This is a genomic window from Paraburkholderia sp. RL17-347-BIC-D (assembly GCF_046027915.1).
GTDB lineage: Bacteria > Pseudomonadota > Gammaproteobacteria > Burkholderiales > Burkholderiaceae > Paraburkholderia.
In genome coordinates, this window is the sequence record NZ_JARESS010000054.1 from 1 (window position 1) to 54,431 (window position 54,431).

The window sequence follows — 54,431 nt, forward strand, 5'->3', positions numbered from 1 at the left end:
ACGTACGGTAAGTATTTGAAAGGTTGAAGAATTCGCGACCATATCGGACGTGTATTGCATTTTCATGACCGATAAAACTGTACGAGAGCGCGCTCGGGCAGGAATAGCCGATAACTTTGGTTTGGCGGTCGACGCTGTCCAACCGGAGATGCATTTTGCGACCGGTTTTCAGGCTGCCCCACCGCCTGATTTCAAGCGCAACGAGTACGACAGATTGCCTGACGACATCCGGGACGTGGCGAATCGCGTGATAACGAGAAACTTGAGAGTGGTGCGCTTGTCGTTCACACGGTGTGCGACTACTGCGATCACATGGTTCGTTGTTACTCGGTCAAACCAAAGGACGTAGCGAGGCCTACCTGGACTTCCGTGACGCATGGCCAATAGGAGGCGCGGGGCCGGTGCTTCTGCGGCTACGGTACGCGTGTGTTGAAGGCGATGAGCCGCCTCGATCAAGACGTTCAGCGCGAGCAAGGTAATCTCGCGATTGATATGTGTGCATTCTCATTCAAGAATGCACATGGCGAAGATCTGGCGCTTCGTGCGTTTGTGCAGGTGATTATTCAATGTCACCGGAAACGCACCCGCCACACGCATCGCCGCACCGAGAATGGAGGCTCCTCAGCTCTTCAACGGCAACCATATCTCAAGCCCGCCCATCCCACTGACAGGATCAAACTTCTCGTCATACCGCTCAAAATTCGGCGCATCAGCAGGAATATGTCCCGATGCCGGCAGCCACTGATTCCAGGTCGTGTTCCAGGTACGCCGGATAGTCGAAATATGTTCGCGATGGCTAAACACCGCATACCGCTGCGGCGAAATCCGCAAGCGGCTCAACTCAGCAGGCAATGCTGAAAAGTCACTGACTTCGACACCGCACAGATAGTCAATGTTGCCAGCATCGTCAGCGTTATAGCAGACGCCATACGCCACATTGCCGATCTGCCCAGGCACTTTGCCGAAGTAGTCACCAAAGCGCTGCCACTGCGACGGAATTGCAGCGCAGGTTTCGCTGGTATAGCGCTCGCTCAAGCCCGCAACAAGAAACGCTTTGCCGTCTTCAAAGCGCGGCGGTTCGAGATGGGTAAGCAGGGTTTCGTCCATTTTAATTGGCTCCACGAGGGCGAGATTGTCGAGATGGCCACGCGCGCGCAGCGCGTCGGGCGTGAGCCCAAATTGCTCGCGAAACGCGCGCGTGAATGCCTCGTGAGAACCGTAGCCGGCGTCGATGGCGACCGCGAGGATGTCCGGTGCACCACTCGCTAGACGGCGTGCCGCCTCGCTCAAGCGCCGCCCGCGCACATAGCGCATCACCGAAAACCCCGTGGCCGCTTCGAAGGCGCGCGCCAGGTGAAAGCGCGACACGCATCCGCAGTTGGCGATGTCGTCGAGCGTCAACTCGTGGGCAAAGTGGCTTTCGATAAACCACAGCGCTTTTCCAACCGGGTTCATATGGGCTCTCATGTCAGCATGGAACCAGCTTAGCGAGCGCCGATCCGGGGCGTTTGATCGGGATTGCGGTTTTGGGGGGGCGGCGTTTAGTAGTTTTCGGTCGCGGCTTTGTTGCCCGTGGCGGGGGAGTGTCCATCCGCTGCCGTCACGTTGTGACCGTGAGCCCCTTCCTGCGCCCCAGCCGCAACCGCGTGCCCCGGCCGCAACAACAGCCCCCCAAGCACCCCCGCCACTGCCGCAAAGATCGCCCCAAACAAAAACGCGACGTGATACCCACTGTTCAGCGCCGCGACCGCATCACCAGACGCCTGCATCGCCTCACTCCGCGCCGCGGCAAGACTCGCCAGCACCGCAAGCCCAAGCGCGCCACCCATCATGAACGACGTATTGACGATACCCGACGCGAGCCCCGAATCACTCGGATCGACATCGCTCATGGCGGCGAGCAGCATCGGATTGAAGGCGATACCGGCGCCGAAGCCGAGCAGAATCATGCCGGGCATGACATCGAGCACAAAGCTGCCGCCCACCGGCGCGCGAGCGAACAAAGCAAGACCGCACGCCGCGACCAGCAGACCGACGGCCAGCGGAAGCCGCAGACCAAAGCGCATCACCACCCGCGCCGACAGCCCGAGCGAAAAGAACCCCATGATCAGATTGGCGGGCAGGAATGCAAGCCCGACCTGCAACGGTCGATAGCCAAGCACACGCTGCAAATACAGCGCAGAGATGAAGAACCAGGCAAACATCGCCGCCGCCCACAACACGCCGACCACATTCGCCGTCGCCACATTGCGCAAGCGGAACAGACCAAGCGGCATCAATGGATGCTGAACGCGCGCTTCGATCACAAGGAACACGACAAGCAGCGCCAACGCGGCAAACAGCAAACCGAGCGTCTGCGCCGAAGTCCAGCCAGCCTCATTGCCATTCACCACCGCATAGACCGCCAGCATCAGCGAAACAGTGACAGACACCGCGCCGGCCACATCGAGCCGCTCGCCGTGCGCATGCCCGCGCGCGGACGGCAACAGTGCGACACACAGCGCGTACACGGCAATACCGATCGGCAGATTGACGAGAAAGATCCAATGCCAGCTCAGCAGATTGGTCAGCAGCCCGCCGAGCAACACGCCGATGCTGCCGCCACCCGCGCACACGAAACCATACACGCCCATCGCTTTGGCACGCTCGCCGGGCTCTGTGAACAGATTCATGATGAGGGACAACGAAACCGCCGAGACGATGGCACCCGCCACGCCCTGAACGGCCCGCGCGCACACCAGCAACCCTTGCGAGTTCGAAATGCCGCAAGCAAGCGACGCCAGAGTAAACAACGTGATGCCGATAAGAAACAGCTTGCGATGCCCATACAGGTCGCCGAGCCGCCCGCCAAGCAGCAGGCAACCGCCGAAGGTGAGCATATACGCATTGACCACCCACACGAGCGATGTCTCGGTAAAACCGAGATCCGCCGCAATGGACGGCAGCGCAACGTTCACGATCGTCGTATCGAGCACGATCATGAGCACGCCGAGGCACAGCACGATCAGTGCGAGCCAGCGTTTGTTGCCGTGGATGGAATGGGTCATGCAGGCGGCTCCTTAGGCACGGTCTATCGGATGCCGGACGCGCCGCCGCTGAAACAGGCGCTGCGCCGAAAGAAACGCAACCGGCCGCAACACCGTCCAACCGGTTGTCAACTCGTTGACGACAATGGGATTTTTCAGTCTAGCACCCGCGGGTTTGGACCCACAACTACGATTTCCAGGGCCGCGCAAACCTCAATCGCCGCCGAGCAATTCGTACTTGCCGCCGCGCTCCAGCGCTCGCTGATAAGCCGGCCTCGCGTGAATACGCTTGAGGAAATCGACCACCGCCGGAATCTGGCCTTCCATGCCGCCGCGCGCCGTGGCGGCTTCGAGCGGGAAGCTCATCTGCACGTCAGCCGCCGTGAAATCGTCACCGACGAACCAGCCGGTCGCGCTCAGTTCCTTGTTGATGTAGCCGAGGTGCAGCTTCAACTGCGGATCGATGAAGCTCGACTGCAACGTGCCGGCAATCTTGCGCGCGATCGGCTTGGCGAAGAACGGCATCGGCGCGCTGGCAATGCGCAGCGCCACGAGCTTGAGCAGCAGCGGCGGCATCGCGGAACCTTCCGCGTAATGCAGCCAGTACGTGTAACGCAGCCGCTCCGGCGTGCCCGGCGCCGGCGCAAACCGTCCCTGCCCGTATTTGCCGATCAGATACTCGATGATCGCGCCCGACTCCGCGATAGTCTGGCCGTCATCGGTAATCACGGGCGACTTGCCGAGCGGATGCACCGCGCGCAACTCGGGCGGCGCGAGCATCGTGTTCGGATCGCGCTGGTAACGCTTGATCTCGTAAGGAACGCCGAGTTCTTCGAGGAGCCACAGCACACGTTGCGAGCGCGAGTTGTTCAGATGATGGACGGTCAGCATGGGTCGAGGGACGGTGGCCAATGGAGTGTCACATCATAAGGTTGTTGTGCAGAGGCGGGCCTCTAGTCGCACCTCACACGCGTGATTTGCCGCCCATCAATTGATTCGACGGCAGCGTTTCGTCGAGCAGCTTGCGCGCGCTTTCGATACCGGCCACAGGCAGCCCCTCTGGGTTCAGCAAGCCCACCTGCACCAGCACGGATGCCTGATCCCAATAGATGTGCTCGTTATAAAGCTTGTCGCCGCGGAAACACACGACCGCGAGCATCGGCACCTCGAAATACTTACCGGTCGGCGCGACGCCGGGCAGCAACCAGTCGATCTCGCAGCTATGCGTGCAGCTGAAAATGAATTCGTCGACGATGCGATCCGCGCCGATGGTGCGCGAAATCGGAATCAGCTTCGTATCGACAGGATTCGAGTTGACGAAGTGATGCGTATAGAAACGCTTGAGGTTGTCATGACCGACTCCGCCGGTCATGGTCGGAACGTGATTGACGTAGGGTTGCGCGACCATGGTCGGCATGACCGCATCCACGTCACGCGTGGCGAACTCGTGGTAGCAATGCGCTTCCCACAGCGCGTTGAGATCGTAGACCGGACCCAGCACCTTGCGCAGCAGCGCGAGCGTGCGCGAATACGCCATCATCGCGGCGGGTTTGTCGTATTGCGGACGCGACGGCGCGGCAAACGCATGATCGCAACCGGGGTACACGTGTTGCTCGATCTGCGGCCGCGTGCGCAACGCTGCGCTGATCCGTTCGCGGGTTTCCGGCGGACAATGCGAGTCGTTTTCGGGGAAGTGGAACACCATCGGGCAGCGAATCGCGGGCACTTCGTCCAGATACGCTTCGAGGCCCACGCCGTAGTAGCTGACTGCGCAATCGACATCGGTTCGCGCGCCGCTCAGGAATGCGAGCTTGCCGCCGAGGCAGTAACCCACTGTGCCCACCTTGCCGGCCTGTTCGGGCATGGCGCGCAATGCGGCGACGGTGGCCGCGATATCGTCGATCGCGAGGTCCGTGTCGAACTGGCCGAGATAGGCGAGCGCCTGCTTCATGTCGGCTTCGCCATATCCGAGCACGATGCCCGGTTTGATCCGCCAGAACAGATCCGGCACCAGCACCACATAACCTTCCTCAGCGAAGCGGTCCGCCATCGCCTTCATGGTGTCGTTGATGCCGAAAATTTCCTGCAGGAGCACGAGTCCCGGCCCCGACCCTTGCGCGGGGCGCGCGACGTACGCATTGAAACGGCCGCCATCCTGGGCGACGACTTCGATGAAAGAGGCGGCCATGCGGTGTGTCTCCTGTGTCGATCGTTGATCGACAAATGTGGGCTAGGCCATCGTACGCAACTCGAAGCGTTTGAGCTTGCCGGTTTCGGTGCGCGGCAGTGAATCGACGAAAACGATGACGCGTGGATATTTGTACGGCGCCACGCTATTTTTCACGAAATCCTGCAGTTGCGCGACCAATTTGTCATCGCGCTCGTAACCGGGATTGACCACGACGAACGCTTTGACGATCTGTCCGCGGGTTTCGTCCGGCACACCTATCACGCCGCATTCGGACACCGCGTCGTGTTGCAGCAGGACGCTCTCCACTTCGGGGCCGGAAATGTTGTAGCCGGCGGAGACGATCATGTCGTCGGCGCGTGCCTGGTAGAACACGTAGCCGTCTTCGTCGAGATAGACGGAATCGCCGGGCAGGTTCCAGCCGTCGCGCACGAATTTCTTCTGCCGCTCGTCGGCGAGATAGCGGCAACCGGTCGGGCCGCGCACCGCGAGTTTGCCGATCGTGCCGGGCGCGACCGGTCGCATGTCGTCATCCACGGCCTGCACGACGTAACCCGGCACCGCGCGGCCGATCGCGTTCGGGCGAATCTCGTCGCCTTGCGCCGAAATGAAAATGTGGATCAACTCAGTGCCGCCAATGCCGTCGATCATGTCGATGCCTGTCGCGTCGCGCCACAGACGCCGTGTCGAATCCGGCAACGCTTCACCCGCCGATACGGTTTTCTTCAGCGAAGAGACGTCGTGGTGCGCAACTAGCGGCGCCATTTGCCGATAGAAAGTCGGCGCGGTGAACATGACGGTCGCGTGAAAACGCTCGACGGTCTGCAGCAACGTCTCGGGCGTGAGCTTCTCGATCAACACCGTGGAGGCGCCAAATCGCAACGGAAAACACAGCAGGCCGCCGAGCCCGAACGTGAACGCGAGCGGCGGCGTGCCGCAAAAAATATCGCTCGATGTGGGCTTGAGCACGTGGCGCGGGAACAGATCACACATGGCCACGACATCGCGATGAAAGTGCATGCAGCCTTTCGGCGCGCCGGTCGTGCCGCTGGTGAAGGCGATCAGGCAAACGTCGTCGGCGGCGGTGTCGCACGCGGTGAAGTGGTCGGGCTTGTTGATCGCGAGCGTATCGAGCGAATCGGCGGCGTCGTCGTGGAAGAGTCGCGTTTGCTTCAGACCCGCGCAATAGAACTCGTCTTCTGGATCGGTGCAGCGTGCCAGTTCGGCGGTCAGGCGAGCGTCGCACAACGCCGCGCCCACCTGCGCTTTTTCGATGATCTGCTTCAGTTCCTTGGCTCGCAGTAGCGGCATGGTCGGCACCACGACGAGTCCGACTTTCAGCGCCGCGAGCGCGGTCACGGCCATGTGCAGCGTGTTCGGACCGCGTAGTAAAACGCGGTTGCCGGGCTGCAGTCCCATTTCGTCGACCAGCACGTGCGCGCTGCGATTCACGAGCGCCAGCAGTTCACCGTAAGTGGTGGCGCGTGGTGTGCCGTCGACATCGGACCAGATCGCGGGATGATCGCGGTGGCCTGCATCGATGGTTCTATCGAGCAACTCCGTCGCGCAGTTCAAGCGCGCCGGGTACGCGACGTCAGGGTTGTCGAGCAGAAAGACGGGCCATTGATCCTGCGGCGGAAGATTGTCGCGCGCGAAGGTATCGACGTGTGCTGACGGTTCCATCATGGTCTCCCGGGCGTTGAGCCGGCTAAATGCGCTTCGGTTGGCTTGGTGGGTTCTTTTCGTGTGCTTCGTTGCTCTGTTACTGAGGGACCACGGCGGTCGCCTCGATTTCGACTTTCGCTTCGTCTTCAATCAGCGCGACGACCTGCACCGCGCTCATCGCGATGTCGTAGTCGCCGATCAGCTCGCGAAACGCGCGGCCGATGTCTTTCAACGAAGCGAGGTACTCGCGTTTGTCGGTGACGTACCACGTCAAGCGCACCAGGTGCTCGGGCTTGCCGCCCGCTTCGTGCAATACGGCGAGCACATTCTTGAGCGCCTGGATGGCTTGCGCGGCGAAGTCGGTCGTCTGGAAACGCGCCTGTTCGTCCCAGCCGATCTGGCCGGCAATGAACACCTGCGTACCGTTTGCCGCGACGCCGTTCGCGTAGCCACGCGGCTTGACCCAGCCGGCGGGAAGAAGAGCTTTTTTCATGAGCGATGCGCCTCAATGGAGTCGGGCTTTGGAGCGAACGCCGCGAGCGCGCTCGCGATGTCGGCGGGAATGTCGATGGATGTGCCGCGTTCGAGCGACGTCGTGACGAGCACCTGTTTCGCGCGGAAACGGGTTTCGCCGTTGCAATGGCCGACGATCTCGATGCTGATCGAGCGCCGCCCGATCGCCGCAACATTAAGTGTCAGCGTGATCGTTTCGCCCATCTGGCTCGGCCGCGAAAACTCGCAGTCGAGTTTGACGATCGGCAAGCCGAGGCGGCGTTGCGAGATCATGTGCGCGTAATCGATATGCAGGCCTTCGTTGAACCAGTCTTCGACCAGCGCGTTGGTCATCACCAGATATTGCGGAAAGAACACGATGCCCGCCGGATCGCAGTGCGAGAAGCGGATGCGTACGGGCCGTTCGAAAGACGCGCTCATTTGAGGTTCGCTCCGGCAGTCGCGGCAGCATGCGCTTTCAACAGATCGCGTCCAACAATCAATTGCTGCACTTCGGTCGCGCCTTCGTAAATGCGCAGCGCGCGAATCTCGCGATACAACATCTCGACGGCCGTACCGCTTTGCACGCCCATGCCGCCGTAGAGTTGCACCGCGGCGTCGATCACCTGTTGCGCGCCTTCGCTTGCGTGCCACTTCGCCATTGCGGCTTCACGCGTGACGCTTTCGCCTTGATCGCGCAGCCACGCGGCGCGATAGACCAGCAACGCGCTACTGTCGATGGTCAAGGCCATCTGCGCGAGTTTGGCCTGCGTCAGTTGAAAATCGCCGAGCGTCTGCCCGAACATCTTGCGCGACGCGGCACGTGTGAGCCCTTCGGCCATTGCATGACGCGCGAACCCGAGCGACGCGGCCGCCACGGAAGTCCGGAAAATATCCAGCGTCCGCATGGCGAGCTTGAACCCTTCACCGGGCGCGCCGAGCATCTGGCTGCGCGGCACGCGAGCGCCGGCAAAGTGCAGGCGCGCGAGCGGATGCGGCGCGATCACGTCGATGCGTTCGGCGATCTCCAGGCCCGGCGTTTCCGCATCGACAATAAATGCGCTAATGCCGCGCGCACCCGGCGCTTCGCCGGTTCTCGCGAACACCACGTAGAAATCGGCGATGCCGCCATTGGAGATCCACGTCTTGTCGCCGTCGAGCACGTAGGTGTCGCCGTCTTCGCGGGCGGACAGCGCCATGGCGGCGACATCGGAGCCCGCCTCAGGCTCGGACAGCGCGAACGCTGCGATGACCGTGCCGTTGGCGACGCGCGGCAGGTAACGTGTCTTCTGTTCGTGCGTGCCGCCGAGCGAGATGGCGCCCGAACCAAGCCCCTGCATCGCCAAAGCGAAGTCCGCGAGTCCCGAGTGTTTGGCCAGCGTTTCGCGCAGCAGGCAAACGGCGCGCGTATCGATCGTATCGCCGTGGCCGCCGTACGCAACGCCGCCCACGCCGTACTTCAGCCAGCCCGCGGCGCCGAGTTCACGCACCAGATGACGGCAGGTCGCATCCACGTCCTTGTGGTCTTCGTGCGAGAGGTTCTCGCGGCACCATGCTTCGATGCCCGCGGCCAGTTCGCGATGACGCGGCTCGAAGAACGGCCACGCCAGCGCGCTATGCAGATCCAGTTCGGTGTTGGCGCTCAACTCAGTCTCCTTCGAACACCGGACGCGACTTCGCGGCAAACGCACTGTAGGCGCGCTCGAAATCGCGTGTGCTCATGCAGATCGCCTGGGCTTGCGCCTCGGACTCGATCGCTTCGTCGATGCTCATGCTCCATTCCTGATGCAGCATCTTCTTCGTGATGCCGTGCGCGAAAGTCGGACCGGCGACGAGGTCGGCGGCGAGCTTGTGCGCTTCTTCAAGGAGCGCTGCGGGTTCGCACAGGCGGTTGTAGAAGCCCCACGCGTGGCCTTCGTCGCCGCTTGCCGAGCGTCCGGTGAAGAGCAATTCGGCGGCGCGGCCCTGGCCGATGATGCGCGGCAGAATCGCGCAAGCGCCCATATCGCAGCCCGCGAGACCGACGCGTGAGAATAGGAAAGCGAGCTTGCTGCGCGCGGTGCCGAGCCGCATGTCGGACGACATCGCGAGAATCGCACCGGCGCCGGCGCAGACGCCGTCGACGGCCGCAATCACCGGTTGTGGGCAATGGCGCATGGCTTTGACCAGATCGCCGGTCATGCGCGTGAAGAGCAGCAGTTCCGGCATCGGCAGATCAATCAGCGGCGCTATGATGTCGTGCACGTCGCCGCCGGAACAGAAGTTGTCGCCGGCGCCGTGAATCACCACTGCCTTGACGTCGGTCGCATAGGTCAATTGCCGGAACAGATCGCGCAACTCGGCATACGACTCGAAAGTCAGCGGATTCTTGCGCTCCGGGCGGTTCAGCGTGATCGTCGCAACCTTGTCGGCGACCGACCAGCCGAAGTGCCGCGCTTCGTAGCCGGCTAGCGTGAGGCGATTGCCGGCCAGCAGGGCATCGGCGTGGGATCGTGTCATGAATGTCTCCTATGTCCGCTCGTTTCGATGCCGATCAGTCTTTCAGACTGTCGAGCAGATGTTGCTTGAGTTTGCCGAGGCGTTGATGGGTGCGCGATTTTTCATCGAGGCTCAAACCGCCGAACAGTTCGACTACCCATTGCTCGTGCGCAACCGCCATCTTGTCGAACGCCTTGCGACCCGCCGGTGTCAGACACACGCTGATCGAGCGGCGGTCGTTCGGATCGTTGTCGCGCGAGACCAGTCCTTCTTTTTCGAGCTGATCCGTAATGCCGGTGATGTTGCCGCCCGTCACCATCAAACGGCGCGACAGTTCGGTCATTTTCAGGCCTTCGGGATGTCGCTCCAATTGGGCCATCAGATCGAAACGCGGCAACGTGGTGTCGAATTCGTTGCGCAGACGCTTGCGCAATTCGGCTTGCACGAGGTTGGTCGTGGTCAGCATGCGCAGCCATAGCCGCAAGCCCATGTGACTATCCGCGCCGGTGCTCATTTCGAGGTCCACGACGTTCTCCGCGGGTTTGGGGACGCCTTTGCGCGGCGGTTTCGTTTCAGCCGCCGCAGCGGGCTTCTTGATGTTCGATGACTTGGTCACATCACTTCTCCACCAGAGATGGAAATGGATTGCCCCGTGATGGCGTCCGAGCCGGGTTGGCAGAGCCAGAGCACCGCATTGGCGACCTGTTCCGGACTCACGAAGCGATGTTGCGGATTCGAGCGAAGCAGGGTCTCGCGCGCTTGTTGTTCGGTGCGCGAGGTCTTGCTGGTGATCTGTTCAAGCGATGCGTGCAGCAGTTCCGTTTCCGTATAGCCTGGACACACGGCGTTCACGGTGATGCCTTTCGTCGCGACTTCCAACGCGAGCGAACGCGTGAGACCGATCACGCCATGTTTCGCGGCGCAATAGGCAGCGACGTACGCGTAGCCGATCTGTCCCGCCGTGCTGGCCACGTTGATGATGCGTCCATGACAGCGTTCGAGCATGCCGGGCAATACCGCGCGTGTGCCGAGAAAGACGCCGGTGAGGTTCACGTCCAGCATGCGCTGCCAGAGCGCCGTGTCGGTGTGTGCGAACGGCGCGGCTTGCGCCTGACCCGCGTTGTTGACGAGGATGTCGACTGCGCCGGCCTCACGGAACGCGTTCGCGACGGAGTCTTCCTGCGTGACGTCGACGCTGATGCACGCCACGTCGCCCAGCGCGCGGCACTTTTCGCGCTGCATGTCGAGACGTTCCGCATTGCGGCCCATCAAGGTCACGCGCGCGCCGGCGCGCAGCAAGCTTTCCGCGACTGCCGCGCCGATGCCGCTGCCGCCACCGGTGACGACCGCGTGCTGTCCCGCGAGGGTGGAATTGAGCGTGTTCACACGGTTCCTTCAGCGCGTTGCGCGCGTTCTTGCGGCGACAGACCGGCGTTCGCGGCGGCTTGAGCGCGCTCGCGTTCAAGGTTGCGTTCCAGTTGGGACTTCGCCGCCGTGTAGGGCTTCGGCCACATCACATCGAAATAGCCGATCTTGGCCGCTTCGTTCAACGTCCACGAAGGATTCGCCAGATGCGGGCGAGCAATCGCGCACAGATCCGCACGGCCTGCCGCGATGATGCTGTTCACGTGATCCGCTTCGGAGATCGCGCCGACCGCGATGGTCGCGATGCCGGCTTCGTTGCGCACGCGGTCGGCGAATGGCGTCTGGAACATGCGGCCGAATACCGGTTTTTCTTCTTTGCTGACCTGGCCCGACGATACATCGATCATGTCGGCGCCGGCGGCCTTGAAGGCTTGAGCGATCTTCACTGCGTCGTCGGGCGTTGTGCCGCCTTCGACCCAATCGTTTGCGGAAATGCGCACGGAAATTGGCTTGTCTTGCGGCCAGACCGCGCGGATCGCCTTGAAAACCTGCAATGGGTAGCGCAGACGATTTTCCAGCGAGCCGCCGTATTCGTCGGTGCGATGATTGGTCAGTGGCGACAGAAAGCTCGACAGGAAATAGCCGTGCGCGCAATGCAATTCGAGCCAGTCGAAACCCGCTTCCACCGACATTTGCGTGGCGCGGACGAACTGCGCTTCGATTTCACGCAACTCGTCTTGCGTGGCTTCGCGCGAATGCTGGCTGACGCCACGCAGATATTGCTGCGGCGATGCCGAGATGAGCGGCCAGTTGCCTTCCGTGAGTGGCTGATCGATGCCTTCCCACGAGACACGTGTCGAGCCTTTCGCGCCGGAATGGCCGAGCTGAATGCCGATCTTCGCATCCGACTGACGATGCACGAGATCGACGATGCGCTTCCACGCGGTGAGATGCTCGGGCGCGTACATGCCCGGACACGCGGGCGTAATGCGCGCTTCGGGCGAGACGCAGGTCATTTCCGTCATGACGAGCCCTGCGCCGCCCATCGCGCGGGCGCCGAGATGCATCAGGTGATAGTCGCCCGCAATGCCGTCGACGGCCGAGTATTGCGCCATGGGCGACACCACCACGCGGTTTTTCAGCGTGACGCCGCGCAGCGTGAAGGGCGTGAACATCGGCGGGACGGAGTGCTTCTCCGGCGCGCGATTCACGCCGGAGCGCTGGGCGAGCCAGTCTTCGAAGACGGACAGGTACTGCGCATCACGTTCACGCAAATTTTCGTGAGAAATACGCTGCGAGCGCGTGAGCAGCGAATAAGCGAACTGTTCCGGCTCGAACGACGTGTAGCGGTCGACATGCTCGAACCATTCCGTCGAATTGCGCGCCGCGTTTTGAATGCGCAATACGTCGATGCTGCGCACGTCGGTGTAATGCTTCAGCGCGGCGGCGAGGTCACCCGGATGCGCGCCCATGCTGTTGGCGAGTTCGATCGAATCTTCGAGCGCGAGCTTGGTGCCCGAGCCGATCGAGAAGTGAGCGGTATGCGCGGCGTCGCCCATGAGGACGACCGGCGTTTGCGTGCCGTCCGCGTTGCTGCGCCAATGCACCCATTCCTCGTTGACGACGCGCGGGAAGCGAATCCATTGCGACGAGCCACGCAAATGCGCCGCGTTCGACAACAAGGGGTTGCCGTCCAGATACTTCGCGAACAGCTTTTCGCAGAAGGCAATGCTGTCTTCCTTGCTCATTTCGTCGAGGCCGGCGGCGCGCCACACGCGCTCCGGCGTTTCGACAATGAACGTGGAGGTCTGATCGTCGAAACGATAGGCGTGCGCCTGGAACCAGCCGAACTCGGTTTCTTCGAAAGCGAAGGTGAAGGCGTCGAAGAGTTTTTTGGTGCCGAGCCAGACGAAGCGGCAATCGCGCATGTCGACGGAGGGGCGATAGGTGGCCGCGTACTTTTGACGGACCGCGCTGTTGGCGCCGTCGCAAGCGATGATCAGGTCGGCCTCGTAGACGCTGTCGTCCGTGACCTGGGTTTCGAAAACCAGCTTGACGCCGAGTTCCTCGCAGCGCGCTTGCAGGATATTCAGCAGACGCTTACGGCCGATGCCGCAGAAGCCGTGACCCGATGAACGGATTTGCCGGCCGCGGAAATTGATCTCGATGTCGTCCCAGTGATTGAAGGCGTCGAGGATCGCGTCGGCGCTGGGGGCGTCGGCGGCGCGCAGATTGCCGAGTGTCTGGTCGGAGAAGACGACGCCCCAGCCGAAGGTGTCGTACGGGCGGTTGCGCTCGACCACCGTGACATCGTAGGCCGGGTTCCGGCTCTTCATCAAGAGGCCGAAGTACAGACCGGCCGGGCCGCCACCAATGCAAACGATGCGCATGCTTGTTCCCCATATGTGAACGCTGCTGATGGAGATAATTTAGGCGTAGATAGTTTAGATGTCAAGTAAATGTGCGGGCGAAAACACCGAGCCACAAAGCGGCGCGGCGCTGGCCTGACGGCCAGCCGGACTAGACGGTCGGGTGGATTACAGCAGCTGTGAAAATAAAGTATGTGGCGAACCTGCATTTTCGACACTGAGGCGGGGGTACACAAACCCTGCCCGAGAACGTGGCCCGCTCGCGAATTGAAGCTTGCATCAGCTTGGCCCCAGGCGGCCTCGATGCATCAGACGAGCGCTTTGCTGGCAGCGGCCGTGCGGCCGCGCAGCCAGTTAATGCTCGCGAAGAGCAGCACGGCGAACACGATCAGCATCGTCGCCACGGCGAGGATCGACGGGTCGATCGAGTCGCGAATACCGCTCCACATCTGCCGCGGCACGGTGGTTTGATCCGGGCCGCCGATAAACAGAATGACGATGACCTCGTCGAACGAGGTCGCGAAAGCGAAGACGCTGCCGGTCGCGACCGCCGGCGTGATGAGCGGCAAGGTCACGCGCCTGAATGTGACCCACGGCGTCGCGCCGAGCCCCGAAGCGGCGCGCAACAGACTCTGATCGAACGAAAGCAGTGACGCGGTCACGGTGATCACGACGAATGGCGTGCCGAGCGCCGCATGCGCCAGGACCACGCCGGGATACGAGTTCACCAGGCCGAGCGGTGCGAAGATCAGATAGAAGCCTGCGGCGACGACGACGATCGGTACGATCATCGGCGAGATGATGATCGGCATGATCAGCGAGCGCAGCGGAAACTGCGTGCGCGAAATGCCCAGCGCGGCGAGCGTGCCGAGACATGTGGCGATCAGCGTCGATGCCGCGCCGATGCCGATGCTGTTCAGGAGCGATCGTTGCCAGCCCGCGCTCGTGAGCGCCTGCTCATACCAGCGCAGCGAAAAGCCCTGCAACGGGTAGGAGAAATACGAGCCCGAATTGAACGAGAGCGGGATGATCGCGAGAATCGGCGCAATCAGGAAAAACAGCACAAGCGCTGTATGCAGCCGCACCCAGCGCGCGGCGATGCGTTCCGTCAGCACCTTGTTGCGTTGATCTTGCATGTCGTTCCCTCGTCGTGTCCGCATGTTTCAACCGAGTTTCAACCGAAGCGCAAGCGGTCGATACCGACGATGCGGTTGAACAGGAAATAGAAGATCGCCGTGAAGATCACGAGATAGGCCGAGAGCGCACCGGCAAGGCCCCAGTTGAGTTGCGTGTTGGTCTGTATCGCGATGAGCTGGCTGATCATCTCGTCGCCTGCGCCGCCTAGCAGCGCGGGCGTGATGTAGTAGCCGAGCGCGAGCACGAACACGAGGAAGCAGCCTGCTCCCACGCCCGGCAGCGTCTGCGGCATGTAGATCCGCACGAACGCGGTGAACGGGTGCGCACCAAGCGATTGCGCGGCCCGCACATACACGGGCGATACGCTCTTCATCACCGAATAGATCGCGAGAATCATGTAGGGCAAGAGCACATGCGTCATGCCGATGAGCACGCCCGCGCGGTTGAAGATGAGCGGCAGCGGATGCGTGGTGAGCCCGAGCCCCATCAGCAGGCTGTTGATGACGCCGCCCGGTTGCAGCAAAACGTACCACGCGGTCGTGCGCACGAGCACCGAGGTCCAGAACGGCACGATCACAAAGAGCATCAGGCGGTTGCTGCTTTTTGCGGGCAGGTTCGCGAGCAGCCATGCGACCGGATAGCCGAACACAAGGCACAGCAGCGTGACCGTGGCGCTAATCGAGATCGTGCGCACGAACGCCTGCCGATAGACGGAAGCGTTGTCCGGCACGAACGCCACTGAGCCTTGCGGTGTCACTTGCGCATCGACGGCCGCGAGCAGATAGTCCGGCGTCGGCGACGTGGCGGCGCGCTTCAGCAAGCGCCAGATCTCCGGCGAATTCCAGCGTGCGTCAAGTTCAATGAGCGCCGGTTTCCACACGGGCGGCGCATCGGCGGGCAACTGGCGCGCGGTGCGCATCAACAGGCTACGGAACTCGGCCTGATCGAAGTTCAGCCGCCGCGCGACCGTGCCGAGCTGCCCGTTTTGCTGCGCCTCCTTGAGCCCCGCAGCGAGCAGGGCGAACATGCGCTCGTCGGGCACGCCGCGCCCGTCCCATGCAACGAGCGCGCGCGTGAGCGCGGGCATGCTGTCGGGCACTTCGTGATTCTGCACGCTGCGCGCGAGCAGGAGCGCGATCGGCGCGATGAACGTCGAAAGCAGAAACACGATCAGCGGCAGCGCGAGCAAAAGCGCCTGCACCGATGCACGGCGGCGCGCCTTTTGAAACGACGCGCGGCCGTCGGCTCTCGTCGGAGAGCCCGGGGCCGTGGCTCGGGCCGAAGCGGGCATGTGGGTAGTCAAGTTGGGCTCTCGTCGGACGGTGGTGTTACTGCGTCAGCCACACCTGGAAGCGCTTATTGATCTGGTCCGCGTTGTCCGCCCAGAAGTTCGCGTTGATCTGCAAGGCGCGCTTGAAGTTCTCGGGTGCGGTCGGCAGATCGGCGAGGCGTTGCTTGTCGACCAGCGCGATCGCGTCCTTGCGCGGCGGTGCGTACGCGATGTACTTCGACAAATCCGCATACGCCTTCGGCTGCGAAGCGGAGACGATGAATTTCGCGGCGGCGTCGGCGTGCTTCGCGCCCGTCGGAACGGCCCACCAGTCGAAGTCGTAAACTTGCGCGTCCCAGACGGTCTTGAACGGCTTGTTGTCCTTCTTCGCGGCGTCGGAAATACGGCCGTTGTAGGCCTGCGTCATCACGACCGCGCCGTCCGCGAGCAGCTGCGGCGCCTGCGCGCCCGACTCCCACCACACGATGTTCGGCTTGATCGTGTCGAGCTTCTTGAACGCGCGATCCACACCGGCGGGCGTAGCGAGCACTTTGTAGACATCTTTCGGATCGACGCCGTCCGCAATCAACGCCCATTCCATCGTGACCTTCGGCGACTTGCGCAGGCCACGCTTGCCGGGGAATTTCTGCAGATCGAAGAAGTCGTTGACGGTGGTCGGAGCGGTCTTCAGCTTGCTCGTGTCGTATGCGTAGACCGTGGACCAGACCATGCTCGCAACCGCGCAATCGCTGATCGTGCCGGGGATGAAGTCACTCGTCTTGCCGAGCGTCTTCTTGTCGAACTTCTGCAGCAGGCCTTCGTCGCAGGCCGTGATCGCATCGTTCGTTTCGAGGTCGATCAGGTCCCACGTGGTGTTCTTCGCTTGCTCCATCGCGGAGAGCTTCGCGAGACCGCCGTCATACGATTCGGTCGAGAAGCCGATGCCAGTCGCCTGGGTGAACGGCTCGAAATAAGCCTTCTTGGCCGCCGCTTCGTATGCACCGCCGAAGGTCACGACGGAGAGCGTCTCCGCTGCCTGGGTGGTCATGGTGGCGAAGGCGAGTACTGCGAGTGCGACGCTTTGTGTTTTGATGAGAGTGCGCATTTTAGTTGGCTCCTGCAGGTGCGGTCGTGATGATGGAAGGTGAGAGCGGGGTGGATGCCTGGATCACGGGCGCGCTGCGCGGCGCGCTCATCGCGAGAATCTTGCAGTCGTCGTGGCGCCATGCGATCTCGATCGCGCTGCCGGGCGAAGGCAGCGCATGGCGTTGCGTATTGGGCACTTTCACGACGAAGGAATCGCGCGACCCGAGCGCAAGGTGCACGCGATGATGATCGCCGCAATACACCAGTTCCTCGACGTGTGCGCGCACCACGTTGCTGTGTTCGTCGACCTGCGCGCCTGCGGCGCTCGGGATATGCGCGCGTTCGGGGCGCAGCGCCAGCATCGCTTCGTCGCCCGCATGCAGGCCGGGTTCGCAACGGCCACGAATGACGCTGCCGTCTGAGAGCGCGAGCGTCGCCCACTCTTCGCCGGCAGTGACGACGCGCCCGGTCAGCCCGTTGTTCTCGCCGACGAAGTTCGCGACGAAGGCGTTCTGCGCATTCTCGTAGAGTTCGCTGGGCGTGGCGGCTTGCTGAATACGGCCATCGGAGAACACGGCGACGCGGTCCGACATCGTCAGCGCTTCGGCCTGATCGTGCGTCACGTAGACGATCGTGAGCGACAGCTCGCGATGCAGGCGCATGATTTCGTATTGCATGGTTTCGCGCAGGCGCTTGTCGAGCGCGCCGAGCGGCTCGTCCATCAGCACGACGCTCGGCTCGAACACGAGCGCGCGCGCGAGCGCCACGCGCTGCTGCTGTCCGCCGGAGAGCTGCGCGGGACGCCGGTTCGCCAGATGCGGCAGCTCGATCATCTCGAGCGCGCGCTTCACGCGCGTTTTCTGCTCGGCGCGGCTCACGCGACGCACGGAGAGTGGAAATGCGACGTTCTCCGCAATCGTCAGATGCGGAAAGAGCGCGTAGTTCTGAAACACCATGCCGATGTCACGCTGATGCGGCGGCTTGTCGTCGAGCCGCCGTCCGTCAAGACGTATCTCGCCGCGCGTGGGCGATTCGAATCCCGCCAGCATCATGAGGGTCGTCGTCTTGCCCGAACCGGACGGACCCAGCAGCGACAGGAATTCTCCCTTGCGCACGTCGAGGTTCAAGTCATCGACGACGTATTGAGCGCCGTCGTACGATTTGCTCACGCCCGAGAACGAAATGAAGGAAGGGTTTGACATCGTGATCGCGTCCTGTCGATGATGCGTCGTAATCAATGCGTGCCGGGCTGCGTCGCGGCGATTTTGCTGGCGACATAGCGCGCGAAGTCATAGTTGGGGCGTTCGAGAGGGCTCAAGTGACCGGGCTTCGCGAGTGGCGCGTGCACGCCGCGAAAGACGGCTTCCACGCCGCGTTTGTCTTCCGCGTTCACTTCGTCGAGCAGCTTCTTTAGCGTCGTCATGTGCGCGTTGGCTTCGGGATCGGCGATGAACTCCGGCGCAAGTCCGCCGCCGAAGCGGATATGCACGCGCTCCACGCCTTGAGGCTGCAGCACGAGATACCAGAAGTAACCCGGCGTAAGCGTGACGAGATGCGTCGGGTAGATCGCGAGCAGCGCCGTGGTCTTGCGCCAATGTCCCGTGAGGCGCGCGTTGTCCGGATGCGCGTTGCCGATGGGCAAGGACGCTTCCTTCGTGATCCAGTGATAGTTGAAGGCCGGATAGCCGGGCGGGCATTCCATCTCCTCGAGCCGAGAATGCGGTCCTACCGTCGCGCGATGCAGCATCGGCAGGTGGTAGCTTTCCATGAAGTTTTCCGCGAGGATCTTCCAGTTCGTGTCCCACACGTGCTCTTCATAGAAAGTTTCGATGTAGTCTGCCATGCCGTACGCACCGACGAGCTCGCTCAGTTCGGCGAGCTGCGCATGAACGGGCGGCGCGTTTTCGTCGAGGGTCACGTAGATCCAGCCTTGCCATTCTTCGCAGCGCACGGCGGGCAGCTTGTAGCTTTCCTTGCAGAAGCCCTCTTGCCGATCCATGAGCGGTGCGCCTTGCAGCGCGCCGTCCAGCGAATAGTTCCAGGCGTGATATGGGCAAACGATGCGACGCACGTTGCCGCGTCCCTCGAGCAGCACCGACATGCGGTGCAGGCACACGTTCGACATCGCCTTGAGCTGCATCTGTTCGTCGCGCAATACGACGATCGGTTGCGCTCCGATCCGCGCCGTCATGTAATCGCCGGGCACTTTGAGCGCACTCGCGCGGCCGACGCATTGCCATTCACGCTCGAAGATAGCGCGCTCTTCCAGCGTGAGGAATTCGGGCGACGTATAGACACCGGGCGGCATCGCGTGCGCATCGCTGAACGGCCGTTCGCAACCCGTCTGCAGTTCGTCGACAAGCGCTTGCACTGCGATCGTCCTTGCCGGGTTGGTCATGGTCTCCCCCTCGATTCGTCACGGTGAAAGCGCGGCGACGTAAGGCTTTGCGGCGTGGCGCGCTCAACATGGACACCAATCTATCAAGCCAAATTGCAAGCCAAAATATTGTTTTCAGATACAAAGCAAAGCTTTTGCCTATGCAGTGCGTGCACGTTTAAAGCAAACAAACGCGCTTTCCTATCATGCATCGATATGCAACCGCCGAATATAGGTTTCGCAGAACGACGCGAAGCGATGGACCACCTGGCGCGGCTTCATTGTGCGCGATTGCGCGATGCCGAGTGTCGTTGCGTTGACGTTGTCTTTGAAGCGCTTAATGACGAACTCTTCCCCATCGACAGTGCGATTCGATTTGAGCGGAAAGTTCAGGAGGCTATAGCCGAGACCGTTGGCCACCATGCCGCGCACGACCTCCGGCTGTGATGAACGGAACGCGGGCACAGGACGGCTACCCACCGCGTCGAAGAGTGCGGCGAAGTACTCGCGGCTGTGCGGCAGGTCGAGCATCACGTACGGCTCGGGCAGGAGGTCTGCGAGCGATATCTTGCGCGCGCGTGCCAGACGATGCGTCCTCGGCAGGATCGCATAAGGCGGCAACGAGAGCAGCGGCGTGAAGGCGATTTCCTCGGTCAAGTCGAGGCTGTAGGTGAGGGCGATGTCGAGCGAGCCGTCGTGCAGGCCGCGCAAGAGGCCATCCTGATGCGCCTCGACCGTGCGAAACGAGATGCCGGCGTTCTCGCCCGTGAATCGGCTGATCAGGCCCGGCATGAGCGGCGGCGCAAGCGAGACGAGGCAGCCGAGCGTGATGGCGCCTGTCATGCCGCCGTCCATTTCCTTCGCGGTGGTCTGCAATTCCTCCGCGAACTTCAGAAGATTGCGCGCTTGCCCCAGCAGATCGCGGCCGGCTTGCGTGAGCGAGAGGCCGCTCGCGTGATGCCGAATGAAGAGTTGCACCCCGAACGACACTTCGAGATCCGCGAGCGCCGTTGAGATGGACGGCTGTGAGATGTGCAGACGCTTGGCGGCGGCGGTGAAGGACAGGGCTTCTGCCGTGACCACGAAATAACGCAACTGGCGCAACGAGTAGCGCAACGGTTGACTCTCCATCGACGAGGCTCCGTGTTCAAGGTCTCCAATGGGCGGCATTGTGAAGCGGTCAAAAAGGCCTGCATAGGTAAATCCGATGCCATGCATTTTTTAAATATATTTTTCAAATTCTGAAGGGGCGCGTAGATTTTCACGCAGACGAACGGACCAGGCGGCAACGCGCCGTCGGAAAACACTACCGGGTCCGCAACGATCGCAAGCGCTGAAAGGCCGCGACGCCGCGATCGAATCGAAACATTCCGCCTTTTCAGAAGGACACAGCCATGACAGTGGAAACAACGTCAATCGACACGCTCGTAGTCGGCGCCGGCCAAGCCGGCGTCGCCATGAGCGAACATTTGAGCAAGCTTGGCGTGCCGCATCTCGTGCTGGAACGCGCTCGTATCGCGGAGCGCTGGCGCACGGGACGCTGGGATTCGCTGGTTGCCAATGGCCCCGCGTGGCACGATCGTTTCCCCAACCTCGAGTTCGCGGACTTCAACCCGGACGCGTTCGCTTCGAAGGAGCAGGTCGCGGACTATTTCGTCGCTTATGCGAAAAAGTTTGAAGCACCGATCCGCACCGGCGTGGAAGTGAAGAAGGTCGTGCGCAATGCGGGGCGGCAGGGCTTCACCATCGAAACGTCGGAAGGCACGATCGAGGCCAATCGCGTGGTGGTCGCAACCGGGCCTTTCCAGCGCCCCGTCATTCCGCCGATCGCGCCGCAAGATCCGAAACTTACGCAGATTCATTCCGCCGACTATCGCAATCCGAATCAATTGCCCGAAGGGGGCGTGTTGGTGGTGGGTGCGGGATCGTCGGGCGTGCAGATCGCGGACGAGTTGCAACGGGCGGGCAAGCGCGTCTATCTGTCGGTCGGTGCGCACGATCGTCCGCCACGCGCCTATCGCGGCCGGGACTTCTGCTGGTGGCTCGGAGTGCTCGGCGAATGGGATGCAGAGGTCATGAAGCCGGGCAGAGAGCACGTCACGATTGCAGTGAGCGGTTCGCGTGGTGGCCATACGGTGGACTTCAGGCGTCTCGCGAATCAGGGCATCACGCTCGTGGGTCTGACGAAATCATTCGATGACGGCGTGGTGACCTTCGAAGCGGATCTCGCGGCGAACATCGCGCGCGGCGACGAGAACTATCTGTCGCTGCTGGACGCGGCCGACGCGTATGCCGAGCGCAACGGTCTCGAGCTTCCCGAAGAGCCCGAAGCCCGCGTCATTCCCGCGGATCCGGAATGCGTGACCCACCCGTTGCACGATCTCGATCTGGCGAAAGCCGGTGTGACGTCGATTGTCTGGGCGACCGGGTATGCAGTCGATTTCAGCTGGTTGAACGTCAACGCTTTCGATGAAACGGGTAAGCCGAAACATCAGCGCGGCGTTTCGAAGGAGCCGGGAATCTATTTCCTCGGTCTGCCCTGGCTATCGCGCCGCGGCTCCGCATTCATCTGGGGCGTGTGGCACGACGCGAAGCACATCGCCGATCACATCGTCACACAGCGTAAATACCTGGCTTATTACGATGATGAGCAACGCGAGGCGCATGGCCGCCGCGAGAACAGCGTTGCAAGCGTTGAAAACACATCCGCCGATTCACGCATCCACAAAGTCAGCGAGATGGGTGTGAATTGATGCGTATGCCTTTCTAATCCGCGATCCATTTCTTCCTAACATTAAGGTGCATTGATGAGCCAACCTACGCATACCCGTATCCGTATGTTCAATACGAAAGATACGTATCCGAACCAGACGCTCGACAACGATCTTTGTCAGGCCGTGCGCGCCGGCAACACGGTCTACGTGCGCGGTCAGGTGGGCACGGATTTCGAAGGCCGCTTGGTCGGCATCGGCGATCCGCGTGCCCAGGCCGAGCAAGCGATGAAGAACGTCAAGCAATTGCTGGAAGAAGCGGGCAGCGACCTGTCGCACATCGTCAAGACGACGACGTTCCTGACCGACATCCGCTACCGCGAGCCGGTCTACCAGGAAGTCGGAAAGTGGTTGAAGGGCGTGTTTCCTATTTCGACCGGCTTGGTGGTGGTCGCGTTGGGTCAGCCGCAGTGGTTGATGGAGATCGACGTTATCGCGGTCATTCCAGATGGATGGACGCCGCCGAAGGCCTAAGGAGCGGGACATGACATTCTCTATCGTCGGACGTTGCCCGGAATCCGGGCAGCTTGGAATCGCGATCAGTTCGTCCAGCATCGCGGTGGGCGCTCGCTGCCCGTGGCTGCGCGCAGGCGTGGGCGCGGTGGCGACGCAGAACGTCACGCTGCCCGCGCTAGGGCCGCAGATTCTCGATCTTCTGGAGAACGGGCAACTCGATCCCGCCGCGGCATTGGACCGCGTGCTCGGAGCGAGCGAGTGGAGCGAGTACCGCCAGGTGACGGTGATCGATGGCCAGGGTCGCACGGCGTTCTTCAGCGGTAAGGAAGCACTGGGCACGTATCACGCTGTCGCCGGCAAGCAGTGCGTAGCCGCAGGCAACATGCTCGCTGGTGTCGAAGTTATCGAGGCCATGCTGCCGGCGTTCGAGCAGACATCCGGCACACTTGCCGATCGCCTGCTCGCAGCCATGTATGCTGCGATAGCTGCCGGCGGCGAAGCGGGGCCCGTGCATTCGGCGGCGCTCAAGATCGTGGGCGACGTGAGCTGGCCGATCGTCGATTTGCGGGTCGATTGGGCGGACGACGACCCCATCGGCCAGCTCGACGGTCTGTGGCAGGCGTATCGCCCGCAGATGCAGGACTACTTGACGCGGGCGTTGAATCCAACCGCCGCGCCCAGCTACGGAGTACCCGGCAATGAATGACAGATCCAGCCGCGCGCTGCTCGAACGGCTGATCGGCTTCGCCACGGTCAGCCGGGATTCCAATCTGGACATGATCGAATTCATTCGGCTGTACCTGGAGGAACTCGGCGTCGAGAGCGAGCTGTTCTACAACGCCGAGCGCACCAAGGCGAATCTGTTCGCGACCATCGGTCCGCGTGAGCGCGGCGGAATCGTGCTGTCCGGCCATACCGACGTGGTGCCCGTCGATGGCCAGGCTTGGACCGTCGATCCATTCCGTCTCACCGAGCGCGACGGGCGGCTGTATGGCCGCGGCACGGCCGATATGAAGGGCTTTATCGCTTCGGTGCTGGCGGCGGTGCCCGGGTTTATCGAGCGCGAGTTGAAGTTGCCGGTGCACCTCGCTTTTTCGTACGACGAGGAAGTCGGATGCCTCGGCGTGCGGCCGATGTTGGCGGAATTGGAGCGGCGTGACCACAAGCCGGCCCTGTGCCTGATCGGCGAGCCGACCGAGCTTAAGCCGGTGCTGGGCCATAAGGGCAAGCTGGCGATGCGCTGTCAGGTGAAAGGCGCGCCTTGCCATTCGGCTTACGCACCGTATGGAGTCAACGCCATTCAATACGCGGCGCGGATGATCGGCCGTCTGGAAGAGATCGGCGAGCAACTGGCGCAGCCCGAGCATCACGACGAGCGATTCGATCCGCCGTTCTCGACTGTGCAGACGGGCGTGATCAAAGGCGGCCGTGCGCTCAACATCGTGCCGGCCGAATGCGAATTCGACTTCGAAGTGCGCGCGCTGCCTGGCTTCGACGCAAACCAGGTAGCCGACCAGTTGCAGACTTACGCTGAGGCAGAGCTATTGCCGAAGATGCGCGCCGTGAAGTCCGACACCGACATCCGGCTTCAGCCGCTCTCCGCATATCCGGGGTTGGTCACATCTCCGGATAGCGAAGCGGCGCGTCTTTTGGCGCTGCTCAGCGGCTCCATGGAGTTCGGCACGGTCGCATTCGGCACCGAGGGCGGGCTCTTCGATCAGGCGGGCATACCAACAGTGGTCTGCGGACCCGGCAGCATGGACCAAGGGCATAAGCCGGACGAATTCGTCACCGTCGAGCAATTGCGCGATTGCGATGCGATGCTGGCTCGGCTGGCGGACTACGCTTCGGCCGCGGCCTGAGACGTAGACATCCCGGACGCTGCCGTGGCGGCACGTCGCTCAAATAGAGAGGCGACTCTCAAGTACTTTCGAATGCCAGGCATGGCGATTCGGTAGACCGAACACGCCTGATCACGTAAGGGCGGGAATAAGCGCTAAAACGCTAACTCCCGTCGACACAGGAGACGAACTTGAATACTTCGGAAAGCAATGCCTCGGCGTTGATCGAAAAACACACCATCGGTTATGTGCCGCCCGAGGATCGCCATGGCAAGGTGCGCGATCTGTTCACGCTTTGGTTCGGCGGCAACATTGCGCCATTGCCCATCGTCACGGGCGCGCTCGGCGTGCAGATCTTCCACTTGAATTTGCTGTGGGGCATCGTGGCGATCGTCGTCGGTCAGGCCGTCGGCGGCGTGCTGATGGCGTTGCATTCGGCGCAGGGCCCGCAAATGGGCATCCCGCAGATGATTCAGAGCCGCGCTCAGTTCGGTTCATGGGGCGCGCTGCTGGTCACCGTGATCGCAGGCGTGATGTACGTGGGGTTCTTCGCGTCCAATATCGTGCTCGCCGGGAAGTCTCTTCATGGCATTGAAAACGGCATCCCGGTTCCTGTCGGCATCGTGATCGGCGCGTTGGGATCAGGGCTGATTGGAATCATCGGTTACCGGATCATCCATATCCTGAACCGCATCGGAACCTGGGTGCTCGGGATCGGCATTTTCATCGGATTCGGCTATATCCTCACGCATATCGCCACGGACGATTTTCTGACGCGCGGCGGATTCAACATCGCCGGCTGGCTCGCCACCGTTTCGCTGTCAGCGCTCTGGCAGATCGCTTTCGCCCCGTACGTCTCCGACTACTCGCGCTATCTGCCGGAGAACGTGCGCGTCGCATCGACGTTCTGGGCGACCTATCTCGGTTGCACGATCGGCTCGACGCTCGCGTTCGTCTTCGGCGCGGTAGCCGTGCTCGCGGTGCCGCCCGGCGCCGACGCGATGGACGCCGTCAAGCTGGCCACCGGACCGCTCGGACTGCCGATGCTAGTCCTCTTCTTGCTGAGCGTGATCAGCCATAACGCGCTGAACCTTTACGGCGCGGTGCTCGCGGCCATCACGTCCTTGCAGACCTTCGCCTATCGCTGGATTCCCACGGCGAAGGCGCGGGCCGTGCTGTCGATCGCGATTCTCCTCGCATGCTGCTATGGCGCGATCGGCGCGTCGACGAATTTCGTCGGCAATCTGGTCGATCTCGTGCTCGCGCTGCTGGTCGTGCTGGTGCCGTGGACCGCAATCAATCTGATCGACTTCTATGTGATTCACAAAGGCAAATACGACATCCAGTCGATCTTCCAGGTGGACGGCGGCATCTACGGCCGCTTCAATCCACAGGCGCTGATTGCCTACGGAATCGGCATCGTCGTGCAGATTCCGTTCATGAACACGCCGATGTACGCGGGTCCCGTGCCGAAGTATCTCGACGGCGCGGATCTCTCGTGGGTTATCGGACTGCTTCTGACGTCGCCGCTGTATTACTGGCTCGCGTCGCGGGACACCCACTATCGGCGCAGACAAGCGGGTGCCAGCGTCGCGCGTCACCCGGCGGGACAGTCATAACCGTTGAGGTGCCTCCGCATCGGCGCGGCGATGCGGGTGATCGATGGAGGCACCGTCATAGCAGCTGCAAGCCGCCGTCGCATTCGATTACCGCGCCCGTCATGAAGGTGTTCTCCATCAGAAACTGCAGCGCGTGCGCGACGTCTTGCGCATCGCCGACGCGTCGCACCGGCAGGGTTTCGGCCTGCTGACGAAAAAGGTCCTCTTTGACGTCGCCGGGAAATCTGTCCCACCAGGCGGTATCGACCACGCCGGGCGACACGGCATTGACGCGCAACGGCGCCAGTTCGCGCGCGAGCGTCCCGATCATGCTTTCGAGCGCGCCGTTGATCGCGCCCAATCCGGCAGTGCCCGGATTGGCGATGCGCGCGGAAATCGCGGTCACGAACGTCAAACTGCCGTCGCCGCGCAAGGCCGCGAGACCAGCTTGTGCCGCTTCTAGCTGCGGCCAGAACTTGGCCTCGAAGCCGCGGCGCAAGGAAGTCAAGTCGAGGTCCTTGAACGGGCCAGCGCCCTCGCCGCCGGAGAGCGTCAGCACCAGATGATCGATGCCACCCAAGCGGCCGAAGAAACCGTCGAGCGCGGCGCGGTCGGTGCAGTCGAGTGCATTGCCGGTGACACTCCCACGTCCTTCGAGGCCAGCGAGCGCCTCATCCAGTTTGGCCTGGCCGCGGCCAACTGCCACGACATGCGCACCGACTTCCTTCAGCCGAGACACCGTCGCTAGTCCAATGCCGGACGAACCTCCCATCACGACGACTTTCTGAGTCTGCCAATCCATGTCGCTGCTCCTGTCGATGATAGGAGGCACGGGCCATGTGCCCTCACATCGCCTTGCAGCGCACCTCCTTGGCGCTAGAATGCGTGTCAGGCTCATATCATTCAAATCGTTTGTGACGATGACCGACATCATTGAGAATGATTTCAGGCGTTTCGACCTGAACTTGCTGCTGGCCTTTCGCGCGCTGTTGGAGGAACGCAGCGTCACGCGTGCCGCGCAGCGACTCTTCCTTGGCCAGCCGGCAATGAGTGGCGCGCTGAAGCGGCTTCGGGAGGCGTTCGGCGACGAACTGTTCGTGCGTACTCCGCACGGCATTACGCCGACGCCCCGCGCGCTCGAACTGGCGCGGCAGGTCGAGCCCTTCCTCCAATCGCTGCACCAGGCGCTCACGCAACCGCCGGCGTTCGATCCGGCACAGGCTCAGCGGGTGTTTCGCATTGGCTTGAGCGATTCGCTCGAGGTCCTGCTGATGCCGGAGATCATGGGCCGCCTGGCCACCAAGGCGCCTGGCGTGAAACTGATCGCCCGCTCTACAGACTCGACGCGCGCGGCGGCGATGCTCGACGAGGGCGCGATCGAACTGGCAGTCGGCGTGTTCCCTGAATGCGTGCAGTGGCAGCGGCGCCGCCCGCTGTTTCAGTGGCGCTTCGTGAGCGTCTACAATCCGCGGCTCGTCAAGACGCGCCGCAAGCGCCTGTCAATGGATGAGTTCCTGCGGCACCGGCATGTGCTCACCTCGTTCAGCGCCGGCCTGCAAGGCTTTATAGACGAGCAACTGGCCATGCAGGGTTTCAAGCGTGACGTGGTGTTCTCCAGCTCGAATTTCGCGACTAGCCCGTTTATCGTGCGGCACACGCCGGCGATCGCCACGGTGCCCGATTTCATCGGCCGCGTCTGGCGCGACACATTGGATCTGGCGATGAGTCCATTGCCATTCGACGTGCCGGGCTATGAAGTCGCGCTGATGTGGGCTGCGTCCAAGGATCAGGATCCGGGACTCGCGTGGCTGGCAGCGGAGTTTATAAACGCGTTCGGCGTGAGCGAAAGAAGATCGCCCCGTCCTTGACGACAGGCCAGAATGCCCATCACCGAGCGCCATGTCAGACATGGCACCGCTCGATTCCTGCTGTCCTCGCTGCACCAGAAAAAAGTCAATCCAACCAGCAAAAAAAGTAGTTTGCGTCGAAATCACACGCAAACCTACGATGCCTACATGTGCTAAGTCGCCAGGGCGGCACCGGCAAGAACTCCGGCAATGATGGCTTGATCTGCTGAATATCCTCTCCACGAACCCAGGCGTGGCGAATGGGGCAGCCACGTCCATGACACCGCGACTAGCCATGCGCTTTACCCATAAGGATTGATGGAGACAGATATGAATACCGCCTTGTCCAACGCTACCGTGGAAGCTCCGATCCCGTTCACGCGTGAACAGAAAAAAGCGATTGCTGCCGCGACTCTGGGCACTATCGTCGAGTTTGCCGACTGGATCATCTATGCAACATTCGCCTCGCTGTTTTCCCGCCATTTCTTCCCGGCCCACAATGAAAAGATATCGCTGCTCTCTGCCTTCGCGGTATTTGCAGTCGGATTCGTCATGCGGCCAATCGGCGGTGCTGTTCTGGGCGCTTATGCTGATCGTCACGGACGAAAGAATGGTCTTGCTCTCTCAGTCGCATTGATGGCCGGGAGTTCCCTCGTGATTGCAGCGTGTCCGGGATACGCGGCAATCGGAATGGTGGCGCCGATTATTCTTGTTGTCGCACGGCTGGTGCAGGGATTCGCAGCCGGTGGGGAATTCGGCTCCGCGTCCACTTTTCTCATAGAGTCCTCCGCGCCCTCGCGACGCGGATTTACCGGCTCGTGGCAACACTTTGCGGTGAACGCCGGCGTCCTTGTCGCGGCGATGATCGGCTACGTGCTGACATCCTGTATCAGCGAACAAAGCATGGCAAGTTGGGGCTGGCGGCTTGCGTTCGCGATTGCCGGCCTGATGGGTTTCGTGGCTCTGTGGGTGCGTCTATCTGTTTCAGAAACCGAAGCTTTCAAGAAAACAGCCGGTAGCCATCAACATCGCCGACATCCGTTTCTGGTCCTGGTGGGCGAACATCGCCGCGCCGCGTTGCGCGTGATTGGTATCGCCATGGCAGGGAACCTGTCTGTTTATCTCTGGCTCGTCCTGTTCCCAACGTTCGCCCACATGCGGACGGGTCTGCCGCTGCGTGACGGCTTCAGCGCCAGCGTCATCTCAATCGTGGTTTCACTCGTTGCGATTCCATTTTTTGGAAAGCTCTCTGACCGAATTGGCCGCAGGCCTGTTCTGCTCGCGTTTGCCGGCGGTTCCGCAGTCTTCGCGTGGCCGAGTCTCCATTTTCTCGCGAATGATTTCTGGACGGACACGGTCATTGTGACGATCGGCATGTTGCTCTCGTCAGGCTTTACCGCTACCTGCGCAGCGGTGATGGCCGAGCAGTTTCCGGCGGAAATCCGCGCGACCGGCGTCGCCTTGCCTTACGCGATCTCAGCGACGCTGTTTGGCGGAACGCTTCCGTACATCGTGACAGCCATGTCGAACGCGGGTTTCTCGGACTACATATGGGTCTACATTGCGGTGGTTTGCGCAGTCGGATTCTGCGTATACGCCGTGATGCCCGAGACGAAAGGAAAGGTGCTGGATTGATGTAGGTAATGCGGGTGCCTCGGAGTGAGTTCCTCCCGGAACATTCTTGGAATTGATGGAGAAAGAAATGCGTAAGGTCGTTATTGGCGGTATCGGTATGACGCACTTTGGTAAATTTATCGAGCGGAATCTGAAGTCACTGTCGGAGGAAGCAGTCGGCCTCGCGCTCAAGGACGCTCGCGTTACGGTCAACGACGTAGACCGGATTTATTTCGGCAACGCGGCAGCAGGCGTTGTTACCGGTCAGGAGATGATTCGCGCGCAATCGTCGCTTCGCAATACCGGGCTCGATGGCAAGCCGATGTATAACGTCGAGAATGCCTGTGCTTCCGGCAGTTCAGCCCTTAATCTGGCGTGGCTCTCGGTCGCTTCCGGACAATCCGAAACGGCGCTGGTGGTCGGTACGGAGAAACTCACTCACGAAGATAAGGCCGTCTCGTTCGGTGCATTCGCGAAGGCCGTCGATCTAGAGGAACCGCTGCCTGAAGGCGTGACAGCCGGTACCGGCTCGCTCTTCATGGATCTTTATGCCGCCAAGGCTCGCAAATGGATGGAAAAGACTGGTGCAGAGGCGAGCGACTTCGCGCGGGTCGTGGTGAAGAGCCGTCGCGCCGGTTCCCTTAACCCGGTCGCGCAATTCCGCAAGGAAACGACAATCGAAGAAGTCCTGGAGAGTCGGATGGTCAGCAATCCGCTCACTCTGTTCATGTGCTCCTCGATTGGCGATGGCGCAGCCGCGCTCTTCATTTGTTCGGAAGATTACGCGAAGAAGCACGATATTCGTCCTGTCTACATTCGCGCAAGTTCGATCGTATCCGCGAAAGCCGATGGCTCGGGTGATCTCGTTGCGGTACGAGCGGCGAGAGCGGCATACGAAGAAGCGGGAATCGGGCCGTCCGATGTCCACGTGGTCGAACTTCACGACGCCTCCGCGCCGGCCGAACTGATCCACTACGAAAATCTCGGCCTCTGTCCGCCGGGCGATGCGGCCAAACTAATCCGTTCGGGTGACACCGACATCGGTGGTCGCATCTCCGTCAACCCGAGCGGCGGCCTTCTTTCCCGTGGTCATCCGGTCGGGGCGACAGGTGTCGCGCAAATTGTCGAATTGACCCAGCAACTGCGGGGAACGGCGGGCGCTCGTCAACGTCCGGGTGCCAAAGTGGCACTCGCCGAGAACAATGGTGGTCAACTGGCGGGTGATTCGGCCGTCGCTCTCGTAACCATCCTCTCGACTTGATCTCGAGACTTGCTGCACCGCACGTCGTCGCGCCGATAGGATGGCGGTGCGGGCAGTCAGAGTGGCGGACAGATCAGGTCTGCCCGCCACCCACCGAGAGAAGCCACTCGCGGAAAGCCGTAAATTCGGGCGACGAGATGCGGCTCTTGGGATAGACAAGATAGTACGTGAACGCGCCTTCATCGAGAACGAAGGAGAACGGCATCACGAGACGGCCGGAATCCAGATCTTCTGTTATCAGAACACGCTGCGCTATTGCGACGCCATGCCCTTGCGTGGCCGCGAAATACGCGAGGATCGAACTCTCATAACTCAGACCACCGAGCGGATTGACGCCTTTCACGCCCGCGGCATCGAGCCACTTTGCCCAATCTTCCCGGCGGGCGAGCGAGTGAAGCAAAGGTACTGTGCGCAGAGCCCCCGGCGTCGCGTCCGTCAGGTCCGGATGAGCATGCAGGAATTCCGGGCTGCAGACAGGGACGAGCTCGTTCGGCACAAGCCGATCAAAGCCGATGTCGGATGACGGCGCGTGGGACAACCGTATCGCAGCGTCCACATCGTCGGTGTTGAAATCGACCGCGTGAAGCGAGGTTGTCAGAATCACTTCGATATCCGGGTGCTGAAGATGAAACGACGAAAGGCGAGGAATGAGCCAATTCCTCGAAAATGTCGTGTATGCGCGGATCTTGAGGTGCCGCCTGCGTCGACTCTCGGTCAGATTGACGGTCGCAGTGCGCATCGCCTCGAAGGCGCGCGCGATGTCCACGAGATAGCGCTCGCCCATCGGCGTTAGCGTTATCGATCGATGTCCCCGGTCAAACAGCGTCACGCCGAGCTGATCTTCGAGCAGCTTGATGTGGCGGCTAACGGCGGCGGGCGTGACATGCAATTCCTCCGCGGCCAGTTGGACGCTGAGGAGCCGACCCGCGGCTTCGAAAGCTCGCAGAGCGTTGAGAGACGGAAGCGTTCGCATGACGAAATGTTACCACGTACCTACGGTGGTCGATTCGCCGAACTCCCCGTTGCGGCGGCCGCGCGGCATCGACACGCTGGTCGCTGTCGCAGCAAAAAAGCGCCTACATGACGCAGGAGATGGAAGTATGGAAGGAGTTGCGAACGGTGCGACAGCCTTCTCCGCCCGAGCTTAGAAGAAAGCCGAGATTGGCACCGCGAATTCCGGCTGTGTCGCGTGGATTTGCGGGCCGGCCACCCGTTGTTGACTTCATTCGCCGGCGCGGCGCGAGGACTGGGCGAAGTAGCTGCTTCAGCTTGATTCGGTCGCCGAATCAGAGGACATTCGAACGTCGACAGGTCGACGCCGATCCGGCCTCAAACGATCGACTTTTCGCGGACAGGCTCCGAAGCACTTCTAACGCGCTGCGCTCCACCCAGTTGTGTCTTAGCAGACCGTCTTCACCAACATGCAAGACAGCAGTCCCCGTCATGTCGATCGGCGACCCGCACGATTCAGAACCCATGAAACCCCTGTTTTTGCCTGTGACACGCCAGCGGGTCACCACTCGGTCGCCTGTCTCGTTCTGGAATGTTTCGATGACATTGAATTTAAAGTCGTCAATGCTCGACAGGAATGCTGCCACCCACTTTTTGAACGCTTCGCGCGATCTGATATCCACACCGCCGGACGTCACGGTGAAGTCTTCCGAAACCAGATGGTCCGCAGCGTTCGGATTACGCAACTGCCATACTTCACGCCAGAATTCCTCGGCGATCTGAACTGAATCTCGCTTTGCCATTTCAACTCTCGTGCGTATTGGTGATAGGTATTTCGTTTGTTGACTCATGCTTTTCAGTGAACTGCACCATCACGGGTTCAAGGCGGCTAGGAACGGTACGAACTTTTGCTGGCGTGCGGGACAGCCTATAGGGCATTTTTATGAGCGGCCAGAATGCCCCCTCATTGTCCCGGCCGACACTCAATATATCCGCCAGAAAATCCGCGTCGTCCATTAGCTCGTCCATGCGGACTACAGGCACGGCTGCAATGCCCAGTGACTCAAGCTTTGCTATCAGGAGGTCACGAGTCATCGCCTCACAGTGAGCGCCTGGTGCCTGGCTATGGACCACTTCGATTTCCACGGAATTCGTTGCCTCGGCCGAGACGTATCCGTCCGAACAGGCAATGGTCATGCTTTTCGAAGCAGGATTGCCGGCAGCGAATAGACAGCTCCACGCCGCCACGTCCTGCATGGATATCTCTACGAACCTCCCGCTTCCTTCCGACTGTCCAACGAGTTCGGCGACTATCGCAAACAAGGCCGCCTGGCCGCCGAGAATGTCGGCTGCCGATGCGCCCGCTTTCACAGGAGCGCCGTCACCATCGGGTGTGAGGTCCATGAGGCCGCTCATCGCCTGGATGACCGTATCAAACGCAGGTCGCGTCGGATAAGCGGACTCAATTCCAAATCCGGAGATCGAACAGTAGATCAGCGCCGGATTGATCTCTTTCAAAGAGGATCGGTCTAGGCCAAGTTTGGCTAGCGCTCCCGGACGAAGGTTTTCGACGAGGACATCACTAGTGGCGAGCAACGCTTCGAGGTAACGCAGGTGAGATGCCTGCTTCAGATCCAGCGAGATGCTCTTCTTGTCGGTGTTGTTGAGGGCAAAGAAATAGCTCAACCCGTCTTGTCCCGGAGACCAGTTTCTCGCAACCTCTCCCTCCAGCGGCTCAACCTTGATCACCTCGGCACCGAGCGCCGCAAGATGTTTTCCGACGAGAGGCGCGGTTGTGTATTGCCCGATCTCGATCACCCGGACGCCCGTCAACGCGCCGGTTGGATTTGGGCCTTGTCGCGCCTCTAATCCTGCGACGTAACCGGCAGATTTCGCAGTCAACCGTCGCGGAGTTTCAGGCGCATTACCGTGAAACTCGCTGTCGTTCATCAGAGGGAATGTCCGGAACGGCGTAACCGCCGCATACGTGTGCTTCCCGATTTCACCCGCCAAAATCTGTGCGGCGGCCACTGGATGCCGCAGCTTGAAATTCGGCTCTTCATGGAGCAACGAAATGGGTACGATGGGCCCCGCTGCCACGCCGATTTTCTCGCACAGAGCGCAGCACTGATCGGTAGTCAACTCGGAAGACCAGGCCTCGATAAACGGATCAAGTGAATCTACGTTGCGGACCCTTTCATTTAAGGTCGCGAAGCGAATGTCGTCGAGTGCCGGTTGATTGATTGCGATCTTCAGTTTTCGCCACTGGTCTTCGGTGCTGGTACAAATCAGGACCCAACCGTCGAGTGTCCGATACGCGTTCCACGGGGCGCACGCCGGGTGCCGGTTCCCGACACGTTCAACGTTGCTGCGGGTGAACGCTTTCGGCAGAAAGGTGGTCAGTGCGCTGCTCGCGCAGGCGAATAGGGAAACGTCGATGTTCTGTGTGAATCCTTGCACACGAAGGACTCGCGATGCCGCCGCTATGGCCGCCGCAGCGTATAACGCTGCGGAGATTTCGGTGAACGGGATACCGATACTCACCGGTTCTCCGCTTTCAAAGCCCGTCGTGTCCATCAGGCCCGTGATCGCCTGGATTTGCCCATCTGTCCAACGGCCTGCAAACCTCGCACTCTGGGGGCCCGTAGCGCATATGTCGCAGACGATGAGCTTGCCAGACACCTTCAAGCTCGATATCTCCGCCCACGCTGCAAAACTGGCCGTATCAGACGAGACGATCACCACGTCGTACCCTGAGAACGACTGAGTTGAGTCAGGGTCTGCAACATGCACTTGCGCGCCCGCGTGTCCAAGCAGACTCGCACTCAATTCAACTGCACTGCGTGAGCCCCACGCGAGAATTCGCATTCCGTCCAACATTCCAGTCTCCCAAACGTCCGGTGTCTATCCATTGACCGATGACAGATTGATCGCGTGGTAGCAACACACGCCGCATCTTGATTCAACGATATGGCAACGAACTGGGCGGTACAACCGACATTTCCTGCTGTTTGGGTTGACATTTGATGAACTGAACGACGAGTGGTGACAACGCGTGGACTAGCTACAGTGAAAGTCAATCGAACTCGGCGAAAAAGTGATTTGCCCGCCAAACAGCGACGCAATAGCATCTATCGCAATCGGTCCACTCTTCAACTGGGTGCCCCCGAGCGCTCGCCGGCATTCATGGCGGCCGTGTTCATCCATCTCTTCGCGTGCGTAAACATCATGAACTCATCTGAAACTGGTCGCGACGCCGAAGTCGCAATCATCACGGGCGGTGCCAAAGGCATTGGCTTCGGCATTGCGTCGGCTTTGGCGCAGAAAGGTCGACGGATCGTCCTGTTTGACATGGACCTAGACAGCCTCGATGAAGCCACGACAACCCTTTCGCGCGCGGGGGCCGATGTTCTAGGCATGCCAGTGGACGTGACGAGCAGTGAATCCGTGAACCAGGCAGTGGATGCGGTCGCCGAGCGACTGGGCCGGCTGGACGTTCTGGTGAACAACGCCGGCATCGTGAAAGACAAACGCATCACCAAGATGAGCGACGATGAGTGGGATTCGGTCATCGACGTCAATTTGAAATCGCAGTTTCTGTGCTGCCGGGCGGCATTGAAACATATGGTTCCGGCCAATTATGGCCGCATCGTCAATATCTCTTCGCGGGCATGGCTGGGTGGCGTGGGGCAATCGAACTACTCGGCGGCCAAGGGTGGCGTGGTAAGCCTCACGCGGAGTCTCGCGCTTGAATGGGCGAGTGCTGGCATTACGGTGAACGCCGTTGCTCCGGGAATCGTGGACACGCCGCTCTTTCGCAAATTCGACGTCGAACTGCAGGAACGTCTGAAGAAATCGGTTCCGGTCCAGCGCATTGGAACGCCCGACGATATTGCCCAGGCGGTTCTGTTCTTCGCGCAAAGGGAGTCGTCCTATATCACGGGACAGACGCTATATGTCTGCGGTGGGCGATCGCTGTCCTCGCCGAGTGTTTGAGGAGCAAGGCCATGACCATCCATTACTCAGTTTCGGATCGAATCGCAACGGTTACCCTGGATCGTCCGGAAGCACTGAACGCACTCGATCTGGAGAGCCTGAAGGAACTCCGCGCCGTTTTGGCGGAGGCTCGGGACGACGAGGAAGTTCGCGTCATCGTTCTGACCGGCGCCGGGCGTAAGTCGTTTTGTGTCGGGGCGGACCTGAAAAACACGCTGCCGCCTTCGACCAACTTCGGTTCGTCGTTCGTCAAATCCATCGATCGTGCCGCTGCTGAAGGTGTCTACGTTCGCCTGATCGAACTCAGTTCGCTTCGAATCTTCAAGCCGATGATTGCCGCGATTAATGGCTATTGCCTGGGCGGAGGTCTTGAGTTGGCCCTTCAGTGCGACCTGCGCATTGCCGCCACCAACGCTGTGCTCGGCCTGCCTGAAGCGGTCGTGGGCAGCATTCCGGCCGTCTGCGGCATTCAGGCGCTTCAGAAAGCGGTGCCGTCCGCCGTCGCAATGAAAATGCTGCTGACAGGTGGCAAGGTCGACGCAGGATACGCGGAACGTGTTGGGCTGGTGTCGGACGTGGTTGAGCCCGAATCCCTGATGAATAAAGCGTTGGAGCTGGCAAGGATCATCGCGGGTAACGGACCGCTGGCCGTCCAGATGATCAAGAAGGTTGCCGAAACCAGCAGCAATGTGCCACTGACCCAGGCGCTTGAATTCACGGAGTTGGCGTGGGGCGCAATGAGAGAATCGGAAGATCGTATCGAAGGGCGCCGGGCTTTCGCGGAAAAGCGCAAGCCGCAGTTCAAGGGTCGATAAAACCAGGGCGGTGGGAAGCAATGTCCGAGGCCAGTGCCGATGCATGCGCGTCGCAACTGGCCTGCGGAAGCATTTGAACGATGCGTCAAATATCGGTCGTCTCAGGGATCATCGCGGCCTGACCTCGATACGTCCCATCTTCGTCGAAGAGTTGCCACACGGTGGCCCGTTCAATCCAGAAGCGCCTGCCCGATTTCGCGACCCGAATGCCACGATATCCGGTAACGAATCCGTCGCGTCCTACCTGATCGAGGAACGCCTGGCGCTCGCTGCGCTCCGGTGCTTCAGCCGACAGCCGCGAATGCAGCGAGGTGAGCTCATCCCAGTCGTATTCGAACAGGAACTGTGCGCGCTTGTTGCCGTAGATGAACACGGGATCAGCCGCGGTGTTGTGCGCGAGAATGCCAAACGGGGCTTCGGCATAAAGCCATTCAACACCCTGAACGACGCTTAATCCCTTGGGAACAAGCGGTTTCCCAATGAGTCGCTCATAAGACCCGGCCATAAGCTGGAAGAAGCGGGTATCGGTATTCATTGCCATACAGTATTGCTCCTGGATTTCAGTTGATACTCTGCGCCGCTGTCGCAACTCTCCGCCGCCGCAATGCGCTGTATAAGCGAGGCAAGTTCAAGAACCACCGCGCGAGTCCCCAGTACATGCTGGTCGCCGGCGAGCTTCTCGTCGCGCAGTTCGGCATCGGCTAGGATCAACCGCACGTGCCACGATTGCAGTTCGAGACTCTGAAGGTCCGTCAGTAAGTCGGCGATCGACTTTCTGGCGTTCAACGGAAGCGGCTCGACGCGCGAAGCTTCCTTCAGCTTGAGAAGTTCACATCCAATCTCTATCCACGCCATGTACTCGTCCACCTCCTTGACGGAGGCGGCGGGCAACGCGAGTCGCACCAGCGTATCGATGCTACGGCATTGCCACGCATGGCGCATTTCGACCGTTTGCCGCGCCACGGGTGAAGCGATCAAGGCCCTGATCGCGTCGGCTATCCGTTTGAGGCGCTGTTTGCGCCACTGTTGTTCAAGCCTGCGCGACGGAACAAGATGGAAGGCTAGCGCGGCCAGTGCGGAGCCGGCCAGCACACCCAACGCATGCGCGCTTATCGCGGCCGTGGTCGTATGAGCAATGGACTCGGGATCCGACACGACGAGGAACACGAGGCAAAAACCCGACGCCCAGAACGCGTTCGAAAGCGCGGACGCGACAACGATCCCAAGAAAAACAATGCCGCCCTCGGCGAGCGAAACGCCTATCGCGTGAGGAAGATGCGGCGAGACCGTCGCATAGAACAGGAACGCTACGCCGGCCCCAACCGCGCCCGACGCGAGAAAATGACGACCCGTATCTCGCGGGTCGGGCCGGATGGCGAAGAGGGCAATTGCAATCGCCGTAAACGCGACGAACAGCGGTCCGCCTTGCCAACCGGTGGCAATCCAGATAGCACCGGCTAACAGTAACGCGAACCCGGCGCGCAACGCCGCAGCGATCGCGTAGCTGTGATCAAGTGCGTAGACCGGGGGCGGATAGCTTTCTGTATCGACACCTCCTTGTTCCCCTGTCAACGCGGCATAAGTTCTCAGTGCGGTTTCCGTTGCGCCGAGGAGTGCCGATACGAGATCGATGCGCCGACGTTCAATCGCATTTCGCGCCTGAATGGATACGAGCATGCCACGCAATGCCTGCGCCTGGCGCCGAAAGCCTGGCAGCTTTTCGATGTCGTGCGCCGGATCGTCAGTTAGTGCGCCAGCGATGGACGTGAGCAATACGGATGCTTTGACGACGACGATTTCGACTTCTTCGTTTATTGGGTTATTTGTGGCGGCAGCCTCTTCGAAGTTCCGCTCGACGCTTCTCGACACGACGAGCAGATCGAGTAGTGCCGGCACGATCTTGTGCAAACGGCCCGCGCGAGCCCACAGCGCCGGCGACTCGGCGACTGCACTGTGAACGGCGCCGTCAAGCGCCAGGATGTCGCTCAACTGGCTGCGCAGCCGTTGCGGGCCGGTGCCGTCGGCGGCCCAGGCGCGCGGCAAGCCGACAAGCCGGTCCGCGCTCCAGGTGCATGCCGTCGCAATCGCGCGGCGAATACGTCGGCTTGCATGTCCGCTTTGTACGTCGCGCGACAAAAGAAGCACGAGCAAAGTGCTGGCGATGCCGATGAAAATACCGGCGCAACGATCTCGCCCCACCTCGAACAGTTGACCCGTTTGGTCCGTGAGAGACATGGCAATGATGACTGCACTGTAGCCAGCCAGTACCGCCGCGTAGGCGCGATAATGACGCAGCGAGAGACCTGCATACACAGACACGGCGAGCCATGCCGCCAGCAAGCCGACGAGCAGCGGCTCGCTGCCGTGCGCCGCGAAAGCAAGCAGAACGCCGGTTGGCGCGCCAATTGCCGTTCCGATCGCCCGGTTGAGCGATTTCAGCAGACCGTCCCCGCGTGCTGGAAGCCCGACGGAAACCGCGGTCCATGCGGCCCAATGCGGCTCGTGCAGGCCAAGAAGCAGCGAACAGAGTAGCGCGAGCGTCGCGGCGAGAGCCGCACGGCCCGCGAACATCACGAGGCTATAAGAGGGTATCCACTTCGAACGCATTGCCTTGCCAACCCTTTTGCTTGCTGTCGACGTTGGTTGAAGAATGTGTGCAGTCGGTGTCCTTGCATGAGGACGACCGCCGGCGTGCGACTACGTCGGCGATCGTCCTGGAGACACAGTCGCTCAGCCCAGCACGAACGGGTTTTCGACACCCGGCGTGGGGTTGATGAAGACACTCTTGGCTTCGAGGTATTCGTAAATCGCACGAATGCCATTCTCGCGGCCGATTCCCGACGCTTTCACACCGCCAAACGGCGCGAGATAGCTGACGAGGCGATACGCATTGACCCACACGCTGCCTGCTTCGAGTTGTTTCGGCACCGTCATGGCGCGGCGAAGATCGCGTGTCCAGACGCCGGCCGCCAGACCATAGTTGCTGTCGTTGGCAATCGCGATCGCTTCCTCTTCCGTGTCGAACTTGATGACCGCCACGACCGGTCCGAATACCTCTTCCTGCGCGATGCGCATGTCGTTGCGAACATCGACGAAAATAGTCGGCTCGACAAAGAAGCCGTTCTCGGTGCCAGGCCGCGTCGAACGTCCGCCACCCAGAACGAGGCGTGCGCCTTCCTGTTTCGCCACGTCGATGTAGTACAGGGTCTTTTCGAGTTGTGGCTGGGTCGAGACAGGGCCCATGTTCGTCTCCGGCGACATCGGATCGCCCAGTCGTACGTCCTGCATGAACTTCACCAACCGCTCGACGAATTCGTCATGGATGCTCGAATGCACGAGCAGGCGTGATCCGGCCATGCAGCTCTGGCCCGTTGCCGAGAAGATGGCGGTTACGGCGCCCTTCACCGCGTCGTCGAGGTTCGCATCCTCGAAGACGATATTGGCCGACTTGCCGCCCAGTTCCAGTGAAACGCGCTTGAAGGAGCGTGCCGCGTTCTCGTACACATGGCGACCACCGCCCTCGCTGCCGGTGAAGGCGACGCGTGCGACCAATGGATGAGCGACGAGCGGCTCACCGACTTCTTTGCCGAAGCCGGTCACGATATTGACGACGCCATCCGGCACGCCGGCCTCTTCACACAGTTTCGCAAACAGAATGGAGGATGCCGACGAGAACTCGGATGGCTTGATGACGACCGTGTTACCTGCTGCAAGCGCCGGCGCTATTTTCCAAACCGCGAGCAGCAGCGGAGAATTCCACGGCGCGATCGTTGCCACTACGCCGAGCGGCTCGAACGTGCTGTAGTGGAAAATGCCGGGTTTGTCGAACGGTGTGACGTCGCCCTGAACCTTGTCGGCGAGGCCGCCGTAGTAGTAGAACCATTGCGGCAGATATTCCATCTGCTTGAGCATTTCGGCTTTCAGCTTGCCGTTATCCTTCACTTCCATGTCGGCCAGCTCCTCCGCGTGCGCGGCGATCGCATCGCCGATCTTGTGCAGGACCATGCCGCGCTGGCTCGCTGTCATCGTCGCCCAGGGGCCGCGCTTGAACGCTGCATGAGCCGCGCGCACCGCAGCGTCGACATCTTCGGCTGTGCCGCGCGGCACCTCGGCCCAGATCTCGCCGTTGTAGGGGTTGAGGCTTTCGAACGTCCGACCATCGCTCGCACCGCGCCACTCGCCGCCGATGCGCATCTTGAACTGTTCCATCACGTTACTCCTTGACTGGTTACGGTGAGTTCATCGTAGTTGCCTGACCGGCGTCACGGAACTCCTCACTACTGCACGCCGCATGTGAAGAAATGCGCATCGGGTTCTGGCGATGCGCATGCTTCCTTTAAGCGACGTTCATTGACCGAAATAGATGCTGTCCCGTGCTTCGGGCGCGGTTACGGTGCGGCGTCCGCTTTGAGAGTGGCCCGCGACGCTGCCACCCACGGCCGATGCGCTGGCGTTCGTGGCGGCCGTGTTAGCGGCCTGCAGTGCGGCTGCTGCGCGCAACTGAGCGGTGGGGTACGTGGTATCGGGCGCGTCGAGTAAACCCGCTTCACGAGCCTGGATCAGTTCCGCCCGCACTTGTGCGCGAGTCTTGCCGTAGTCGGCAGGCGCGGCGAACACAGTGGATGATGCGATGACACTTGCAAGAACAACAGCCGGGATCAATACGCGTTTCATTTCATGCTCCTTGAGAGATCGAAGAGAAGACGTTCAACGACGAGGCGGAAAATCTACGATTCATCTCGTGTTGTTCGTCGATCGGTGAACTCATTATTGCTACCGGTCTTCTATCTGCCAATTCCCGAAATGTGCGGATGGTCCGTGAAGAAATGCACAATCTTTGGTGACGTGCTGTTGGCGCCAACCGTCGCCGGGGAAGCAGTTGGCAATGAACTGAATGAAGCTACGGATGGCCGGCGCGTGCCGCAGATCGTCGTGGATGGAGAGCCATACTTCCTTGCCGCGTTCTGCGATGCGTTCGCCGTCCGTGGTCAGAACATAGGCGCGCGGGGGCGGTCGACTAGCTTGAGTTCAAGGGCCTGTTCGAGTGAAGCAATTCTTCGCGCGACGGTCGCGTGGTCGACCTTCAATTGCGGCGCCGCTTTTGCGAGGGATTCTTCCTGACTAAATGCAATGAAATAGCGTAAATCCTCCCAGTCGAACACGGATGCTCTCCTTTTCTCTCTTGATCGTCCGAATCTCGAGGTGACGCGGCTGGACAAAGATATTAGAAGCGGACTGGACCGATCTCAATCAACTATTTTTGCGCCTACGATTGACTTTAATTGCAAGGCTGCAGATGTGCGCGGACTTGTGCATTGCTGCACCCGTTGCCCGCATGTTTGGGGAATTGGCGGGGCCGCTCTGGCGGGCAAGAATGTCTGCAACGGATCGACGCACCGGAGCGCGAAGGCAGATCTTGCGCAGACACCGGGTCGTTGGGTCCCTCTTATCCGTCAAGGAGCCTGACATGAAACGCATTATGAACGCGCATCGATTTCCGTCATGGAGCGAGGAAATCATGAGCAAGAAAACGTTGGTCATACTCGCTCATCCGAACCTTGCCGAGTCGCAGATCAATGCGGCGTGGCGATCCAGGCTCCAGGAAGCTCCGGGTCCGGTCACAATTCGGAATATTTATGAGCTATACCCGGACTGGAATATCGACGTCGCGGCGGAGCAGGCGCTGCTCGAAAGCCACGAGAGAATCTTTCTGCAGTTTCCGCTGTATTGGTACAGCACTCCGCCGCTGCTGAAAAAATGGCTCGACGACGTCCTCGCTTATGGCTGGGCATACGGTCCGGGTGGCAATCGGCTGGCGCACAAAGAAATAGGGCTGGTCGTATCGACCGGCAGTCCTGAAGCCGCTTATCAGTCAGATGGCCGTGTGGGACACACGCTGGTCGAACTGCTTCGTCCGCTCGAACAAACGGCGCGTTTTGTCGGCGCGCGTTATTTGCCTCTTTTCGCGTTGCAGGGCGCGAATCACGTTATTCCGGCGGATCAATTGAGCCGTAGCGCGAACGACTATATCGAGCACATTCGGGCGCCGCACGACCAGGGCGAAGCCGCCGTGGGCGACCAGCACCGGCGAATGGAGAGTCTCAGTATGTGAAGATGAGTGGATCTTCAACGACTGCGTGGCGAGCGCGTGCCCTTGACCCGAGGCTTCGACAATGCGTTGTCGGGTTCTTCAAGACCCGGAAGGACCAATTCTTCCATTAACGCCAGTGTCCGCAGGCAGAACTCGTTGCCCGCAGCGCGTTCCGCCTCTGAAAAGTGTGCCATCGCGGGCGCGATCGACGACTCTTCCGCCAGCTTCACTATCGCCTTCTCAACGACATCAAGGCCTTTCCTGGTCAAATGGACGATGAATCCGCCGCCGTGACTTGGGTCTTGCTGACGCTCCACCAAGCCAAGGCTCGCGAGACGGTCGATCTTTTTGGTAATTGCGCCCGAGGTAACGAGTAGTGCCCGATACAAATCCGTGGGGCGTTTCGCGTACGGATGACCGCTGCGGCGCAGTGCCAGCAGCACACGCATGTCCGACCCGCTAATGCCACACAGGCCCTGGCACATTTTGTCAAACGCCTGTTCTACGAGCGTGCCGAGCCGCATGAAATAGATCGCGAGCAGGAAGTTGGAGAGATCGAGCTCGCTGTGTTCGCGTTGCCACTGCAGCGTGATGAATTCGATCAGGCTGCTACCAGGAAGATTCGCTTTCCTGGTGGGCTCCGACTGTTCCGATGCCGCATTCTTGCGGGTTCGGGTAGGCGCGGGTCGCTTTGGTGCTGCGATGCTCATCTCGATGACTTCCCTGGAAGGATGTTCACTCCCGGCAAATTGTAGCGGGACTGGCTCAATATGGCCGCGCACAATTGTACGTAAATTTTCCGACGGCGCGTCAAAGATCAGGCGCGCGGCCGAGTAGTTCCGCTTGGAGGATAGTCGTCCTTATACCGCTTGCACCGCATTGCGCAACATGTCGGCTATCTGGCGCTGGGCCAGCGCCGCCGCGTCGAATTGGCCGCGCATGCTATAAAAGGTATGCAGCATGCCGAGGTATCGCACGCACGTCGCCGGGACGCCCGCCTCGGCCAATCTCCGCGCGTAGGCTTCGCCATCGTCGCGCACGGCATCACACTCGGCGGTGATAACGATGGCCGGCGGTAGTCCCGCATGGTTGTCGGCAAGGAGCGGCGAGAGCTTCCAGGTTGTGGGCGTCACACCATGATCCAGTGCGTACGTGCGAAATGCGTACTCGACGTCGGCCTTGCGCTGCATGAAGCCTTCGGCATAGGTGGATAGCGAGGCCATCTGCTGACGAGCATCTGTTGCAGGATAGACGAGTGCCTGGGCGAGAATGCGCGGCTTGGCGTGGTCCCGCGCAAGCAGGCAGACCACTGCCGCGAGATTGCCGCCGGCCGACTCGCCGAACACGGTCAAGCGTTCGGACGGAAGGCCCAGCGTGTGCCCGTACTCGGCGACCCAGCAGGTCGCGGCCCACACGTCGTCCAACGCTGCAGGGAAGGGGTGCTCAGGCGCGAGCCGATAGTCGACACTGACCACCGCCAGTCCGGAGTCGTGGCCCAGATGCCGGCATACCGCGTCGAAGCTGTCCCGATTGCCCATCAGCCATCCGCCGCCGTGAAAGGCCATCGTGACCCCTGTGGCGCCCTTTGGATGGTAGATGCGTACGGGGATTTCGGCGTCGAGGCCCGGAATCATGAAATCGAAAACCTTGTCGATACGGGGGCCGGGCTCCCGTGCGGCAGTGCGTGCGGCGATGCCTGCACGCGCCTCCTCGGGGCTCACCTCCGCCATGCTCGGTTTCGCTGCGGCATTTGCGGCAATAGCGCGAAGCGACGGGTGGATATGGTTTTGAGAGAAAGAAGACATCGTTGATTTCAGGGAGTCGGGGTCGTGGAGGGAGCGAACGTAATGGCGGGAATGGCGGCAACGACGCTGAGGCCGCCATCCACAGTGATGATCTCACCGGCCATATGGGCGCTCAGGTCGGAGGCAAGGAATAGCAGGTGGCCCGCGATTTCCGCCGGCGTGGCGGCCCGGCCAATCGGAATCGCACGACCGACTGTGTTCCACGTCGATTCGTCCAGACGCTGATTCAGTCGCGGCGTGCGGACGAAACCCGGAGACACTGCATTGATGCGCACGTTGTGGGGGGCATACTCAACACCCGCGCAGCGCACGAGGTGATGCAATGCCGCCTTCGAGGCCGCGTAGGCAACCTCGTTCGGCACCGCGCGATCGCCGGCGAGCGAGCCGACAAACGCAAAGGTGCCTCCACCATCGGCCTTCATCATTTCACCGGCAATTTGAATCGCGAGGTACGCGTGGCGTACGACGATATCGAATTGCTGGTCCCACGACTCATCGTCGACGGCGGATAGCGGCTTGATTCCCGCGACACCGATGATATCGACGACGCCATGGACGCGGCCGAAATGCTGCCGCGCGGTGTCGAACACGCGTTGCATGTCGACGCGGGATGTTGCGTCCGCCACGCACGGTATCCCGGCCACGGCGTCCGCAATGTTCCGGGCGAGCGTCTCGTCGCGATCGACGCAGAGCACGCGAGCACCGGCCTGAGCCAGTGCATGAACGGTCTGCGCGCCGATACCCTGGCCGGCGCCAAGCACTACAAAACCGCGACCGTCGAGTCGTAACAAGGACAAGTAGTCCGGAACGTCGTTATGGATGTTGTTGCTCATGCGAGTCTCCTCCTCAGGCTGCCACTACCTGGCGATGTGAAGGCAGCAGCTCTTGCCAGGCTACACCGTCTTCGAGTTGTCGGTCACAGGCGCTCACGCCCCGGAGGTCGAGGCCGAGCGCGGGCGGCTGCTGGTTCTGCGTCACACGCTTGATCGAATCCAGCAGCACGCGGCGCACCCGCACGACAGCCTGGTCGGCTGGCACCAGATGCTCGCGCGAACGGTCGTAGAGCGGCCCTTGAGACAATCCGATCGTGGCGTCCTCCACCTCGACGCCGCGCAATCCGGTCCAGCTTTCCTTCATCAGCTCGCGATTCTGGCCGAAGGTGTCGTTCCAGCTAGCCGTGAACGTGCAATTCTTGCGGTCATAGTACGTACAGTCGTTCAGCCCGAGCAACTCGATGATCTTCTCTTCGCTCACCGGGGCGTCGCCATGAACGACGATGTAGGTGCTGGTGTGCGTGTCGTCTTCGGGGACTTCGAGGACGGTGAACTGAAACGCCGGGGCAGGAATGATGCGGCCGTACGGGACGATAAATGGGACTACGCGTGCATTACGGACTCCCGGCTCATTGGTCTTGCGCAGCGCGACATAGTGGAAACCGAAGGCCGTCTCTTCGATTTTCAGAGCCGGTTCAAGGTCATTGGATGCAAGCGCAGCAGGATTGATTACGTCAGGGTTGCGTGTGAACTCGTTGTCTTTCCAGCCGGGGCGTGCCATGTTGGTATGCAGCACGCCGACGTGAGAGCTGTCCTCCCCACCCTCCACCAGTTGCAGATAGTTGCAGGCGACGTTGACGCGCAGCACGACGCGGTGGTTCGGTTCCGCATCCATGAAGGCATAGCGGGAAAACGCCGGGAGCAACTCGATTGGGCCCACATACGCCCAGACGATGCCGCCTTCCTCGCGCACTGGAAAGGCCGGCGCCTTCATCCGTGTAGCGTATTTCGGATCGGCGTGGTTCGGCGTTTCCATGACGGTGCCGGACGCGCTGAACTTCCAGCCGTGATAGAGGCAGCGGATGCCGCCTTCCTCGACCCTTCCCAGTGCGAGCGATGCGCCCCGGTGCATGCACAGCTCTTCCAGAAAGCCGACCTTGCCCTCGGTGTCCCGGAACGCGACATAGTTCTCGCCGAGCAGTCGGACGCGCAGTGGCGCGCAGTCCGGATGCGGCAATTGGGCCGAGGTGCACACCGGGTGCCAGAAGCGTCGCATCAAGTTTCCTCCCGGGGTATCCGGACCGATACGGCAAAGAATCTCGTTGTCTGCGTGGCTCAACATTTAATGCTCCTTTCCTGACTTTCGTTATTAACTGCGCTCTGCACGTGCACCATGGGACGAAACGATCCGATGGTGCGGAACCAGGGTGCGCCAGTTCTCGTCGATACCGATCTCACCGGACACGCCTATTGCGCTGCCAGCGTTCGCTCGCAGCGCCGCTATCTCCTGCTGGTCACGGGCCGCCCGGGCGTACGCCAGCAAGCAGCGCTGAAGACGGCTGATCGCGATGTCGGCCGTGGATAGCATTTCCTGCGACCGGTCGCGAATTGCGCCGCTTGAAACGCTGCACGCGGCGTCTTCCTGCGTGATGCCGTCAAAACCGGTGAAGTGGCCATTGCGCTGCTGCACGCGGTCCTGGCGATAGCCATTGGCGACGGACATCGCGGCCGACGAGTCACAGGTGTCGGTCGTCATCCCGTACTTGCGCAGCGTCGGCTGATCCAGGCCCACGAACGTGAGTTGCTCACTGCGCAACGGTTCTACGCCAATGCGCTTTTCGGCGTCCCACCACACGTGATACAGGTTGCAGCGCTCGTCGCTAACCGGGACGATCGCAAGCCAGACATCCCCGTTCGCGTTGGCGATGAAGCAAGGTGCGATGAATGCGGTTACTCGAGCGATACGTTTGTCCCCGTTTTGGCGGATTGCGACATAGTGGAAACCAAAGTCCGTTTCGTCTGCTTCGATCTTCGGGGTTGCGTCGAACTGCATGTGCGAAGTCTTCTTCGCATAGTCAAGATCGGAGTCGTTGGTCCTCGCGAGGGCGGAACTGTGGAGGACGGTCAAATGCGATGAGTCGACGAGACCTTCCATCACCTGAACGAAATTGGCGTTGATGACCGCGCAGGCGTTGATGCGGTGCGAGTCCGGCTGGTCCATGAAGGCCGTGTGCGGGAAGGGCGGCTCTTCACCCTTGGGACCCAGATAACCCCAGACGATGCCGCCCGCTTCCCGCACTGGATAGGTTCGTCCCTTGATGCGCTCCTTGAATTTCGGGTCTTCGATGTTCGGGGTCTCGAGGACAGTCCCATCCACCGCAAACTTCCAGCCGTGATAGATGCAGCGCAGGCCATCGCCCTCCGAACGGGCCAACTGCATTGAAGCACCCCGGTGTAGACAGCCCTCTGCATAGAGGCCGGGGCGACCCTGCTGGTCGCGCCACACGACAAACCGCTCACCCAGCAGATCTATCGTCTGCGGCTCTCCATTCGCCTGCGGCATGTCCGACGACTGGATGACGGGCAGCCAGAAGCGGCGCATTGCCTCGCCCATGGCCGTACCTACTCCGATACGGCACATCAATTCGTTATCTTGCTTGGTCAACATGTTGATCCCCTCGCTACAGTGTCAGGCAGTGAGTAACAGGTGGCCTCAAAGATCTAGCACCAGCCGGGAAGTCTTGGCGCGCGAGCAGCACGGCATGAAGCTGTCGTTGCGTGCCCGCTCCTCGTCCGTCAGATACAGATCTCGATGGTCGGGTGCGCCGGCCAGCACCTTCGTCATGCAGGTGCCGCAAACTCCTTGCTCGCAAGACAATGGCAAGTTGAAACCGGCGTCGAGCAAGGCGTGCGCGGCACTTTGATCCGCGTGAACCTCGATGACCTGGCCACTGCTGCCGATCTCGATTTCGAACCGTCCGTCCTCTGAAGAATCGATTGGCGTTGCCGCGAAATATTCGCGGTGCAGGTGTCCCTCGTCCCAACCGAGTTCGCGCGCGGTCTGCAGGATGTGGTCCATAAAGCCGTTGGGTCCACACACGTAAAGATGCTTGTCGGAAGAGGGCGAGCCTATCGCGGAGCGGGCATCGAGTTGCTGGTCGGGGGCGCCGTCATCGACGTGCACGTGCATCTGCGAATCGTCGCCAAATTGCGCTTGTTGCAGGCGATCGACGAAAGCCATGCGCGACAGCGTGCGCCCACAGTAGTGCATCGCGAATGGGCGGTGCTCGCGCGCCAACTGCTGCGCCATGCAGAGGATCGGCGTGATACCGATGCCACCCGCGAACAGGATCGAACGGTTGTTTTGACCGCTGTGCAGGCTGAAGTGATTGCGCGGGGCGCTGATCGTGAGCGTATCTCCCGCATGCACGTTATCGAGAAGCTTTACCGAGCCGCCGCGGGATTGGGGATCGCGCAGCACGCCAATCCGGTAGCGGGGGTATTCGCCCGGCAGTTCATACAAGGAGTACTGACGTACGGGGCCACCAGGCACGTGTAGGTCGATGTGCGCGCCTGCTTCGAAGGCAGGCAGTGCACTATCCGCCAATGGCGAGAGGTCATAGCCGGCAATGTCGTCCGCCGGCCAGGTTTTGGCAGAGACTTTGACTTGCAGCAAAGTGTTCATAGGGGTCGATTTGTGTTCCATGACGGATATAGCCGTAAAGAGAGGAGAGCGTGTCATGCGGCGATGTGAAGCCGACGCCGGATGACTACTGGCGAGGCGCCCAACTGTCGCTGAACCAGCCAGCGCGCCAGACCTTGGTCCATCACGCGCACATGCTCCGGAAACCAATCCACCAGCGCTCTGGCAAAAGAGCGGACGACCTCGGTCCGTCCATCAGCCAACATGGTGCGTACCTCGTCGAGGGATCGGAGCACGGCCGCGTGCTCGTCGATATGGCAGCCCGCTGAACCGTAGGCTGTCTCGCGCATCGAGGCGTCCTCGTCATCAAAGTGGCGGCGCGCATGCTCGGCAAACGCTTCGAGCGCGTTCTCGAGATTTTCGTCGTCCGTTGTCAGCAGCGTGTGTACACACGCGACAAACTCGTGATGGGTCTCGTCCATCGCCTGATGGCCAAGGGCGTAGTCATCATGCCAGGCGAAGCCGGAGAGCACGCGATCCTTCTCCCACGCTGGGTTCGGTGACGGTGCGGCACCGCGACCGTGGTTTGTCTGGTGATCTTTCAATTGCTTCATTTTTCAACGAACTCCTGCTCAATTGATCACGTCAATCTATTACGTCTTCCACGGAAGATACTATTCTGAGCGATGAGTGTCGAGGTAGGGCAAACGCCAATATGTGAAAATTTCGACAAACACAGCGAATTTCGTGGGTAAGGCTCGTTATTTCTGACGATGCCAAGCCTCAGAGGTTCCAGATGCGGGTATCTCCCGACGGCAAATCGTTTGACAGGGAAGACGACAAAAAATTATCTTCCGTGGAAGCATTTAACCAAAGGGAGACAGATGATGAGTTCGAGGCTGGGTCGGACGGGACGTGCCTTCTCGTGGCGTCAGACAATTTGGTGGGGACTCGCGTCTCTTGCGGCATGTGCGCCGGGAGCATCGCAGGCACAGAGCTCTGTCACTCTGTATGGGATTATCGATACCGGTATCGAGTACGTGACAAATGTCGGTGCTCACCAGTCCAGCGTCGTGCGTATGCCGTCGCTCACGGCATCGATACCCTCGAGGTGGGGCTTGCGTGGCAAGGAGGATCTGGGTGGCGGTCTCAGCGCGGTTTTCGTATTGGAGTCGGGCTTCGCCCCGTCACAGGGAACGCTGAATCAGGGTGGTCGCCTGTTTGGCAGGCAGGCATATGTCGGACTTTCAGGGCGGTGGGGGACATTATCTTTAGGCCGGCAATATTCTCAGATCTATTGGGCCTTGCCGGGTGACACGATGGGGCCGAATGTCTATGCCGCCGGTGATCTGGACCCGTACTTGTCTCAAGCGCGGCTCGACAACGCGGTCGCCTACACGTTCACGTCATCGGGGCTGACCGTGGGCGTGACTTATTCGTTCGGGCGCGACGCGGTGGATTCTGCGCCGGCCGGCGGGTGCGCCGGGCAGTCGCCGACGGACTGGCGGGCCTGCAAGTCAATGTCTGCCATGGTGAAATATGAAGCGGCGACATGGGGCGTGGCGACGGCGATTGACCGCAATTACGGCGGTGGCGGCCCTGGCTCGCCCCAGCCCAATACCTCGCAAACTGATACGCGTGCCGTCATCGACGGCTACGTGAAACTGGGTACCTCGACGATCGGTGCGGGATACCTTCATCGAATTAATCACGGGGTGCAGACGCCGACTGTTGTCGACGCGGTCAGCAACTACTGGTGGCTTGGCGGGACCTATTTTCCCGTTCCACAAATCGCGCTTGACGCTCAGTTCGGACATATTTCCGTGAACGGTGGGAGTTCCGCGGGAGCTTCCGTGATCGCAGCGCGTGTGTCGTACTTATTGTCCAAGCGCACTTCCGTGTACGTCACAGCAGGGCGTATGTTCAACCAGCGCAACGCCGCGTTCACGATTGATGGCGGCGTGATTCCACCCGCTTCTACGCCATTGCCCGGGGTGGATCAAACGGGTGCGATGGTGGGTGTTCGCCACCAGTTCTAAATGGATAGTGAATGCTCGATGTCATCGCGCAGTAGTCGGGCGTTCACACTGGAACTCGTGACTGAGTTCTTGCCCCTTTCCGAAGCGTGGCGCTTGGTATAGCGTGCCACGTACTGAGCACGTGTCTGTCGCGGCCCGACTTCCACTCGAATATTCGTCGGCCGCGCGACGACACTTCGCCCCATCCGCGCCCCTCAAATATCGCCAAACGTCCGCCAGACAAGGCTCGCTGCAATTTGGCATGGACTCTGCATTACGCTGCGTCCAGCCGTAGCACGACCCGCCCATCCATCGAACTCGGATGTCCCCACCGGATGCACGCCTGGAACCCACGTGTCGTGCCCGTTCGTGCGCGATACGCAATCAACCAGGTCGCCAACCGGAGGACGTCTTGCTTATCTTGCTCATCTATCTTTACCCGTTGCTGAAAAAGGCACTTGACCGTGCTGAACACAGTCGTCGTGACGAATATCTCGCGTCCGCCGCCGACATGGGCGAACTCGAACGCCGCATGCATTTAACGGAGATTGACCGCTGACGCGACAAACCAACGCGCCCTCTCTCAATCAGTTTGGACGCCTGGACATGCGCTCCGGCGTCTCGATCATAGCCAGCCGCCCGCACCGCGCCGATAGTAGAGACTTCCGCGATCCGGCATCCGTGCGCCCAACTCCTGAGTTCCATGAACGACATGAATAGCACTATCGTTTCGCAAGCCTTCTCATCCGCAACGTCGGTGATCGCACTGCACTGCTCCGGCTCGGGAGCGGCGCAATGGCGCAAGCTCGGCGAAGCGCTGGGCTCGCGCCACGCGTTCGTCGCGCCCGAGCACTACGGCTGCGATAGCACGGGCCCGTGGAGCGGCGAGCGCGCGTTCACGCTCGCCGACGAGGCCGCGAGGACGATCGGCATCATCGACGCCTCGCGCGGCAAGGTGCATCTCGTCGGGCACTCGTATGGCGGTGGCGTGGCGTTGCGCGCGGCCGTCGAACGGCCGGAGCGCATCGCGAGCATCACGCTCTACGAGCCCTCGGCGTTTCATCTGCTGAAGGTGATGGGCGCGCACGGAGCGTACGCGCTCGCGGAAATCATCGCCATCTCGAAGCGCACCGCCGATGGCGTGACCTGTGGCGACTATCGGGGCGCGGCGGCTTCATTCGTCGATTACTGGGGCGGCCGGGGCGCATGGGAAGCGTTGCGGCCCTCGGTGCAGGCGGCACTCACACGCTGGGCGCCAAAGGCGCCGCTCGACTTTCGCGCGCTGCTCGACGAACGCACGCCCGCAAGCGCATACACCGGCCTGCGTGTCCCGGCGCTGATCATGCGCGGCCAGCACGCGCCCGTCCCGACGCGCGCGATCGCCGAGCGGCTGCCGATGCTGCTGCCCGCGGCGCGTCTTGCAATCGTCGAGGGTGCGGGACACATGGGGCCGCTTACACACGCCGACAGCGTCAACGCGATGATCGTGCGGCATATTGCCGAGGCGGATGCGACGGCTTGAAGCGGTCTCCTGAGGAAACCAAGAAGCACGTACAGCAGACAAACCAGGGTTGTTTTGAGCGTTACGCGATATCTGTTGCCACGAGACATCAATCACATTTTCACGACTCAACGACCGCGCCCACGAGTTGCCAACGGACATTCACTGCCGTACATAAAGCCGCACTGGCATCCTATCCGGCACCATCGTAAACGCGGCCACTTCCCGAATAGAACTCGTATCGACTGCAAGTTGCGAAACAAACCCGGCCGATAACATTGAAATAACAAGCCGCATTTCGACCGTCGAAAGATGCCGGCCAGGACATACCCGCGGTCCCCCGCCAAACTGCAAATGCGCGCGCGTCTCGTGCGCTCCGCGCTCCGGTGTTCGTTCATGCATCCAACGCTCTGGATCAAATTTGTCCGGATGCTCGAAATTGCTCGCGTCCAGCATGGAGGGGCGCGTCAAGAAGAACATTCTGGAACCGGCAGGCAAGTGAATCCCGCGATGCTCGACGTCCTGCAGCGGCTCAAACGCATGAACGGGAACTACGGGCCTGAACCGGCTCGCTTCAGTGCACACGGCCTCGCACAGGTCGAGCGTCTTGAGTGTTTCGTAAGTCGGGCACACGCCAGCGGCTCCCAACACGGCGCGTGACCGGTTTGAAACCCGACTCTGCAACGCTTCGTCGGCGCTCAGATACAGAAGCGCCCACGCGATCGAATGCGCCGTGGTGTCTTCGCCCGCGAGCAACATGGTCAGCACGTTGGCCGCCACCTGGTCATCGGTGATACCAGAGCCCGGTGTGTCGCGAATTTGCAGCATGGCTTCGAGTAAATTGCCGGGTTCGTCATGAGGCTGGTCTCGAATGCGCTCGCGCGCACGATTCATCGTCAAGCGCACGTAGCGATGCACTTCCGCCAGGCGTGATCGAGCCGGTGATCGCGTGGCAGTTTGACGTATCGCCAATAGGGGAACGGAGCGTTTATCCGGCTCATTAGCGTGGGAAAAATCAACGCCAGATGTTCCTGAATGACGTTGCCGTCCTGCTCCAGGGTTCCCGGATCGTCGCCGAACGCGAGCGCGCTGGTGACATCGACCGTATAGCGTTTGAGATCTTCGGTCATCTCGACCACGCGGTCGCTGCGCGCGGCGCGTTCCCACCGTACTCTGAGGCGCTCGGTGATGGCCGCCAGGGTGGGGTAGAACGCCTTGATATGCGCCACGGAAAGCGCCTGCATCACCAGCTTTCGTTGCGGCTCCCATGCGGCGCCCTCGACAGAGAACACGCCGTTGCTGCCCATCTCGTCAAGATTTTCCTCAATCGGCGAATACCGCCGATATCCGTTTGGCCGCTCGCGCATAATCGAATGACACAACTCCGTGTCGTCCCAGACCGTCACAGGCCGTGAGCCGATCTGGAAACGATAGGGCGTGCCAAGCTCCTGCGCCCACCGCTCGAGAATGAGATGCGCGCGCGATGGCGTCAACTGGTGCGCATTTCCAATCAGCGGGAGGCCCCGCGGCGCCGGAAGATCGGAGATTTCACGTAACTTGAAGGTTCCTGCAGACGCAATAGCCATGGTTCATCTCCGTCAGGAAACCTTAGCAATGGTATGAAGATCGGGATCGTAATGACGACACCGTATCGTCCAAGCATAGGTCACGGCTACAGTCGCAAGTCTCTCCTACAAGCCTTTATCTAATGCGTCTACGCCTTTTTACTTCGCCGTTGACGTCACATGAAGACTCGAACCAATGTATGAAGAGGCTGACAAATAATGGCGAGAAACAATCGCGATATTGCCGGTTGCGATGGCCGAGAAAGTCGGGCTCACGAACATCGGGATGTTCGGATGTCGTTAGGTGGTTGGCGCACAACACGTGCCTGTTGGTTCCCGACAAACAGCTGCCGTCACTTGAGTGCATTGAAGCGTGTGGGAGCTGCATTCGAAGGTTCTATTGCGCAGCGGCCGCCTCCACCAGGGCGGCCG

At 60.9% G+C, this 54,431-nt stretch carries 48 protein-coding genes and 1 pseudogene; 14 read left to right on the forward strand and 35 right to left on the reverse strand.

Annotated elements, in window-relative coordinates:
• Positions 1-621: 621 nt before the first annotated feature.
• The 18 genes from P0D96_RS39630 to P0D96_RS39715 form a co-directional block, all read right to left on the reverse strand.
• A complete protein-coding gene (locus P0D96_RS39630) occupies positions 622-1,455 on the reverse strand; it encodes an AraC family transcriptional regulator (RefSeq protein WP_408319241.1) in 834 nt (277 codons plus the stop codon).
• A gap of 86 nt (positions 1,456-1,541) precedes the next feature.
• Positions 1,542-3,047: a DHA2 family efflux MFS transporter permease subunit gene (locus P0D96_RS39635; RefSeq protein WP_408286257.1), complete on the reverse strand. Its 1,506-nt coding sequence runs from the start codon at positions 3,045-3,047 to the stop codon at positions 1,542-1,544.
• A 192-nt stretch (positions 3,048-3,239) separates the two neighbouring features.
• On the reverse strand, positions 3,240-3,917 hold the full coding sequence (locus P0D96_RS39640; RefSeq protein WP_408286259.1) for a glutathione S-transferase: 678 nt from the start codon (positions 3,915-3,917) through the stop codon (positions 3,240-3,242).
• A gap of 73 nt (positions 3,918-3,990) precedes the next feature.
• A complete protein-coding gene (locus P0D96_RS39645; protein ID WP_408319243.1) occupies positions 3,991-5,214 on the reverse strand; it encodes a dienelactone hydrolase family protein in 1,224 nt (407 codons plus the stop codon).
• A gap of 42 nt (positions 5,215-5,256) precedes the next feature.
• Entirely contained in the window at positions 5,257-6,897 is a 1,641-nt protein-coding gene (locus tag P0D96_RS39650) for an AMP-binding protein (protein ID WP_408319279.1), read from the reverse strand.
• Positions 6,898-6,976: 79 nt separating this feature from the next.
• Complete coding sequence (locus tag P0D96_RS39655) at positions 6,977-7,372, reverse strand: RidA family protein (RefSeq protein ID WP_132379118.1); 396 nt, start codon at positions 7,370-7,372, stop codon at positions 6,977-6,979.
• Entirely contained in the window at positions 7,369-7,812 is a 444-nt protein-coding gene (locus tag P0D96_RS39660; protein ID WP_408177396.1) for an acyl-CoA thioesterase, read from the reverse strand. The genes P0D96_RS39655 and P0D96_RS39660 overlap by 4 nt, the downstream gene beginning before the upstream one ends.
• Positions 7,809-9,017, reverse strand: a complete 1,209-nt coding sequence (locus tag P0D96_RS39665) for an acyl-CoA dehydrogenase family protein (RefSeq protein ID WP_408319245.1) — start codon at positions 9,015-9,017, stop codon at positions 7,809-7,811. The genes P0D96_RS39660 and P0D96_RS39665 overlap by 4 nt, the downstream gene beginning before the upstream one ends.
• Before the next feature lies 1 nt (position 9,018).
• The gene (locus tag P0D96_RS39670) at positions 9,019-9,870 is read right to left on the reverse strand and encodes an enoyl-CoA hydratase family protein (protein ID WP_408286266.1); all 852 of its coding nucleotides are present in this window, start codon (positions 9,868-9,870) and stop codon (positions 9,019-9,021) included.
• Positions 9,871-9,904: 34 nt separating this feature from the next.
• Positions 9,905-10,465 (reverse strand): MarR family winged helix-turn-helix transcriptional regulator, encoded by a 561-nt coding sequence (locus tag P0D96_RS39675; protein WP_132379110.1) that lies wholly within the window; start codon positions 10,463-10,465, stop codon positions 9,905-9,907.
• The gene (locus P0D96_RS39680) at positions 10,462-11,235 is read right to left on the reverse strand and encodes an SDR family NAD(P)-dependent oxidoreductase (protein WP_408286268.1); all 774 of its coding nucleotides are present in this window, start codon (positions 11,233-11,235) and stop codon (positions 10,462-10,464) included. The genes P0D96_RS39675 and P0D96_RS39680 overlap by 4 nt, the downstream gene beginning before the upstream one ends.
• On the reverse strand, positions 11,232-13,604 hold the full coding sequence (locus P0D96_RS39685) for a bifunctional salicylyl-CoA 5-hydroxylase/oxidoreductase (RefSeq protein WP_408319247.1): 2,373 nt from the start codon (positions 13,602-13,604) through the stop codon (positions 11,232-11,234). The genes P0D96_RS39680 and P0D96_RS39685 overlap by 4 nt, the downstream gene beginning before the upstream one ends.
• 287 nt (positions 13,605-13,891) lie before the next feature.
• Complete coding sequence (locus tag P0D96_RS39690; protein WP_132379104.1) at positions 13,892-14,719, reverse strand: ABC transporter permease; 828 nt, start codon at positions 14,717-14,719, stop codon at positions 13,892-13,894.
• Between the two features lie 38 nt (positions 14,720-14,757).
• Positions 14,758-16,011 (reverse strand): ABC transporter permease, encoded by a 1,254-nt coding sequence (locus P0D96_RS39695; protein ID WP_132379510.1) that lies wholly within the window; start codon positions 16,009-16,011, stop codon positions 14,758-14,760.
• A 37-nt stretch (positions 16,012-16,048) separates the two neighbouring features.
• The gene (locus P0D96_RS39700; protein ID WP_408286273.1) at positions 16,049-17,095 is read right to left on the reverse strand and encodes an ABC transporter substrate-binding protein; all 1,047 of its coding nucleotides are present in this window, start codon (positions 17,093-17,095) and stop codon (positions 16,049-16,051) included.
• 1 nt (position 17,096) lies between these two features.
• On the reverse strand, positions 17,097-18,278 hold the full coding sequence (locus P0D96_RS39705; protein ID WP_408177390.1) for an ABC transporter ATP-binding protein: 1,182 nt from the start codon (positions 18,276-18,278) through the stop codon (positions 17,097-17,099).
• Between the two features lie 32 nt (positions 18,279-18,310).
• On the reverse strand, positions 18,311-19,474 hold the full coding sequence (locus P0D96_RS39710) for an aromatic ring-hydroxylating oxygenase subunit alpha (RefSeq protein ID WP_408319249.1): 1,164 nt from the start codon (positions 19,472-19,474) through the stop codon (positions 18,311-18,313).
• A 183-nt stretch (positions 19,475-19,657) separates the two neighbouring features.
• Positions 19,658-20,584 carry a LysR family transcriptional regulator gene (locus tag P0D96_RS39715; RefSeq protein WP_408319251.1) on the reverse strand — a complete coding sequence of 309 codons (927 nt, stop codon included), beginning with the start codon at positions 20,582-20,584 and terminating at the stop codon, positions 19,658-19,660.
• A 263-nt stretch (positions 20,585-20,847) separates the two neighbouring features.
• Here P0D96_RS39715 and P0D96_RS39720 point away from each other — a divergent pair, with 263 nt between their 5' ends.
• The 5 genes from P0D96_RS39720 to P0D96_RS39740 all read left to right on the forward strand — a co-directional run bounded on the left by P0D96_RS39720 (position 20,848) and on the right by P0D96_RS39740 (position 26,140).
• Complete coding sequence (locus P0D96_RS39720; protein WP_408286277.1) at positions 20,848-22,206, forward strand: flavin-containing monooxygenase; 1,359 nt, start codon at positions 20,848-20,850, stop codon at positions 22,204-22,206.
• A gap of 54 nt (positions 22,207-22,260) precedes the next feature.
• A complete protein-coding gene (locus P0D96_RS39725; protein ID WP_408177386.1) occupies positions 22,261-22,698 on the forward strand; it encodes a RidA family protein in 438 nt (145 codons plus the stop codon).
• Between the two features lie 10 nt (positions 22,699-22,708).
• Positions 22,709-23,386 carry a DUF1028 domain-containing protein gene (locus tag P0D96_RS39730; RefSeq protein WP_408319253.1) on the forward strand — a complete coding sequence of 226 codons (678 nt, stop codon included), beginning with the start codon at positions 22,709-22,711 and terminating at the stop codon, positions 23,384-23,386.
• A complete protein-coding gene (argE, locus tag P0D96_RS39735; protein ID WP_408319255.1) occupies positions 23,379-24,542 on the forward strand; it encodes an acetylornithine deacetylase in 1,164 nt (387 codons plus the stop codon). Before P0D96_RS39730 ends, argE begins: the two co-directional genes overlap by 8 nt.
• A gap of 170 nt (positions 24,543-24,712) precedes the next feature.
• Positions 24,713-26,140 (forward strand): purine-cytosine permease family protein, encoded by a 1,428-nt coding sequence (locus tag P0D96_RS39740; RefSeq protein WP_408319257.1) that lies wholly within the window; start codon positions 24,713-24,715, stop codon positions 26,138-26,140.
• Positions 26,141-26,195: 55 nt separating this feature from the next.
• Here P0D96_RS39740 and P0D96_RS39745 read toward each other — a convergent pair whose 3' ends face one another.
• Positions 26,196-26,921: an SDR family oxidoreductase gene (locus tag P0D96_RS39745; RefSeq protein ID WP_408319259.1), complete on the reverse strand. Its 726-nt coding sequence runs from the start codon at positions 26,919-26,921 to the stop codon at positions 26,196-26,198.
• A gap of 118 nt (positions 26,922-27,039) precedes the next feature.
• On the opposite strand from P0D96_RS39745, the gene P0D96_RS39750 reads away from it, so the two are divergent.
• The 3 genes from P0D96_RS39750 to P0D96_RS39760 all read left to right on the forward strand — a co-directional run bounded on the left by P0D96_RS39750 (position 27,040) and on the right by P0D96_RS39760 (position 30,841).
• The gene (locus P0D96_RS39750; protein WP_408319261.1) at positions 27,040-27,987 is read left to right on the forward strand and encodes a LysR family transcriptional regulator; all 948 of its coding nucleotides are present in this window, start codon (positions 27,040-27,042) and stop codon (positions 27,985-27,987) included.
• Between the two features lie 309 nt (positions 27,988-28,296).
• Positions 28,297-29,601, forward strand: coding sequence for an MFS transporter (locus P0D96_RS39755; RefSeq protein ID WP_408319262.1), 1,305 nt, complete (start codon positions 28,297-28,299; stop codon positions 29,599-29,601).
• Positions 29,602-29,668: 67 nt separating this feature from the next.
• Entirely contained in the window at positions 29,669-30,841 is a 1,173-nt protein-coding gene (locus P0D96_RS39760; protein ID WP_408319281.1) for a thiolase family protein, read from the forward strand.
• 73 nt (positions 30,842-30,914) lie between these two features.
• Here the strand turns inward: P0D96_RS39760 and gcvA are convergent, their stop codons facing one another.
• From gcvA to P0D96_RS39775, 3 genes are all read right to left on the reverse strand, one after another.
• Positions 30,915-31,814, reverse strand: a complete 900-nt coding sequence (gene gcvA, locus P0D96_RS39765; RefSeq protein ID WP_408319264.1) for a transcriptional regulator GcvA — start codon at positions 31,812-31,814, stop codon at positions 30,915-30,917.
• Between the two features lie 313 nt (positions 31,815-32,127).
• Complete coding sequence (locus tag P0D96_RS39770) at positions 32,128-32,595, reverse strand: ester cyclase (RefSeq protein ID WP_408319266.1); 468 nt, start codon at positions 32,593-32,595, stop codon at positions 32,128-32,130.
• A gap of 1 nt (position 32,596) precedes the next feature.
• Positions 32,597-34,672, reverse strand: a complete 2,076-nt coding sequence (locus P0D96_RS39775; RefSeq protein WP_408319268.1) for a CaiB/BaiF CoA-transferase family protein — start codon at positions 34,670-34,672, stop codon at positions 32,597-32,599.
• A gap of 348 nt (positions 34,673-35,020) precedes the next feature.
• On the opposite strand from P0D96_RS39775, the gene P0D96_RS39780 reads away from it, so the two are divergent.
• Entirely contained in the window at positions 35,021-35,788 is a 768-nt protein-coding gene (locus P0D96_RS39780) for an SDR family NAD(P)-dependent oxidoreductase (protein WP_408177474.1), read from the forward strand.
• 11 nt (positions 35,789-35,799) lie between these two features.
• A complete protein-coding gene (locus P0D96_RS39785) occupies positions 35,800-36,603 on the forward strand; it encodes an enoyl-CoA hydratase/isomerase family protein (RefSeq protein WP_408177377.1) in 804 nt (267 codons plus the stop codon).
• 85 nt (positions 36,604-36,688) lie between these two features.
• On the opposite strand, the gene P0D96_RS39790 is transcribed toward P0D96_RS39785, so the two are convergent.
• The 5 genes from P0D96_RS39790 to P0D96_RS39810 all read right to left on the reverse strand — a co-directional run bounded on the left by P0D96_RS39790 (position 36,689) and on the right by P0D96_RS39810 (position 41,765).
• On the reverse strand, positions 36,689-37,144 hold the full coding sequence (locus P0D96_RS39790) for an MEKHLA domain-containing protein (protein WP_408319270.1): 456 nt from the start codon (positions 37,142-37,144) through the stop codon (positions 36,689-36,691).
• The gene (locus tag P0D96_RS39795) at positions 37,135-39,210 is read right to left on the reverse strand and encodes an FUSC family protein (RefSeq protein WP_408177375.1); all 2,076 of its coding nucleotides are present in this window, start codon (positions 39,208-39,210) and stop codon (positions 37,135-37,137) included. The genes P0D96_RS39790 and P0D96_RS39795 overlap by 10 nt, the downstream gene beginning before the upstream one ends.
• A gap of 123 nt (positions 39,211-39,333) precedes the next feature.
• A complete protein-coding gene (locus P0D96_RS39800; protein ID WP_408177374.1) occupies positions 39,334-40,812 on the reverse strand; it encodes an aldehyde dehydrogenase in 1,479 nt (492 codons plus the stop codon).
• 138 nt (positions 40,813-40,950) lie between these two features.
• Positions 40,951-41,277, reverse strand: coding sequence for a DUF4148 domain-containing protein (locus P0D96_RS39805; protein ID WP_408177373.1), 327 nt, complete (start codon positions 41,275-41,277; stop codon positions 40,951-40,953).
• Between the two features lie 314 nt (positions 41,278-41,591).
• A complete protein-coding gene (locus P0D96_RS39810) occupies positions 41,592-41,765 on the reverse strand; it encodes a helix-turn-helix domain-containing protein (protein ID WP_408286299.1) in 174 nt (57 codons plus the stop codon).
• Between the two features lie 305 nt (positions 41,766-42,070).
• Here P0D96_RS39810 and P0D96_RS39815 point away from each other — a divergent pair, with 305 nt between their 5' ends.
• Positions 42,071-42,715: an NAD(P)H-dependent oxidoreductase gene (locus P0D96_RS39815; RefSeq protein WP_408177371.1), complete on the forward strand. Its 645-nt coding sequence runs from the start codon at positions 42,071-42,073 to the stop codon at positions 42,713-42,715.
• A 14-nt stretch (positions 42,716-42,729) separates the two neighbouring features.
• Here P0D96_RS39815 and P0D96_RS39820 read toward each other — a convergent pair whose 3' ends face one another.
• From P0D96_RS39820 to P0D96_RS39850, 7 genes are all read right to left on the reverse strand, one after another.
• Positions 42,730-43,404: a MarR family winged helix-turn-helix transcriptional regulator gene (locus tag P0D96_RS39820; RefSeq protein WP_408319272.1), complete on the reverse strand. Its 675-nt coding sequence runs from the start codon at positions 43,402-43,404 to the stop codon at positions 42,730-42,732.
• 150 nt (positions 43,405-43,554) lie between these two features.
• Positions 43,555-44,424, reverse strand: coding sequence for an alpha/beta hydrolase (locus P0D96_RS39825; RefSeq protein ID WP_408319274.1), 870 nt, complete (start codon positions 44,422-44,424; stop codon positions 43,555-43,557).
• Positions 44,425-44,507: 83 nt separating this feature from the next.
• Positions 44,508-45,332, reverse strand: a complete 825-nt coding sequence (locus P0D96_RS39830; protein ID WP_408177368.1) for an SDR family NAD(P)-dependent oxidoreductase — start codon at positions 45,330-45,332, stop codon at positions 44,508-44,510.
• 13 nt (positions 45,333-45,345) lie between these two features.
• Positions 45,346-46,614, reverse strand: a complete 1,269-nt coding sequence (locus tag P0D96_RS39835; RefSeq protein ID WP_408319276.1) for a Rieske 2Fe-2S domain-containing protein — start codon at positions 46,612-46,614, stop codon at positions 45,346-45,348.
• 27 nt (positions 46,615-46,641) lie between these two features.
• Positions 46,642-47,940: a Rieske 2Fe-2S domain-containing protein gene (locus P0D96_RS39840; RefSeq protein WP_408177366.1), complete on the reverse strand. Its 1,299-nt coding sequence runs from the start codon at positions 47,938-47,940 to the stop codon at positions 46,642-46,644.
• Positions 47,941-47,985: 45 nt separating this feature from the next.
• Positions 47,986-48,957: a PDR/VanB family oxidoreductase gene (locus P0D96_RS39845; RefSeq protein WP_408286311.1), complete on the reverse strand. Its 972-nt coding sequence runs from the start codon at positions 48,955-48,957 to the stop codon at positions 47,986-47,988.
• Positions 48,958-49,010: 53 nt separating this feature from the next.
• Complete coding sequence (locus P0D96_RS39850) at positions 49,011-49,529, reverse strand: bacteriohemerythrin (RefSeq protein ID WP_408177364.1); 519 nt, start codon at positions 49,527-49,529, stop codon at positions 49,011-49,013.
• A 273-nt stretch (positions 49,530-49,802) separates the two neighbouring features.
• Here P0D96_RS39850 and P0D96_RS39855 point away from each other — a divergent pair, with 273 nt between their 5' ends.
• From P0D96_RS39855 to P0D96_RS39865, 3 genes are all read left to right on the forward strand, one after another.
• Positions 49,803-50,954 carry a porin gene (locus P0D96_RS39855; RefSeq protein WP_132379052.1) on the forward strand — a complete coding sequence of 384 codons (1,152 nt, stop codon included), beginning with the start codon at positions 49,803-49,805 and terminating at the stop codon, positions 50,952-50,954.
• A gap of 391 nt (positions 50,955-51,345) precedes the next feature.
• Positions 51,346-51,492, forward strand: a complete 147-nt coding sequence (locus P0D96_RS39860; protein WP_243658347.1) for a DUF3563 family protein — start codon at positions 51,346-51,348, stop codon at positions 51,490-51,492.
• 153 nt (positions 51,493-51,645) lie between these two features.
• On the forward strand, positions 51,646-52,455 hold the full coding sequence (locus tag P0D96_RS39865; RefSeq protein WP_132379048.1) for an alpha/beta fold hydrolase: 810 nt from the start codon (positions 51,646-51,648) through the stop codon (positions 52,453-52,455).
• 141 nt (positions 52,456-52,596) lie between these two features.
• Here the strand turns inward: P0D96_RS39865 and P0D96_RS39870 are convergent.
• Positions 52,597-54,020 (reverse strand): annotated as a pseudogene (locus P0D96_RS39870) (cytochrome P450).
• Between the last annotated feature and the right edge of the window lie 411 nt (positions 54,021-54,431).

What these genes read in the sequence shown, in the direction of transcription:
- P0D96_RS39760 (WP_408319281.1), top strand. Translation starts at nt 29,669, where the DNA reads ATGCGTAAGGTCGTTATTGGCGGTATCGGTATGACGCACTTTGGTAAA.
- gcvA (WP_408319264.1), bottom strand. Translation starts at nt 31,814, where the DNA reads ATGCGAACGCTTCCGTCTCTCAACGCTCTGCGAGCTTTCGAAGCCGCG.
- P0D96_RS39795 (WP_408177375.1), bottom strand. Translation starts at nt 39,210, where the DNA reads ATGCGTTCGAAGTGGATACCCTCTTATAGCCTCGTGATGTTCGCGGGC.
- P0D96_RS39650 (WP_408319279.1), bottom strand. Translation starts at nt 6,897, where the DNA reads ATGGAACCGTCAGCACACGTCGATACCTTCGCGCGCGACAATCTTCCG.
- P0D96_RS39865 (WP_132379048.1), top strand. Translation starts at nt 51,646, where the DNA reads ATGAATAGCACTATCGTTTCGCAAGCCTTCTCATCCGCAACGTCGGTG.
- P0D96_RS39755 (WP_408319262.1), top strand. Translation starts at nt 28,297, where the DNA reads ATGAATACCGCCTTGTCCAACGCTACCGTGGAAGCTCCGATCCCGTTC.
- P0D96_RS39850 (WP_408177364.1), bottom strand. Translation starts at nt 49,529, where the DNA reads ATGAAGCAATTGAAAGATCACCAGACAAACCACGGTCGCGGTGCCGCA.
- P0D96_RS39830 (WP_408177368.1), bottom strand. Translation starts at nt 45,332, where the DNA reads ATGAGCAACAACATCCATAACGACGTTCCGGACTACTTGTCCTTGTTA.
- P0D96_RS39700 (WP_408286273.1), bottom strand. Translation starts at nt 17,095, where the DNA reads ATGCGCACTCTCATCAAAACACAAAGCGTCGCACTCGCAGTACTCGCC.
- P0D96_RS39775 (WP_408319268.1), bottom strand. Translation starts at nt 34,672, where the DNA reads ATGTTGGACGGAATGCGAATTCTCGCGTGGGGCTCACGCAGTGCAGTT.
- P0D96_RS39635 (WP_408286257.1), bottom strand. Translation starts at nt 3,047, where the DNA reads ATGACCCATTCCATCCACGGCAACAAACGCTGGCTCGCACTGATCGTG.
- P0D96_RS39820 (WP_408319272.1), bottom strand. Translation starts at nt 43,404, where the DNA reads ATGAGCATCGCAGCACCAAAGCGACCCGCGCCTACCCGAACCCGCAAG.
- P0D96_RS39690 (WP_132379104.1), bottom strand. Translation starts at nt 14,719, where the DNA reads ATGCAAGATCAACGCAACAAGGTGCTGACGGAACGCATCGCCGCGCGC.
- P0D96_RS39815 (WP_408177371.1), top strand. Translation starts at nt 42,071, where the DNA reads ATGAAACGCATTATGAACGCGCATCGATTTCCGTCATGGAGCGAGGAA.
- P0D96_RS39855 (WP_132379052.1), top strand. Translation starts at nt 49,803, where the DNA reads ATGAGTTCGAGGCTGGGTCGGACGGGACGTGCCTTCTCGTGGCGTCAG.
- P0D96_RS39695 (WP_132379510.1), bottom strand. Translation starts at nt 16,011, where the DNA reads ATGCCCGCTTCGGCCCGAGCCACGGCCCCGGGCTCTCCGACGAGAGCC.
- P0D96_RS39835 (WP_408319276.1), bottom strand. Translation starts at nt 46,614, where the DNA reads ATGTTGAGCCACGCAGACAACGAGATTCTTTGCCGTATCGGTCCGGAT.
- P0D96_RS39660 (WP_408177396.1), bottom strand. Translation starts at nt 7,812, where the DNA reads ATGAGCGCGTCTTTCGAACGGCCCGTACGCATCCGCTTCTCGCACTGC.
- P0D96_RS39725 (WP_408177386.1), top strand. Translation starts at nt 22,261, where the DNA reads ATGAGCCAACCTACGCATACCCGTATCCGTATGTTCAATACGAAAGAT.
- P0D96_RS39750 (WP_408319261.1), top strand. Translation starts at nt 27,040, where the DNA reads ATGACCGACATCATTGAGAATGATTTCAGGCGTTTCGACCTGAACTTG.
- P0D96_RS39630 (WP_408319241.1), bottom strand. Translation starts at nt 1,455, where the DNA reads ATGAACCCGGTTGGAAAAGCGCTGTGGTTTATCGAAAGCCACTTTGCC.
- P0D96_RS39730 (WP_408319253.1), top strand. Translation starts at nt 22,709, where the DNA reads ATGACATTCTCTATCGTCGGACGTTGCCCGGAATCCGGGCAGCTTGGA.
- P0D96_RS39800 (WP_408177374.1), bottom strand. Translation starts at nt 40,812, where the DNA reads ATGGAACAGTTCAAGATGCGCATCGGCGGCGAGTGGCGCGGTGCGAGC.
- P0D96_RS39655 (WP_132379118.1), bottom strand. Translation starts at nt 7,372, where the DNA reads ATGAAAAAAGCTCTTCTTCCCGCCGGCTGGGTCAAGCCGCGTGGCTAC.
- P0D96_RS39840 (WP_408177366.1), bottom strand. Translation starts at nt 47,940, where the DNA reads ATGTTGACCAAGCAAGATAACGAATTGATGTGCCGTATCGGAGTAGGT.
- P0D96_RS39720 (WP_408286277.1), top strand. Translation starts at nt 20,848, where the DNA reads ATGACAGTGGAAACAACGTCAATCGACACGCTCGTAGTCGGCGCCGGC.
- P0D96_RS39645 (WP_408319243.1), bottom strand. Translation starts at nt 5,214, where the DNA reads ATGGCCGCCTCTTTCATCGAAGTCGTCGCCCAGGATGGCGGCCGTTTC.
- P0D96_RS39745 (WP_408319259.1), bottom strand. Translation starts at nt 26,921, where the DNA reads ATGGATTGGCAGACTCAGAAAGTCGTCGTGATGGGAGGTTCGTCCGGC.
- P0D96_RS39715 (WP_408319251.1), bottom strand. Translation starts at nt 20,584, where the DNA reads ATGGAGAGTCAACCGTTGCGCTACTCGTTGCGCCAGTTGCGTTATTTC.
- P0D96_RS39845 (WP_408286311.1), bottom strand. Translation starts at nt 48,957, where the DNA reads ATGAACACTTTGCTGCAAGTCAAAGTCTCTGCCAAAACCTGGCCGGCG.
- P0D96_RS39770 (WP_408319266.1), bottom strand. Translation starts at nt 32,595, where the DNA reads ATGGCAAAGCGAGATTCAGTTCAGATCGCCGAGGAATTCTGGCGTGAA.
- P0D96_RS39710 (WP_408319249.1), bottom strand. Translation starts at nt 19,474, where the DNA reads ATGACCAACCCGGCAAGGACGATCGCAGTGCAAGCGCTTGTCGACGAA.
- P0D96_RS39685 (WP_408319247.1), bottom strand. Translation starts at nt 13,604, where the DNA reads ATGCGCATCGTTTGCATTGGTGGCGGCCCGGCCGGTCTGTACTTCGGC.
- argE (WP_408319255.1), top strand. Translation starts at nt 23,379, where the DNA reads ATGAATGACAGATCCAGCCGCGCGCTGCTCGAACGGCTGATCGGCTTC.
- P0D96_RS39780 (WP_408177474.1), top strand. Translation starts at nt 35,021, where the DNA reads ATGAACTCATCTGAAACTGGTCGCGACGCCGAAGTCGCAATCATCACG.
- P0D96_RS39805 (WP_408177373.1), bottom strand. Translation starts at nt 41,277, where the DNA reads ATGAAACGCGTATTGATCCCGGCTGTTGTTCTTGCAAGTGTCATCGCA.
- P0D96_RS39670 (WP_408286266.1), bottom strand. Translation starts at nt 9,870, where the DNA reads ATGACACGATCCCACGCCGATGCCCTGCTGGCCGGCAATCGCCTCACG.
- P0D96_RS39705 (WP_408177390.1), bottom strand. Translation starts at nt 18,278, where the DNA reads ATGTCAAACCCTTCCTTCATTTCGTTCTCGGGCGTGAGCAAATCGTAC.
- P0D96_RS39825 (WP_408319274.1), bottom strand. Translation starts at nt 44,424, where the DNA reads ATGGCGGAGGTGAGCCCCGAGGAGGCGCGTGCAGGCATCGCCGCACGC.
- P0D96_RS39785 (WP_408177377.1), top strand. Translation starts at nt 35,800, where the DNA reads ATGACCATCCATTACTCAGTTTCGGATCGAATCGCAACGGTTACCCTG.
- P0D96_RS39640 (WP_408286259.1), bottom strand. Translation starts at nt 3,917, where the DNA reads ATGCTGACCGTCCATCATCTGAACAACTCGCGCTCGCAACGTGTGCTG.
- P0D96_RS39790 (WP_408319270.1), bottom strand. Translation starts at nt 37,144, where the DNA reads ATGGCAATGAATACCGATACCCGCTTCTTCCAGCTTATGGCCGGGTCT.